Raw genomic sequence first — 57,671 nt, 5'->3', positions numbered from 1 at the left:
ATTGTCACCCGCCCGGGTTTGCCGGCTGTCATACAGAATATCACCCCGGGCAGTATAGGCGATACTGTAACCGCGTGCCAGTACCGCTTTCGGGTCGAGGTGGATCAGGTGCTGCTGTTGCTGGCGCAGCTTGAATTGCAGATTTTCCAGCCGGTGTGCCATTGCGCGCTGCAGTCGTGCGGCCAGTTCCTGCTGATGCCTGATGCCGGCCTGGATATCGGGCTTTGCAGAGTGTATGCGTCGTCCGGTTTCTTCGATTCGCCATGTGCGGATTTCAACCTGCCGGTTCCAGGCATTTTGCAGACGGCCACGTAATTGCAACAAATGCATCTGCTGATGACGGATTCGTTCACCGGGATGAATCAGCCGATGGGCAAGCAGATCAGTGGCTTGCATGCGGCGTTCGATATGGCGTTCCATCGTCTGTTGCAGGCGATGCAGCCAGTACTGCAGGCGATGCAGAATTGCCTGTCTGTCAGGTGAAGCCAGTTGAGCAGCACCAGTAGGAGTTGGTGCACGAGCATCGGCCACAAAATCGGCAATGGTGAAGTCGGTTTCATGGCCGATACCGGTTACGATTGGAATCGGGCAGGCAGCAATGGCCCGTGCCACGATTTCTTCATTAAATGCCCATAAATCTTCGATCGATCCGCCTCCCCGACACAGGATCAGGACATCGCATTCGCCCCGTACTGCAGCAGTGTGCAGTGCGGTGGCAATTGCAGCAGCTGATCCTTCACCTTGCACTGGTGCAGGATAGATCACGACGGGAATGGAAGGTAAACGCAGTTGCAAGGTCGTCAGTACATCCCGTAATGCTGCGGTGTTGGGAGAGGTGATGATTCCGATTTGTCGCGGGAAACGGGGTAACGGTTGCTTGTACTCGGGGCTGAATAGTCCTTCCTGCTGTAGTCTGGCTTTGAGTCGCTCGAATGCCTCGAACAGTGCCCCCAACCCGGCACGGCGCAACTGCTCGACAGTCAGTTGAAATTCTCCACGCGCTTCATACAGTGTAACCAGTGCCTGGGCTTCAACCTGCATACCCTCCTGCGGTATCCAGTCCAGATACAGATTTTTATGGCGGAACATGACGCAGCGCACCTGTGCACTGTCATCCTTGAGTGAAAAATACCAGTGCCCGGATGGATAGCATTTCAGGTTGGAAATTTCCCCGCTTACCCATAACAGTGGAAAAGTCTGTTCAAGTATTACACGAGCATTACGGTTTAATTCACTGACACGCCACAGGATTTTTTTCGGCTCGGGCAAGAGATTGTAATCGGTCATATCATTCCATAATCATCCACAATGACATCTGATTATTCTGGTATGCATAAAAAAGTCTGTATGATAACAATAGTTTAAAATAAGTCATTGTTCTCATTAATTTTATTTGGCCTAAAAATTAGGCAGTTCAAAAAACTTCATGTATGCAATGATACTTATCAGCCTTATTCAGGATTTATTCACATAGTTATCCACAGGAATTGTGTATAACCTTTTGTGATGCTTGTTGAGCAAAGCAGGCGGGTGTTGCAGAATATAATATCGTGACTTCATTACAACCAAGGGGATCAGTTCGTGTTTTCAATCATTCAGGCGGCAGGGTGGCCGATATGGCCGATCATACTGGCTTCTGTCCTGGCAGTGGGCATTATCGGTGAACGTTTGTGGAGTCTGCGTCGATCAAAAGTTTCTCCGCGGGACCTGTTGCCAAGGGTGCTGCAGGAATATCGCCGCTCTGGCGTACATACCGATACGCTGACGCGTTTACAGGAACACTCTCCACTCGGACAGGTTCTGGTGGCAGGGCTGAAAAATATCGACAGTCCGCGTGAGGCCATGAAAGAATCGATCGAGGAAGCCGGGCGAGTGGCAGCACATGAGCTGGAGCGCTACCTTACCACGTTAGGGACGATTGCCTCGCTCAGTCCGCTGATGGGGTTGTTCGGCACCCTGATCGGCATGATCGAAATTTTTGGATCGGGCACGCCGACCGGCGGTAACCCGATACAACTTGCTCATGGAATTTCAGTTGCTCTGTATAATGCCGCGTTTGGCATTCTGGTAGCTATTCCCAGCATTGTTTTTTACCGGTATTTCCGTGCCAAAGTCGATGAGCTGGTGCTGGAAATGGAGCTGCAGGCGCTTAAACTGGTTGAAGTGGTACACGGTGAACGGCGTATCTGATCGTATTTGAATGATTGTCCAGGTAATGACGAGTAGAGATCTTTTCAGGAGTTTTTTTGGCTGAATCCATGCCGGCCAGCCGGGGTTGCTCCCTGGTGACCGGTGGTGGAGGATTTATCGGTACCCATCTCGTGCGGTTGCTGCTGGAGCAGGGGGAACGGGTAAGGGTACTTGAATTGGATGATGTGCCTGTTCTGGACGGAGCCGAGGTCATTCGTGGTTCGGTTGCGGATGAAGCAGTGGTACACCGGGCAGTGAAAGGTGTCCGCAGGATTTATCATCTGGCCGCCCATACTGACTTATGGGCACCCGATAAACGGATATTCCGGCAGATCAATTACGAAAGTACTCGTACCGTGTTGCATGAGGCGATGTATGCGGATGTCGAGGTAGTAGTGCATACCTCGACAGAAGCCATACTGACCGGGCGGGGTGATCCGGACCAATCAGATCGCACGCTGTCATCTTCATCCCGCAAAAGGAAAACTTTGGGGCCGTATTGCCAGGCCAAGCTGATGGCGGAACAGGCTGCACTGGAAGCTTCCAGAAATGGTTTGTCAGTTGTCGTTGTCTCACCGACGTTGCCGGTGGGTCCGGGAGATCGGCATATTACTCCGCCTACGCGTATGATCGTGGATTTCCTGAACCGCAAAATTCCTGCTTATCTCGATTGTCGTTTGAATCTGGTCGACGTCCGGGACGTGGCAGAAGGGCATATCCTGGCTGCTCAGCGAGGACGTTCCGGAGAACGCTACCTGCTTGGTCATGAGAACATGATGTTGAGCCGGTTACTACTCATGCTTAAGGAAATCACCGGTGTGGTGATGCCTGAGCATAAGATTCCATACTGGCTGGCTCTGATGGTGGGGGTATTGCAGGAATTCGTGGCTGATCATGTGACACACAAAGCTCCCATGGCACCACTGACGGGGGTGCGTCTGGCCGGGCGAGGGAATGATTTTGACAGTGAGAAGGCCGTGCGTGAACTCGGCTTCAGGCAAACCCCGATTCGGCAGGCGCTGATCGATGAAATTATCTGGCTGGTCGAGACGGGGCATGTCAATCTGCCTGTTCATTCATTCAGGAAACATTTTGGATCTACAGAAAAGAAATAGCACCGATCTGGTCAGTGGCAGCGGTCAGCCTGCATCTGCAGGGTTCTGTTACTTGCGTAACCTTCTCCTGTGTCTGGTGTTGATCTGCACGAGCTGTGGCTCGATCCCCAGAGAAAGACATCAGGAGGGAGTGTATGATCCATATGAAACGTTTAACCGTAAATCTTACCGTTTTACCGATGCAATCGATCGCAGGTTGCTCGAACCGATTGCTGATGTGTACTTGAAGTATGTTCCGGAAGCGATACAGCGTCCTGTCAGTAATTTTTACCGCAATCTGTCTTATCCCAGTGTGGTGCTGAACAGTTTCCTGCAGGGAAAAATACATCAGGGATTTTCGGACACGATGCGTTTTGTGATCAATACCACGATCGGTGTCGGAGGGCTTGCCGATATGGCCGGGCACATGGGATTCCCGGAGCATAACGAGGATTTCGGACAGACGCTGGCAGTATGGGGAATGAACAGCGGCTCATATCTGTTCATTCCAATCTATGGTCCGAGTACTTCCCGCGATGTAGCGGATCTGCCAGTCAGTGTGTTTACGGATGGACTGTACTACCTGGCTTATGTACTGAGTGGGCCGGTGATCATTCCACTGGCCGTTCTGCGCATCGTCGACAAGAGAGCCGGTCTCTCGGGACCGATGAAAGTGCGTGATGAATCGGCATTGGATCCTTATCTGTTCGTGCGTGAAGGTTATATGCAACAGCGCGAATACCTGATTCACGATGGCAATCTGCCTGCCAGCCATTACGATGATTTGCTGATCGATGATTCCGGCTTGATGGCAGATCCTGAAAAAACAGATTTGGCACCTTGAGTGTTGTAATTTTGTCATATAGTTTTCTCAAAAAATACAATTCCTTAGATTATTGGGCTATCGTCTGTGGTTGATAGCTGCACAATCATTTCAGCTGATTTATCGAATAAGGATTTTACGATTTATGTCCATTTCACCGACGTTTCCCGGATCTTCCCTGCAAAAGTCTTCATTATCAGATCACTCGACTGTATCAGAACCTTTTACGGTCGTTGACAGGGTGAACGGGATTTCTGCCGTTGCACTGGATGATGCCATTACGCGCGCTCGCTCAGCTTTGCTGGCGCAACAGCGGGAAGATGGTCACTGGTGTTTTTCGCTGGAAGCAGACTGCACGATTCCGGCTGAATATATCCTGATGATGCATTTCATGGATGAAATAGATACCGCGCTGGAACGCAGAATTGCCAATTTCTTGCGTAATCGGCAGGTAACTGACGGGCATGGCGGCTGGCCGCTGTACTATGGCGGTGACTTCGACATGAGCTGCAGTGTCAAGGTTTACTATGCGCTGAAGCTGGCCGGGGATTCACCGGAAGCAGCGCACATGGTCCGTGCCCGTAATGCCATACTGGAGCGGGGAGGGGCTGCGCGCTCGAATGTATTTACCCGCTTGCTGCTGGCCATGTACCGCCAGATTCCATGGCGCGGTGTGCCGTTTGTTCCAGCTGAAATCATGCTGCTGCCGCGCTGGTTTCCTTTTCATCTGAGTAAAGTGGCGTACTGGTCACGGACGGTGATGGTGCCACTTTCCATTCTGTGTACACTGAAAGCCAAAGCAGCCAATCCGCGTAATATCCATGTACGTGAACTGTTTACGGTCGACCCGGAAATGGAAAAAAGCTATTTTCCGGTACGCACCCCTCTTAATCACTTGCTGTTGTATCTGGAGCGACTGGGCTCAAAACTGGAACCTCTGATTCCATCGTTCATCCGGCGCAGAGCCTTAAAAAAGGCCGAGCAGTGGACCATCGAACGGCTCAATGGAAGAGATGGCCTGGGGGCGATTTTTCCGGCGATGGTCAATGCCTATGAGGCACTGACATTGCTGGGCTACGATCATGATCATCCATTACTTCAGCAATGTCGTCTGGCTTTGCGTGAACTGCTGGTAAATGAAGGGGAAGACACCACCTGGTGCCAACCCTGTGTGTCTCCCGTGTGGGATACCGTACTGGCTTCGCTGGCGTTGCAGGAGGATGAACGGGCTGATAGCGGGCCGGTTCGCCATGCTCTCGACTGGCTCGTGCCCCTGCAGGCACTCGATCAGCCAGGCGACTGGCGCAATAGCCGCCCTGATCTGCCGGGAGGGGGCTGGGCATTCCAGTATGCCAATCCGCATTATCCGGATCTGGATGATACTGCTGCTGCAGCGTGGGCGTTATGTCAGGCGGATACAGAGGATTATCGTACCAGTATTACCCGGGCAGCAGACTGGCTGGCGGGTATGCAATCGAGTAATGGCGGTTTTGCCGCATTTGACATAGACAATGTGCACTATTACCTGAATGAGATTCCATTCGCAGATCATGGTGCGTTACTGGATCCACCTTCGAGCGACGTGACGGCGCGCTGTATCGGTCTGCTTGCTCTGAATGGTGAGGCAAGACACCAGGAAGCCGTGAGGCGCGGACTGGCATTTTTATTCAGCGAGCAAGAACCATCCGGCGCCTGGTTCGGGCGCTGGGGTACCAACTACGTTTATGGCACCTGGTCCGTGCTGGAGGCATTGAAGTTAGCGCGGGTGGATCATGATCATCAGGCGATAAAACGTGCAGTGCAATGGTTGAAGTCGGTGCAACGTGCCGATGGGGGATGGGGAGAAACCAACGACTCGTATCTCGATTCCGAGCTGGCCGGACAATTGGAAACCAGTACTTCTTTTCAGACCGCATGGGCAGTACTTGGGCTGATGGCGGCAGGCGAGGTGGGGAGCACAGCAGTAAGAAACGGGATCGATTATCTGATCCGTACCCAGAGTGCTGTCGGATTATGGGAAGAACCCTGGTTTACCGCTCCGGGTTTTCCAAAAGTTTTCTACCTGAAATATCACGGCTACTCCAAATACTTTCCGCTATGGGCGCTGAACCGGTATCGTGCAATGAATAGCAGGTCTGTTGTATGAGTCGTACCGGGATTGTGATAGCAATGCGATCGGAAGCTGCTTGTATTACTTCACAACGTAACTTGCCATTCGACCAGGCAGTACCGATTGATGATCATCTGGTCATCAGGATGTGCGGCATGGGTCCGGTTGCTGCTCGCCGTGCGGCAATCGATTTATACGATCAGGAAAACGTAGCAGGATTGATCAGCTTTGGCATTGCTGGTGCACTGGATGATGCGCTGCAGCCGGGCGATCTGGTTTCGCCGGAATCCGTGCAGACAAAGCAAAGCTATTCAACAGACAGTGCGTGGCGGACACGGATAGAGCGCAGTCTGCCTGCTCATCTCAATGTTATTCGCCGTCCGGTGGCTGCCAGTGATGAGCTGGTGTCTACCGCAGATGAAAAATATGCACTTGCGGCTCGAAGTGGCGCTTGCGCGGTTGATATGGAAAGCGGTGCAATTGCTGCTGTTGCTTCTGAAAAAGGGGTTCCGTTTGTTGTGATTCGCGTGATTTCAGACCCGGTACAGTTTTCCCCGCCAGCGGCTCTCATGGATGTATTACACCCGGATGGGCGTGTCAAGCCGATTGCATTGCTGGCTTACCTGCTGAATGGCTCACTCAAATTAGGCGAGTTATTAAGGTTTGGGTCGGATGCACAGATCGCGTTTAAAACACTGAAACAGGTCGTTCAGGCAACTCGACATGAACTGGGCCGGCAAGTATCCGGCACCTGCCAGGGGATCTCTGATTAAGTCCCACATGGCCGTATACTGTGTTTTGCGGATGGAATGCAAGGCGAGTGAGACATGATCAGAGGTTTCCTAGAGCAGACGTCGCAAATCTCCTCTCGTAAAGCCGCAAGAAGCAGCATCAATATCGATATTCCTGCTCAAGACCATTACCTTGAACAATTCCCCCATTTCGGCAGGGCTGACCAGTCGTTGTACTTGGCTGACCAGCGGCAGATAACTGCCCGGCTGATCTGCCGGGGTGCGCGCCAGTAAATCAGTAATCCCGCAGTTGATCAGGAAATGTGCCTGCGTGGTATAGCCGGCCAATTGCAACCCGGAATCCAGAGCTGTCCGGGCAATAGTGCTGAAATCGACGTGGCTGGTGATATCCTGCAATCCCGGCAGAAAAAATGGATCATCATGGGCGTGATGCCGATAGTGGCACATCAGCGTTCCCTGATGGCGCTGTGGATGATAGTACTCATTCTGCCCAAAGCCGTAATCGACCAGCAGAATGGCGCCCCGCTGAAGCAGCATGGCCAGCGAGCGGATGAAATGCCGGTTGGTGAGGCTGATTTCGCTGATATAAAGAGGGTAGGAGAATTGATCAGCCGGGGGAAGTTGTCGGGCAACATCGAGCAGTTCGCCGGCTGCCAAAGGCTGATCCTGCCATACCGGCCCTTGATCTTTCCAGATCACTCCCCGTTCTGCAATGTTGCCATTCTGCCAGGCAACTAGATGAACGGGCATAGCATCAAGGACTTCATTGGCGAGTATCAAGCCCTCGAATTGCTCCGGCAGGGCTGATAACCAGCTTACCCGCGATGCCAGATGAGGAATATGTTGTTCGATCATTGCCCGTTGCCTCTGCTGCAAATCTGCACTGAGATCGAGAATATAATAATGTTGCGGCAGGTTGTTCAATTCTTCGAGTGCACACAGCAGATTCACTGCCAGCTTGCCGGAACCTGCACCAAATTCCAGGATCGAGCCCTGATCGACTGCACTCAGGATAGGTGCGATCTGCCGCGCCAGAGTCTGGCCAAATAACGGCGAGATTTCCGGGGCAGTGACAAAATCACCTGCCGTTCCGAATTTGGCTGCGCCACCGCTGTAATATCCGGTTTCAGGTGTATACAAGACGGTTTCCATATAATCTGCAAACGAAATCCAGCTGCCGGAATGCGCGATCCGTTCATGGAGCATCATCTTCAAAGTGTCGCTGTAAGCTTGCTCGGATGGATCAGGAAGGGGTAGAGCCACGGGTGTTTTCAGCAATAAAAAGGTTTATGGTAGATTGTGCAGCACTGAAGTGTAGCGTAAACAGAAAGGGTCTTTGTGAAAGATAAAGTAATTCTGGTGACTGGCGGTGCGCGGCGGGTGGGGGCAGCCATTTGCCGATGGCTGCACCGCAAAGGCGCCAGGCTCGTGGTTCATTATCGTGATTCATCTGCTGATGCACAACGGCTGAAACAGGAGCTTGAACAGGGACACCCGGATTCAGTCGCGCTGCTGCAGGCTGATTTACTGGATACTGGCGGGATCCCGGCGCTGGTCGATCAGGCAGCCCGGCAGTTTGGGCGGCTGGATGCACTGGTCAATAATGCCTCCAGCTTTTTTCCGACGCCTGTTGGTGACTGTACCGAACAAGCCTGGCATGATCTGGTGGGCAGCAATCTGAAGGCTCCTTTGTTTCTGTCGCAAGCAGTCGCACCCTATTTGAAAAAGAATCGAGGGTGCATTGTCAATATCATTGATATTCATACCGAGCAGCCTCTCAAACGCTACGTGATCTACAATGCAGCCAAAGGCGGGCTGGCCGCTCTGACACGTTCCCTGGCCATGGAGCTTGCTCCGGAAGTCCGTGTCAACGGTATCTCACCCGGGCCGATTCTCTGGCCGGAAACGGGTGAATGGCAGGATGAAACGGCACGCAGGCATATCATCGACAGAACACTGCTCAAACGCATGGGGGAACCGGATGATATTGCACGAACGGTCAGCTTCCTGATCGAAGATGCACCATTTATTACCGGGCAGATCATCGCCGTCGATGGCGGGCGCAGTATCAATCTTTAGGATCATTTTTTTTACATTTTCTGCTCATTCATGCTCATCAGCATGATAGATGGTTCGCGAAATGATCCGGTCACAATAGGCAATTGCAAGTGCAGAAAGCAGAAATGCCAGATGAATGACTGTTTGCGCAATCAGTGTTTTCTCGTCGTAAGCAGTAGCATTGATAAATGTTTTCAGTAGATGGATCGATGAAATGCCGATGATGGCAGTTGCCAGCTTGACCTTCAATACTGAGGCATTGACATGTGACAGCCATTCCGGCTGATCGGGATGGCCTTCGAGATTCATGCGTGAGACGAAGGTTTCATATCCGCCGATGATCACCATGATGAGCAAGTTCGAAATCATGACCACATCGATCAAACCCAGTACTACCAGCATGATGGTAGTCTCAGTCAGCTTTCCACTACTTTCTGCACCTTTGACCGTCACCATCTCAAGGGTATGTTGTAAAGCGCTCTGATTACCAAAAACTGAACCAATCAAATCAACCAGTTCGACCCAGAAATGGTACACATAGACACACTGTGCCAATACCAGCCCGAGATACAAAGGTAACTGCAGCCAGCGGGAAAGAAACAGAAAATAAGCAATTGCAGGTATTCGTGCCGAAGAAATTTTGTTGTGATCTTGTTGCATGGCAGTTTATTGTCTGAATTCTGAAAAGCGTGAAAGGTTATCACGACAATGAGTAGGCACAAAGAAATCTGCAGTCTTATACAACTCGTTATGGCAGGGAAAAGGCGTGAGGTTGTAAAAGAGTAATTTGTATCAGTACGCTTAGTAAGCAGACAGTTATATGCGTTTTATCTGGAAAACAAAGACTCTGGGTTGACTGGCTTGTCGAATGTCAGAGAAATAACTCCGGGCAGGGCACATTGACCTTTGTCGTCCCGGAATTACTTCGTTTGATGAGGTAATTCTGCTTATCGTATTCTTTTGTCTCGTTCGATCAATGCGTAGGCAGAGTGGTTGTGTATGGATTCGAAATTTTCTGATTCAACGATATAGGCGTCTATACGGTCATCGTGGTTGAGTACTTCGGCCACATCGCGGACGATATCTTCGACAAATTTCGGATTGTTGTAAGCTCTTTCCGTAACATATTTTTCATCCGGGCGTTTCAGCAGGCCGTACAGTTCGCATGAGGCCTGCTCTTCCGCGATTCTGATGATGTCTTCGATCCAGATGAAACTATTGGTACGCACCGAAATCGTGACATGTGAACGCTGGTTGTGTGCACCGTAGTCGGATATTTTTTTGGAGCAGGGGCACAGGCTGGTAACGGGGATGATTACCTTCATGGTAAAACTATATTGATTGCCGTGTTTGATCTCACCGATAAATGTCACTTCGTAGTCCAGCAGGCTTTTTACACCCGAGACAGGTGCAGATTTATTGATGAAGTAAGGGAAGGCCATTTCGATATGTCCGGAATCCGATTCCAGTCTGCTGACCATGGAACGCAGGATTTCCTCAAACGATTCGACCGAAATCTCGCGCTCGTGACTGTTCAGTATCTCGACGAAGCGAGACATGTGGGTTCCCTTGAAGTTGTGGGGCAGATTGACGTACATGTTGAATTGCGCCACGGTATGCTGGGAGCCACCACCTTTATCTGCCACCACGACAGGATGCCGGATCGCTTTGATTCCTACTCTGTCGATGGCAATATGTCTTGTGTCCAACGAGCCTTGTACATCAGCAATGGGTAGATCGATCTGTTTGTTCATAAAAACTCCTTCCTGTAAAACTGATCCAGGATCAACGCCGGCTGATTGCCGTTTGAATACCCGCTCTGTTCCGGGTAACGAGAGATCATTGAATCAGACAGTGAAAAACGACATTCGGTCAGTGTTGTCGTTTATCGCCTGAATTCAGCCGCGCCGCGAAGCGGTGTCGGCTTGAATGAATTGTTAGGCCGCGTACTAGAAGACCATCACATGGTCAACGAGATACTTGCCGCTTTGTTGCACCAAGATTAGCTCGGCTACGAACTCACCCGGTTGCTTAGTGAACTGCTGACGCCAGACGATAGCCACAGAGTCGGGGCGCCTGAAAGCTGCCACAAATTCGCGTTTGGCAAAGAACCCTTTGGTGCTTTGATAGTGCTCGCAGATTGACTGAAGCGACTCTTCGGACAGAACACTTCTGGCCCGTTCCGTGAAGTCACGAGTATGACGCTCGTAGTCGATAGCCGTGGAAGCATCCATCAGGTTGTCCATGATGGGAGTCGCTATAGCCAAGATTTCTGCATCTGATTTTTGTGCAAGATCCACGATGGCCTCCCTAGCGGCCTAACGCTGCGATGTATGACATTAGTGACATTATAAAGAGAACCTTTCTTTTATCGACTGGATAATGCCGGCCTTGTCCAGTCCGCAGTCGGATAGCATGTGTGCGGGATCACCCTGATCGATGAAGCTGTCTGGCAAGCCGAGTTGCAGCAGTCTGACGTTTTTATCCAGACTGGAAAGACTTTCCATGACTGCACTGCCAGCGCCTCCCATGATGGTGTTTTCTTCAATGGTAACCAGTAATTCATGCTCGGCAGCAAGGGTTGCAACCAGCTCTTGATCCAACGGTTTGACAAAACGCATATTTACTACCGTGGCATCCAGTTCATCTCCCGCTTCGAGACAGGGGGTCAGCATGCTGCCGAATGCCAGCAGTGCAATCTGCTTACCCTCTCGGCGGATTTCACCTTTACCCAGCGGGATGGTCTGCATTTCCTGCTGGATCTGTACACCGGGACCTGAGCCGCGTGGATAGCGAACGGCAGCAGGGGTATCGAGTTGGAAGGCAGTGTAGAGCATCTGACGGCACTCGTTTTCATCGGCGGGCGTCATGACCGTAATATTGGGAATGCAGCGCAGGTAACTCAGATCGAAACTGCCGGCATGTGTCGGTCCATCTGCACCCACCAGCCCGGCACGGTCGATGGCAAAAACAACCGGCAGATTCTGAATGGCAACATCGTGGATCAGCTGATCGTAAGCACGTTGCAGGAAGGTCGAGTAAATTGCCACGACCGGTTTCAATCCTTCGCAAGCTGCACCTGCGGCAAATGTCACGGCATGCTGCTCTGCGATCCCTACATCGAAATAGCGATCCGGGTACTCTTTCGAAAAACGAACGAGTCCGGAGCCTTCTCTCATGGCAGGAGTGATACCAATCAAACGTGAATCTTTTGCTGCCATGTCACATAACCAGTCACCAAATATCTGCGTGTAAGCCAGTTTGGCAGAAGGTTTCGATACAATACCCTGATCTGGTTGAAATTTTCCGACTCCATGGTAGAGAATCGGATCTTCTTCTGCCTGTTTATAACCCTTGCCTTTACGGGTGACGACATGTAGAAACTGCGGGCCATCGAGTTGCCTGATATTGTTCAGCGTGGTCAGCAAGATATCCAGATCGTGACCATCTATCGGACCGATGTAATTGAAGCCGAATTCTTCGAACAGTGTGCTAGGTGTTACCATACCTTTGACATGTTCTTCGGCTCGTTTCGCCAGCTCCAAAACAGGAGGAACCACACCCAGCATTTTCTCGCCTGCGCGTCTGGCAGTGGCATAAAAACGACCGGACATCAGTTTGGCCAGATAATTATTGAGCGCCCCTACAGGAGGGGAAATGGACATGTCGTTATCGTTCAGAATGACCAGCAGATTGGCATCCATTACGCCGGCATTGTTCAGTGCTTCAAAAGCCATACCTGCACTCATTGCGCCATCACCAATCACGGCAATTGCATGCTGCTTAACGCCTTTGAGCCGTGCGGCGACTGCCATGCCGAGTGCTGCACTTATGGAGGTGCTGGAATGTGCGGTGCCAAAAGCATCGTATTCGCTTTCATCCCGTCTGGGAAAGCCGGCAATTCCTCCCTGCATGCGCAGACGAGCCATTCCTGTACGCCGGCCGGTGAGGATTTTATGAGCATAAGTCTGATGTCCGACATCCCAGATCAGGCGATCAAAGGGTGTGTCAAATACATAGTGCAGCGCAATGGTCAGTTCGACCGTCCCGAGATTAGAAGATAAATGCCCGCCTGTGCCTGCCACGGATTCAACCAGAAAATTACGTAATTCATCCGCTAACTGCGGCAGTTGATTGCGTTTCAGTGTACGTAGCTGTGCGGGTATCTCAATGCGATCAAGTAATGGATACATGCAGATTTAAAAGATGTGTAGCTTAAAATGAACGACTTACAGGTTGGCAGCGTAAGATCAAAACTCACGCTGTACAATGAAATCAGTGACCTGCTGCAAACGCAGGGCCTCGGATCCAAACTGATTCAATACCCCGGTGGCCTCCTGCCGGAGCTCGTGGGCAAGTTCTCGTGCTTGTTTGATGCCCAGTATACTAACATAGGTGGGTTTATTGTTTTCTGCATCCTTTCCAGCTGTTTTACCCAGCGCGGCAGTGGTGGCTTCTGTATCGAGGATGTCATCTATCACCTGGAACGCAAGCCCCATGCATTTGGCAAAATGATCCAGCAGCTTGAATTGTGTCTCATCCAGTCTGTTGCCACAGCGGGCGCCTAGTATGACTGCAGCCCGAATCAGCGCGCCGGTCTTGTGAATATGCATAAATTCGAGTTCCGGCAGGCTCAGTGTTTTACCTACGCTGTCCAGATCTATTGCCTGTCCGCCCGCCATACCCCGAGATCCGGCTGCAAATGCAAGATGTCGAACCATTTCGAGTTGGACATGTGGGTCTTCAGTCAGATTGGTTTCCGTCAATAACTGAAAAGCCAGGCTTTGCAGGCTGTCACCCACCAGCAGGGCGGTAGGTTCATCATATCTGACATGGCAGGTTGGTTTGCCACGTCGCAGTGTATCGTTATCCATGCAGGGCAGATCATCATGTACCAGGGAGTAGACATGAATCAGTTCCACTGCCGCACCGGCAATGGTGGCGTGTGTTTTATCCGCGCCACTCAATTCTCCGGCCGCAAACGACAGCAGCGGTCGTACCCGTTTACCTCCGCCCAGTACGGAATATCGCATTGCATCATGCAAACGTGCCGGAGCACAATTGGTCTCCGGAAGATGTTTTTCCAGACAGGTTTCAACCAGAGCAAGCTGTTCGCTTGCCCATGACTGGAAATCAGGATGCATCGTGCTCAGCAGGTGAGAAGTGTTTCAGCATATCCGCCTCGAGTATTTTTATCTGTTGTTGCGAATCTTTCAGTATATTTTGGCAGTATTGTAACAATTCCACCCCGCGTTTGTACGCAGAAAGCGCATCTTCCAGAGACATTTGCCCGGTTTCCATGCCGGCTACGATCTGTTCCAGTTCGGCCGTGGCTGTTTCAAAATTTTCCGGTGGCGGATGTAATGCTGTTTCTTCTTTGTTCGATGATGATTTTTTTCTCATGCAGACAGGATTCTTTCCAGTGATAAAAAAGGCAGTTTTATCTGTGTTATTTAAAAAAACAATCTGATCTGGCTGACGATATCATTGATTCCGTAACTGGCTGCGAGAAAAGTTGACCGGCACAGCATAAAAGTCTAACATACCGCGCTTGTAGCAGTTACCACAACATATTCCCCGATAGCTCAGTCGGTAGAGCGACGGACTGTTAATCCGCAGGTCCCAGGTTCGAGCCCTGGTCGGGGAGCCAATAAATCAGATACTTACATCTGGTTCTGCCATTCCGGTGTTTCCGCAGTTCTCTATTTTGTCGGGATGATTTTCCTGATTTCTTTTATCTGAACGACTGCATTGTATTTCTAAAAGTATGTAGATTCGGTCAGCCCGACAATATGGACTTTTTCATACTCCGTTTCCATGGTGAATACACTGCCTCGGGCAAGGAAGAAGTTGAAGCACTGCGAATTTCTCCCGGCGGGGAAGAAATCAGCATTGTGGCAGCAAACCTGCTTGGAAATCTGATTGGTAGATTGTACTCATACTTGAAAAGATAGGGTTGCTGAATCTGAATACGCCAGACCTGTATGGTAGCCTTGCTGGAATGTTTGGCGGAGGCAGTAAGGCTAGTGATGATGATTCTTCACTGCAGCAACAAGCCAAAGTGGTAACTGGATCAGTCAGCAGAAATATGACTGGTGGGAAGATTCGAAATTTTGCCGGATAGAAACAGGATAACTGACTTCATCCCATAAATCTGAATTCTTACCGGGGAACTACATGGAACTTTGCAAAGATAAGTTGGTTGCGGGGGCAGGATTTGAACCTACGACCTTCGGGTTATGAGCCCGACGAGCTGCCAGACTGCTCCACCCCGCGACTGAGCCAAACATTATAAGGAAAATACTGTTTTAAGTCAAATGGTAAATTTCTGCATCGCTATCGGCAACACAAAAAATTCAAGCTTTTTCTGAAAAATGCTGTGGAAGGGACAGCATCCAATCACAAGAAAGGTTATCGGTAATTCATTCATTCGAATTACTACCTGCCTGAGGTTTATTGATGATGCCAAGGTGAAAGGCGGGTTGTCCATGATGTCGCTCTTCCATATAACGTTTCAAGGGATCATGTATTACACGGAAAGCAATGTCATTCCAGGGGATTTCCTGTTCTCCAAAAAGCCTGACTTCCAGACTTTCGATTCCCGGAAAGAAATCGAGATCCAGTAATTTTGCCCGGAACAACATGTAGACCTGACTGATATGTGGCAGGCTGTAAACCGCGTAGAGTTCACGAATTTCTACTCTGGCATTCGCTTCTTCCAGCGTTTCTCTTGCTGCACCTTGTACCAGCGTTTCATTGTTTTCCATGAACCCCGCAGGCAATGTCCATTTGCCCCGATAAGGTGCAATAGCACGTTTACACAATAGAACTTTGTTTTCCCATTCAGGGATGCAGCCGACGATCACTTTGGGATTCTGGTAATGGATAGTGTGGCATTTCGGACATATATACCGGGGTAGTGTGTCACCTTCCGGGATACGTAAAATAACTTCGCCGCCACATTGACTGCAAAATTTCATACCTTAAAAGGTCAGATTAACGAGTCACTCTGAATTTGAATTCAGCCAGCAGGTTTCCTGCCTGATCCGAGGCAGTGACATGCCACGGACCCAGCCTGTTTCGGTTGAGCACCTTGCTGGAATAGGTGCGCCAGTCATTATTACCAACCGGTAGAACGATTCTGGCAATGGACTGGTCTCGATAGTACCAGTTGATCAATATTTTCTCGCCTCTGAATTTGTTCAGATGCAGAAAAAGGAAAATCGGTCTGCTCGATTTGCTACCCAGCGAAATCTGATCGATGTTATCGACCGGTTGTCGTTGCCGGATATTCGAAGTCAGTTGTGCTTTGATCAGGCCGGAAGAATGATTGCTTCCTTGTGAGACGTTTTTCGTTTTTGCCTGAGGAATAGTGATGTCCGGTTTGATTCCAGGTTTGACCGGAGGGGCCGATGCAGATGGAGCAGCTCGTTGTGGCTGTGGATCAGGCGCTTGCACGGCCTGATCAGATCCAATATCTCCATCAGGTACATTCCCGATTGCCGGATTGTTTTCAGATGGTTGATCTGACGAGAATCCGACAGATGGCAGCAATGGTACCGGTTCAGTGGAGGGTGTTTCAGAACTGGCAGGGGACACAGCTGATAATGATATTTCCGTGGAACTCGTTTCGAGTTTCTCATCATCAGACAACCAATCTGCAGCGATCCAGATACTGGTTATCAGTACAAACAACAGTACCAGTCCTGCGATGATGATCCTTGGCCAGTTATATTCATATACCGGAGGGAGCGGGGGAAATACGGACTCCTCCGGCAATTCCGGTAAATTTTGTTCAATCTTCGGATGATCAGCTGATTGATCCAGGTGGATACGAATTTTTAACTGTGTCTGGTTCATAATGATCGCCGGTTTGGAATTGACTGTCATTCATCCTGCCGTTCGATATTTCCGGAGCAGGTTTCAAATGGAAATTCGTTTAAAAATCAATACAAGTTTATTTTAGCAAGCAGTGCATTCCGCTCTTCCAGCAGTTCCAGTACTAATGCAGCACCAGAAAGATTGACATCCAGATCTCGTTGCAGATGTCTCACGACCAGTACGCGCCGCAAAGCAACTCCACTGAAGAACCAGTCTTCCGGCCGGGTTCCAGCGGGTTCGAGAATACCTTCATTTACCAGCGCCATGATCCATTCAACCTGGACGTTGCAAATCTGGCAAAGTTCAGAAAGTGAGAGTGCCTCACTTTCTTCGATGACAATGCCATGCAAGATGTCGTAGTCCATTTTATCGGATACTCATTCCGGCACGAGGATTGAATGCGAGCTTCTGTTCCATTTCGCGATAAAACGCACGTGCCTGTTCACTATCGGCAGCAGGCAGCACGATCTGTAAAATGACGTATAAATCCCCGGAGGGTGTGCCTGGAATACCGCGTTCTTTCAGGCGCAGTTTTTGTCCTGACCGGGAGCCGGTAGGGATTTTGAGATCCACTGTTCCTGCCGGAGTAGGAATTGCAACTGTGGCACCCAATGCCGCTTCCCAAGGGGCTACGGGCAGATCCAGGAAAATATCCTTACCTTCCACTCTGAATAGAGAATGTGGCTTGAATACGATTTCAAGGTAAAGATCACCGGCTTTGCCTCCTCCGGTTCCGGAGCTTCCCTGGCCGGCCAGTCGGATATGCTGTCCTTGCTGAATGCCTTTGGGTATCCGGACTTTCAATGTGCGTTCTTTGATCAGAGGTCGTCCATCCTGACCGGATTCCGTATGTTGCAAGGTCAAACTGCGGATGCCTCCTTGAAAAGAATCCTCCAGGGCTATCGAAATTCGTGCGTGGGAATCTTCTCCACGCAAATTGAACTCCCGATCACGATAACGGTGGTTTTGCTGGTTTCGTCCGAATAATGATTCAAAAAAACTGCTGAATTGAGAAGCAGCCTCAGTAAATCCACCACCATGAAATTCAAATCCCTGATCCCATCCTGGTGGGGGCTGAAATTCCTGTCCACTTTTCCAGCGAGTTCCCAGTCGGTCGTAAGCCGTTCGCTTCTCTGGATCCTTGAGTACTTCATAGGCCTCGCCGATTTCCTTGAAACGAGCTTCAGCCTCCGGTTCCTTGCTGACATCAGGATGGTATTTGCGTGCCAGCTTGCGATAAGCACGTTTGATGTCATCCTGAGTCGCATCTCGCGGGACACCAATGATCTGATAGTAATCCTTATATTCCATTTTGTTGTATCCGGATAGAGTAAGTCACGCTGGAATCGGTGGCGACCTCATGGATCAGTGTGCGCTACATCAACGCAGTACACCCGGTTGCGTCCCCGTTTCTTGGCTTCATACAGTGCCACATCTGCGCGTGCAATCAGATCACCCGGGGTGGTATCGTCATGGTGGCTCTGAGTAATACCAATACTCAGGGTGATTTGGATCGGATGTTCTTCGAGTGCAGAGCAGGCAGCACTTACTTCGGAGCGGATCCGCTCTGCTGTTTTGATTGCAGCACTGGAGTTGGTTTCGGTCAGGATGGCCATGAATTCGTCACCACCGTAGCGTGCAGCGTAATCTATCGTTCTGATCGATTTCAGCAGGGCAGAAGCTACCGTGATCAGAATCTTATCGCCTGTGATATGGCCAAGTTTATCATTTATGGTTTTGAAATGATCCACGTCGATCATCAGCAGGCAGAAGGTACGGTCGTTGCGTTTGAATCTGGCAAGCTGTTCGATCAGGATGGTATTGAGTTTTGCCCGGTTGTACAGGCCCGTCAAACCATCCGTGATCGAAAGTTTCTGCAGAAGCTGATTTTGCTGCTGCATGGCCTGATTGACGGCCATGATCTCCGTATGTTTGTTACGCAGGGCATCAGTCATCTGATTAAAGATGGTCGTCAGTTGCCCGACTTCATCCTTACGTTTGACCGGCAGATAAATATCCAGATTTCCCTCTACAATTCCCCTGACTGCACTGATCAACTGTTTCAGAGGGGTGACGATAGAATGCCCCATATACAAAGCCACCAGAGTTACGATGACGATCAGAATTGCGACGAATTCAAGAAAACGGTTACGTAATTTCATCCATGAAGCTTGTATGGCACTTTGATCCTGTTCCACCAGAATCGTTACCGGAACGTTCTCCGATGCATACAGCAGGCCGATTGCTTTGGGGTAAGACAATCCATCATGTGTGATCGATTCTTCAAGTATCTGCATCGATTCCAGATAATGTGGATTCGGTACTGCCAGATGATCGATGCCAGAGGCACTGCTCAGTAATACTCTGCTATTCTGGTCCAGCAGGGTGATTTCGCCCGATGAAAATTTTCTGGTTTCCATCAGCTTATTTCTGAATATTCCCAAGTCCAGCGTAGCTGCGATAGCGCCGATGAGCTGACTGTCATAGGAGAGGACCGGATAAATGACACTGAACGCCGCGGTATCGTAACGATCATTCCAGTGAGGGGTAATGGCAATGGATCCTCTGGTAAGAGAGGCATGCGTCCAGTGCTCGGGAGATTCGAGCACCTCAGGGATACTGGCGCTGCTTGCCACGATTTTCCGGGTACTGTCGAAAACGGTCAGCTCCAGTACGTCATCCAGTTTATCTCGTACCGCAGTCAAGTAACCGGACATAACGGATTGTGTCTGTTTCGCCGTATTTTCATGCGTATTGTCCGTCTGCTTTTTCAGGATAGTCAGTCCTTCGATGACAGGGTTGGATGTCGATAATGCGCGGATGGTAAGTGTGTTCTCATCCATCCAGAGATTGAGCTGGCGGTTGACGTTATCCGCAAGTACGCGTAATTCGCGGGTAACACTATCGATGATCAGTGCTTCGTTCTGCTTGAATGACAACAAACCGAGACCAGCCGTGGGCAGCAGGGTGGCAATCACGGCAAAAATCACGATCTTGCTTTTTATACTGTACAGAACCGGTTTCAAAACAGGCCAGACCTCGAATGAAGCGATGAACGATCCATATCGTCCGAATGTTCGATCACAGAATGATGCACTGGAGCAAGGAGCAGTATCTGATTTTGCTCGGGAAAGGCAGGCTGGTTGCAGAAACGGATGATCATTCCAGTCGCACTCTCGGATCTGCCAAGGTGTAGGAAATATCGGTCAGCACCAGCCCGGCGATATACAGCAACGAACCCAGAAATACCATGGCACGTACCACCGAAAAATCCTGTGATTGAATGGCATCGATGGTATAACTGCCCAGCCCTGGAATGCCAAAGAACGATTCGGTGATCAGTCCGCCGAGAAACAGCAGCGGAATGACGACGACGGTGCCGGTCAGTATGGGAATCATCGCGTTCTTGAGTACATGTCTGAACAGTACTACGCTTTCCGCCAATCCTTTGGCTCGGGCCGTGCGCACATATTCCTTGTTGATCTCTTCCAGAAAAAGGGTGCGGTACCAGCGTGTGTTGGCGCCGGCACTGCTGACCACACCGATAATGACCGGAAGCAGCAGAAACCGGCCGATATCCAGTCCGTTGCCGTAGCCGGAGATGGGAACCAGATGCCACAACTTACTGATCAGGAACTGGCCGCCGATAATATAAAACAGGCTGGAAATGGACATGAGCATCACGCACAGGATGACACCCCAAAAATCGACGTAGGTGGCGCGGAAGAAAATCATCACCAGAGCAAACGTGATATAGGTCAGCAGACCCAGCAGAAATACGGGTAATGCAATCGCCAGGCTGGGCCACATACGTGACTGGATCTCGTAAGCAATATCACGGCCGTCATCGGCACGACCAAAATCGAATGCAAACATCGAGACTGATTTTTCAAAAAAAATAGTATCAGTAAATTTTTCGAACCCGTGAGCTGCCTCGTTATAGAGCAGAGGTTTATTGTAACCGTGCTCTTCTTTCCATTTCCAGATGGCTTCTTCCGTGACGTGTTTCGTGCCAAGATGCATGCGTGCCATATCATCAGGGGTATTGACCACAAAGAAGAGTGCAAATGTGATGAGATTGACACCGATGAGAATCGGAAGTGCGTAAAGTACCCGGCGGATGATGTAATTTAGCATAAATGCATAAAATTGGATCAGGTTGCCTGTTCAGTAATACTCTGCTGTTGCTGTTTGCGGCGATATGCAACCCATGCCGGCAAGAGAATGATGACCAGCAGGGCCGTACCCGCGCCGATCGGCCATAGTACGGGTTTATTCCATTCGTTTCGTTTCTGATCGCGTAACGCAGGATCGATCCGATAATACTTGAGCGTGTTATACGCCATTCTGTTGGGTTTCACATTCTGATACCAGGCATGGTACAAGGCAAATTCCTTCGGATGATAGCCCCACAGCCAGGGGGCATCTTCCCGCAGAATGGTGATCATTCTGTCGATGATCCGTACACGCTGCGGGCCGTGTTCCATGTCTTTCATCTGTTCGAACAGGTGGTTGTATTCGGCGTTGTCATAGTTCGCTGCGTTTTCGCCACTGTTGCCCACTTTGCGCTGTGGGCCATATAACAGAAACAGAAAATTCTCCGGGTCAGGATAATCCGCGTTCCAGCCCCATTCAAAAATCTGTGCATTTCCCTTGCGTATCTTGTCCTGGAAGCGGTTGTAGTCAGTGCTGCGCACGACCAGCTGGATATTGAGTTTGCGGAATTGCATTCGCATCCAGTCGAGGATGGATCTATCGTCTGCGCTGCGTGCAGTGACATCGTAATACAGCACCAGCGGTTTACCGGTCTTGCGACTGATACCATCAGGATAGCCTGCTTCAGCGAGTAATGCCTGCGCCTGTTTGATCGACTTGCGCCGGATTTCGCCGTTATGCCATTCATAAACGATCGGATTCATCCCTTCCTTGCCTTCATGATAGCCCTCGATTCCGGGAGGGATCGGGCCTTGTGCAGCAATACCGCGCTCGTTTGCAAATATGGACAGGTATTCCTCGTAATTTACGGCAATGGAAATAGCCTGGCGCAGCTTGCGTGCTGCAGCCTTTTCCACTTCGGTGCGGCCACCCACTACCGGATCGAGCATATTGAACCCCATGTAATATGTCGATGGAGCGACAGCCGTTCCAAGGCGAATACCTTGTGCTTCCATTTCGTCGGTGATCGTGGCCTCACCCTGACCGGTTATCTGTACCGCCTGATCGAAACTGTCCGAGCCAATGATGGATGCATCGTAGTATCCCTGCAGGAATTTATTCCAGTAAGGGATACTTTCCCTTTCACGGCTGTACACGATTTTATCGATGAATGGCAACGGTTTCCCGGCATCACGCAGCAGGCCTTTTTGTATATCTTCCGGCATGCCCTCATCCGGGTAATATTCCCCCTGAAAATTGGGGTTACGCTCCAGCACCATGATCCGGTTCGGGTTATTTTCGGCCAGCATGTACGGACCGGTTCCCACCGGATACCAGTCGAGTGAGAAATTTTTCTCGGCCATACCGGGTTGTGAGAAGAAATGATCTGCTTCCCATGGAATCGGTGCAAAAAATGCCATGGTCAGCCAGTAGATAAACTGAGGATATTTTCCTTTGATTCGGATGCGATAGGTGTAATCATCCACTCGCTCCACACCTGTCAGAGGAAAGTCGCGCAAATCCAGAAAGCTGTTTCCAGGTCGGGTCCTAGCTTGATCTCTCAGGGTATTCGCATATTCGCGCAGTCCTGTAATGTAATCCGCCATCAAACCGAATATCGGTGAGTGCAGCCCGGGGTGGGCAAGTCGTTTGATCTGGTAGATATAGTCGTCGGCTACCAGTTTACGGGTACCTGTATGTTCAAAGTCACTGATTTTGTGAATGGGCTGTATATCTTGTACGGTTAGTTCATGATAGCGCAGGTTGTCTTTTTCATCTCTGGCGAAGGCCGGATGAGGCTGGTAGAAAATACCGGGCCTGATCGAAATTTCATAAACAGAGTAGGCAATACGAGTATCTGCTGAATTGGCGGGTAGCCGGGTATCGTTGCTGTCGAAGTAGCTTACCGTGGGCATCCTGCTGGCAGTTTGCGGAATCAGGGTAAGAGGACGTTTCAGAAAGTGATATTGCAGCGGTGGCTGATAGATCTGAGAAGTGAGCTGAATTTCATTCGAACTGTATGATTGCACCGGATCGAGATGTTTTGGGCGTTCAGCAAAAACATTATAAAGAATATTTTTACCGGAATCCGCGGCCGGATAAGGATTATTCCAGATATCGGTACAACCGGACAATATCAGGCTCAGTAACAACAGGCCGGTCGATACAAGAGAGTAGCTTGCACAGATAACCTGTAACCGGATTTTTTTTATGAGTGATCGACTGGTTTCGAACAACATTCAGACCTTGTGCAAAGAGACTCGAAGGAGTATTGCAAATATGAGAAAATTGATGTTGCAAACAGCTGGATTATGACTTGAGTCATTCCGGTACACATACACTTTAACCCATACGAATATATTTAATACAGAGCCATGATACCCCGTCCCATACCTGAACCCAGTCCCGATCTGTACACCGAAGAAGAAGTTTCAAAACTGGTACATGAATTTTATGCCAAAGCGAGAAAAGATGCCGCATTAGGTCCTATTTTCGAAGAACATGTGATCGACTGGGATGCGCATTTCGTACAAATGACCAATTTCTGGTCAGCCCAATTGCGTGGTACCAGCCGTTTTCGTGGTGCCCCCATGCCTAAACACATTGCCCTGCCGGAACTGAATGAAACACTTTTCAAGCGCTGGTTGCAGCTTTTCCGGCAAACGACGCTCGAACTGGGCAACCCGCTACTGAAGCAACATGCAGATACCGTCGCAGAATTTATTGCCGGACGCCTCTGGATGGGCTATCAGATGAGCCATTTCCCGCATCGTGAACCGGCTGATCTCAATACTTCCGAAGTATAAAAAGCAATGGATCCACGCTACCTGCAGTCATGCGTGAGTCATCGGTCGTCATGAGGCAGGTCTGCGGCCGGATTATATTTCCGGCTGGCTGATGCCTGGTTCGATAGTATGCGTATAACCCGACGGTCGGTGATCCATAGGGGAGAGCCTGTTGCTCTGACCATAGGCAATTTCGACGGTGTGCATCTTGGCCATCAGGCAATGATCGCCCGCCTGAAACGGGTTGCCGGTCGTTTAGGAATTGCATCATGTGTCATGACGTTTGAACCGCATCCGCGAGAGCGTCTGATGCCCGAGCAGGCTCCGGCGCGGTTGACGGATTTGCGTGAGAAATTGGAACTGCTGGCGGGTTATGGCGTGAGTCGTACGCAGATCTGTCGTTTCGACCATGAATTTGCCGGAATCAGTGCGGAATCATTCATCACACGTATTCTGCTGCAGGAAATGAATGTCCGCTGGCTGCTGATAGGAGAGGATTTTCGTTTTGGTGCCCGGCGTTCGGGAGATCTTACCTTGCTGCGAAAGTTCTTTTCGGAGCCAGATGAGCTGGAGGTCATGTCCCCCGTTACTGTGGATGAATTGAGGGTATCAAGTACAGCAGTGCGCGATGCCCTGGCATCGGGCAACCTCGATCTGGCTGCAGACTTCCTGGGGCGCCCTTACAGCATCAGCGGGCGGGTGGTGGATGGCATCAAACTGGGCAAAAAACTGGGTTTTCCGACGGCCAACATATGGTTGAAGCATCATCATCTTCCGCTAAGCGGTATTTTCGTGGTGGAAGCAAACTGGTGTAATGATTCAGGCCATACACGGCGAATCCGGGGAGTAGCCAGTGTGGGTGTCCGGCCAACCATTTTCGAACACGCACAACCGCTGCTGGAAGTACATTTGTTTGATTTTGATGAACAGATCTATGGACAGCATTTGCGAGTCGATTTTTTACAAAAACTCAGAGATGAAGAAAAATTTCCTGATATGGAAACACTCGTAAAACAAATAGAACAGGACGTGGATCGCGCCAAAGCCTATTTCTCCCGAACGGATGCTGCCATGCATCAAACGATCTGCCTGGATTGCTGAAATGACGATCGATTACAAGAAAACACTCAATCTGCTGGATACATCTTTCCCCATGCGCGGAGATCTGGCTCGGCGCGAACCCGCCATGCTCAAAGCCTGGCAGGAAAGAAATCTTTACCGGAAAATCCGTGCAATCAGCCAGGGACGGCCGAAGTTCATTCTGCATGATGGCCCGCCCTATGCCAATGGTGACATTCATATCGGCCATGCCGTCAATAAAATCCTCAAGGACATCATCATCAAGAGTAAAACGCTGTCGGGCTTTGATGCACCGTATGTTCCGGGCTGGGATTGTCATGGTCTGCCGATCGAGCATCAGATTGAAAAAAAATATGGCAAGCACCTGCCGGCTGATCAGGTGCGCAAACTGTGCCGGGCCTTTGCGCAGGAACAGGTAGATCGACAGAAGGCTGATTTCATGCGGCTGGGAGTCCTGGGTGACTGGGAGCACCCCTATCTCACGATGAATTATGCGATCGAGGCAGGTATCATCCGTGCACTCGGGAAAATTTTTCGCAATGGCCACCTTTATCAGGGACAGAAACCGGTCAACTGGTGTATCGACTGTGGCTCGGCCTTGGCGGAAGCCGAGGTGGAATATGAAAACAAGCGCTCGCCCGCGATCGATGTCGGGTTTGAAATAATCGGGCGAAAGGATGTCTGTCATCCGCTTGCCGGCGTCATGGCAGCAGAAATTCCGGCGGGTACCCGTATTTTTGCCGTGATCTGGACGACGACGCCATGGACGCTCCCGGCCAATCAGGCGGTATGTGTGCATCCCGAGTTCGATTACAGTCTGGTCAGCACTTCCCGCGGCTGGTTGCTGTTGGCTTCCGAGCTGACGAATGCCTGTCTTACCCGTTACCAGCTCGAAGGACAGGTAGTAGCGACTTGCAAAGGCCTGGCACTGGAAGGGCTATCCTTGCAACATCCTTTTGCCGATCGTATCGTCAAAGTGATCTGCGGACGACATGTGACACTGGAGGCGGGTACTGGCCTCGTCCATACCGCACCGGCTCACGGGCTGGATGATTACTTCATTGGTCAGCAGTATGGCCTGCCCAGCGACAGCCCGGTCAAAGGCGACGGTAAATTCTCAGAACAGATTTCACTGGTCGGGGGAATGTTCGTGTGGAAGGCCAATGATGTTGTGATCAATACCTTGCGCAGTAGTGGACATCTGCTGCATGCCGAAGAGATCGAGCATAGCTACCCTCATTGCTGGCGACATAAAACCCCGATCATTTTTCGCGCAACACCCCAATGGTTCATTGGCATGCAGCGGCAGACTGCTGAATCACAATCTGTCGGGGAATCGCTGCGGGATCTCGCTCTTCGTGCGGTGGAGCTTACGCGCTTTTATCCGGCGTGGGGCAGGGCGCGGTTGGAAGCCATGATCGGAAACCGGCCTGACTGGTGTATTTCACGCCAGCGTAACTGGGGCGTTCCAATGACTTTTTTTATCCATAAGGAAGCCCATACACTGCATCCGCGTACACCTGAGCTGTTGGAGAAGGTGGCCGGCCTGGTCGAACAACAGGGGATCGAAGCATGGTTCAGCCTCGATGCGACCGAATTGTTGGGAGAGGAAGCACAGCATTACCAGAAACTGACGGATACGCTCGATGTCTGGTTTGATTCCGGTACCACTCATGAGACCGTATTGAAGCAGAACATACAGTTGCGGCATCCGGCCGATCTTTATCTGGAAGGTTCCGATCAGCATCGTGGCTGGTTCCAGTCATCACTGCTGACGGGGTGTGCGATCGATGGATGTGCGCCTTATACCGCTTTGCTCACACATGGTTTCGTGGTGGACGGGCAGGGCTACAAAATGAGCAAATCGAAGGGTAACGTCATCGCCCCGCAGAAAATTGCCGATACACTCGGTGCCGATATTTTGCGGCTCTGGGTAGCTTCTACGGATTATTCCGGTGAATTGTCCATCTCCGATGAAATTCTCAAGCGTACAGTCGAAACCTACCGGCGTATTCGCAATACCTTGCGCTTTCTGCTGGCTAATCTGGCAGATTTCAATCCTGCTGCGGATGCATTACCACCGGCAGAATGGGTGGAAATCGATCGCTACATGCTCGCTTATACAGCAGCATTGCAAAATGATCTGCTTGGGTTTTACGAGCGTTACGAGTTTCATCAGGCAGTTGCCCGGTTGCACCATTTCTGTTCCGAAGATCTGGGCGGGTTCTATCTGGATATTCTCAAGGATCGCCTTTATACCTCGATGGCAAATGGAATTCCGCGGCGTTCGGCTCAGAATGCGCTCTATCATATCGTGCACAGTCTGGTACGTCTGTTTGCACCCGTGCTGAGCTTTACCGCAGAAGAAGTCTGGCAGGAGCTGGGTGAATCAGCAGAAGACAGCGTATTTCTGCATACCTGGCATTGCTTTCCCGATCAATCAGAAATACTGTCCGATGCACAGATATTGATACCGCGCTGGCAGCGGCTGCGTGAACTGCGTGCCAGGGTGCTGAAACAGCTCGAAGATGCGCGTATCCAGGGTGAAATCGGCTCTTCACTGGCTGCTATCGTTGAAATCCATGCAGCGGGTGAAGATTTCGCATTGCTCGACTCACTGGGAGATGATCTCCGGTTCGTACTGATTACGTCCGAGGTTCATTTGCAGCGTGTGGATGATGCGGCTGGGGAAGTTATCCGGGTGACAGCCAGTCCGCATATGAAATGTGAACGTTGCTGGCATTATCGGCAGGATGTGGGGTCAGTTCCCGAACATTCTTCGCTGTGCAGCCGTTGTGTAAGCAATTTGGCAGGTTCCGGTGAATATCGTCGTTTTGCCTGATTACCCGGGAACACTCATCGAAAAAATATAGAAGGGCGTACGATGAAACTTTATTTCAGCCTGACTCTGGCGGTAATCATTCTGGTGATGGATCTGCTCACCAAGCGCTGGGTGGAGCTCAATCTGACATATGGTCAGCAGATTATGATTACGGAATTTTTCAATCTCGTACTTACCTATAATGCCGGTGCTGCCTTCAGTTTCCTGAGTGATGCTTCCGGATGGCAGCGATGGTTCTTGAGTACCATCGCTGTTCTCGTATCTGTCCTGATTGTTTATCTGCTGTATAAGAATACGGCCAACCGGCTGTTCTGCTTCGCGCTGAGCCTTATTCTGGGAGGGGCGCTGGGCAATCTCTGGGATCGTATCATGCTTGGGCATGTCGTTGATTTTCTGGATTTCCATTTGAACGGTTATCATTGGCCGGCATTCAATCTGGCTGATTCAGCCATATTTTGCGGTGCATTCCTGTTGATTCTGGATAGTATCCGCAATGGACGCAATGATTCCGTTCAGGAAGGATGAGATTATTTTCAATCTGTCAGATTCTGCAAGGCTGTTTCCCGCTTTTGGAATCCAATGGAAAATTTGAAATGAGAACGGAGCTGCATCATGTCGGATGATGATCAGATCAGAATCGATGGTGCGATAGCGCGTAAAACACCTTATGGCATGCTGCGTGAACCGACCTTCTCGGGCATGCTTTCTTTTATGCGCTGCAATTTCCGCAAAGACCTGACGGGTGCCGAACTGGTAATCAGTGGTATTCCACTGGATCTGGCGGTGTCTTATCGTTCCGGTACACGTTTTGGCCCGCTGGGGATTCGTCAGGCTTCTGCCGAAGTTGCTTCGTTAAAGCCTTATCCGTGGGGATTCGATCCATTCGAACATCTTGCCGTGATCGATTCTGGCGATTGTTTTCTCGACGTGCATAACCCGTTGACGATCCATGGTGCGATTGTTGACCATGCACGGCATATTCTGGCCTCTGGCGCACGTATGCTGACATTCGGCGGTGATCACTCGATTTCCTATCCGTTGCTGCAGGCGCATGTGGAAAAGACAGGTACTCCGCTGTCGTTGATTCACTTCGATGCGCATTGTGATACCTGGCCGGATGATTCACTCGCTTCACTGAACCATGGCTCCATGTTTTACAAAGCGGTGCGGGAGGGTCTGATCGACGTCAAACGCTCCGTTCAGATCGGTATTCGCACCTGGAATGATGATTTCATGGGGATCAATATTCTGGATGCCGATCGGATACACCGGCAGGGCACGGATGCGGTCGTTGCAGAAATCGAGCGCATCGTCGGAACTCAACCGGCATATCTTACTTTTGATATCGACTGCCTTGATCCAGCCTATGCGCCAGGTACCGGTACGCCGGTTTGTGGAGGATTGTCTACTGCCCAGGCACTGGCAATCATTCGTGGCCTTACGACAATCAACCTGATCGGCATGGATATCGTAGAAGTATCGCCTCCCTATGATCACAGCCAGATAACGGCGCTTGCGGCAGCCCATATCGCCTGTGATCTGATCTGTCTGCTGGCAAAGCGCAAGGCTGACGGGCTGTTATAGGATCTGCGTTGCCTGCCGGACCCTGATTTGCAGGAGAAGGCTGTCCGGCAGGTTGTGGGAACGTACGATTTAGAATTTATAGCCGCGATGGAGTGCAACGACTCCCGCAGTAAGATTGAAATACTCGACTCGTTCAAAACCAGCCTGCTGCATGAGCTGTTTCAGCTCTTCCTGAGAAGGGTGCATACGAATGGATTCGGCAAGGTAGCGGTAGCTGGTATCGTCACGGGCAACGATTTTTCCCATGAAGGGTAGTGCCTTGAACGAATAAGTGTCATATAGAGGCTGCAAGGGTTTCCATACCTTGGAAAATTCCAGTACGATGAGTGATCCTCCCGGAGACAGTACCCGCCACATTTCCCGAAGAGCCGCATCTTTATGCGTCATGTTTCTCAAACCGAAAGCGACACACACCCGATCAAAATAATTATCCGGAAAGGGCAGCTTTTCAGCATCGCATTGTGCAACTGGTACGCTTTTGCCGTCATTCAGCATACGATCACGACCGATCGACAGCATGGAGTTATTGATATCTGTCAACCAGACTTCGCCTGTGCTACCTGTTTTTTCAAGAAAAAGCCGGGTCAGATCAGCAGTTCCACCTGCGATATCGAGCACTTTATCCCCGGGTTTGGCACCGCTGACATCGATCGCAAACCGCTTCCACAAGCGGTGCAATCCCATGGACATGAGATCGTTCATCAGATTGTAGCGTGCTGCTACAGAGTGAAACACTTCCGCAACCTTGCGGGCTTTTTCCGTTTCCGAGACGGTTGTGAAACCAAAGTGTGTGGAATTCGTCATTCTGGAGATGTGTTGTACTGAGTGGTTGATCGATGTCTGGGTAACAGGATTATCCTGTTTCGCGACTGCCACTGGCAGCCTGCAGTCGCTGCAGGTAATCCTGCCACATGGTTTCCTGATTCAGTCCGTAATCATAGAGCAAATCCCAGGAATATAGCCCGGTGTTATGACCATCAGAAAAATCCAGCCTGACCGCATAGCGGCCAATCGGCTCGATATGGGTTATGGTTACATTTTTCTTGCCGGTCTGCAGAATTTCCTGGCTGGGCTCATGGCCGCGAACTTCAGCAGAAGGTGAGTAGACACGCAAAAATTCACATGGAAAGTTGAATGCCTTGCCATCGTTGAAGGTCACGCTTAGTACACCGGATTTACGGTGCAGTTTCAATTCTGTCGGAACAGGTGTTTGTGGATTGAGTCCTGCCACGGATATCATCCTATGAATACAAAAAAATCATGTAACCGGAAAGCCCACAAAAACAGCTTTATGGTAAGGCTTCTTCTTGCGGTTTACGTTCGGGTTTGACCAGATCTTCCCGTTTGGCACCCAGTAATAGCAGTATCGGGCTGGCAATCATGATCGATGAGTAAATGCCGAATAGAATACCGATGGTCAGTGCCAGTGCAAAGTTGTGCAGTGCTTCTCCTCCGAACAGGAACATGGAAATAACGACCATTTGTGTACTACCATGCGTGATGATCGTGCGTGACATGGTTTCAGTGATGGCATTATCGATGATTCTTGTTACGGTTGCCTTGCGCAGCTTGCGGAAATTTTCCCGGATCCGGTCGGAAATAACCACGGATTCATTGACGGAGTAACCCAGTATCGCGAGCACGGCAGCCAGAACGGTCAGATCGAATTCCCATTGAAAAAAGGAGAAACAGCCTAAGATAACCAACACATCATGCAGATTGGCAATGATACAGGCGACACCGAATTTCCATTCGAATCGGACAGCCAGATAGGCGACTATGCCCATAGAAACGAACAGCATTGCCAGCAGGCCATTTTCCAGTAGTTCGTCACCCACTTGCGGACCCACGAACTCTACCCGCTTCATCTCAACTGAGGGGTCATCCGCTTTGAGTGCAGCCATAACCGTTTCGGATAGATTACCCCCGGCGTGTTCCAGCTTGACAGGGAGCCTGATCATGACGTCACGAGATGTTCCGAAATTCTGTACGATGGCATCAGACATTCCGATGCCGGCAAGAATTTTACGCGTTTTATCGAGATCGGCTGGCTGCTGGTAGCTGATTTCCATTACCGTACCGCCGGTAAAATCTACTGCGAGATTCAATCCTTTTGTGGCAAGGGAATAAATCGCCAGGATGGAGATAATCAGGGAAAAAGTCATTGAAAACTTTCCCCAGCGGGCAAAAGGAATGTCGCGTTCGAATCTAAAAAAATCCATGGTTATCCGGTTTCAGTAAATATTTAACGTTTGCCGCTACTTTTTTTCAGCATTTTGATGGTTCCGATCGGGACATGTGCCAGTTTACGATTTCCGTAAAACAGATTGACCATTGCGCGTGAAACGGTGACAGCGCTGAAGAGCGTGGTCAGAATTCCCAGACACAATACGACGGCGAAGCCTTTTATCGGTCCACTGCCGAATATCATCAAACCGAGGCCGGCAAGTAATGTGCTGAGGTTCGTATCGATAATTGCATCCCATGCACGCTCATACCCGGCATGGATAGCGGCCTGGGGGGTAGCGCCATGCCGTAATTCATCGCGGATCCGTTCGTTGATCAGTACGTTGGCATCGATTGCCATCCCCACGGTCAGCGCCATTCCAGCCATTCCGGGGAGTGTCAGTGTAGCTTGTAAGATCGAAAGCAATCCGATCAGAAACAACAAGTTGGTAGCGAGTGCCACGACAGAGATGACACCGATAGCCGAGTAATAAATCATGATGAATACGGATACGATCATGAAGCCGTACAGAGTCGAATTGAATCCTCTTTCTATGTTCTCAGCGCCGAGACTTGGCCCGACGGTACGTTCCTCGATGATTTCCATGGGAGCGGCCAGAGCACCGGCACGCAACAGCAGGGCTACGTCACGCGCTTCGATACTGTTCATCTGCCCGCTGATCTGTACACGCCCGCCACCGATTTCTTCCCGGATGACCGGAGCGGTGACGACTTCAGTCACATTTTTCTCTACCAGCAGGATAGCCATACGCTTACCTACGTTATTACGTGTCAGCTGCTTGAAAATTCGTGAACCGTTGTTATCCAGGGTAACGTGGACGGCGGCCTGTCTGTCCTGATCGAAACCGGGTTGAGCATCCGTGATGCGATCACCGGTGAGCAATACCTGTTTTTTGACCAGCAGATGTCCTCCTCCACGCTCGGAAAGCAGTTCAGTCCCGGAAGGTACTGATCCGCGCAATGCGGCATCGATATCGCCATCCTCATCGACCATGCGTACTTCCAGTGTGGCGGTTCTGCCCAGAATATCCTTGGCCTTGGCGGTATCCTGCACACCCGGCAACTGCACGATCACCCGGTCGGCGCCTGCCTGCTGGATGATCGGCTCTGCCACGCCCAGCTCATTCACCCGGTTGCGCAGAGTGGTGATATTGCGCTGAACTGCCGTATTCTGCATGCGTATCAGTGCTTCAGGCTTGATCGAGGCAACCAGGCGCCGCTCTCCGTTGACGTCTTCCGACCGAAAAGCGAGATCTTCAAAGGTTTTTCCCAGTTCAGAAATTGCTTTTTCACGCGCCTGTTCATCACGGAATTTGATGATGATTCTCGAACGATCCCGGTCAATGCCGGCTGAAGGAATTCTCTGTTCGCGCAAAGTGCTGCGCAGATCGGCGTTGTAACGGTCGAGTGCCTTGGTCAATGCTCCTGCCATATCCACCTGCAGCATAAAGTGGACACCTCCCCGCAGGTCGAGGCCCAGATACATGGGCAGCGCACCAATATGACGCATCCACTGAGGGGAATTCGGCAGCAAGTTCAAGGCAACGATGTAATCACTACCCACTTCAGCATCCAGAATATCCCGCGCTTTGATCTGGGTATCGGTATCGGAAAACCGGATCTTGATTCCGGTGGATTCGAGTATCGTTCCGTTGTAGGGGAGACCATGCTGTTTGAGTACTTGTTCAGCACGCTGCAGAAGGGCCATATCGGTTTGAATGCCGGCCCGCAAGGGTGAAATCTGGACGGCGGGAGATTCACCAAAAAAGTTGGGCAGGGTATACAGCAATCCAAGCAATATTGAAACGGCGATGACGATATATTTCCAGAGGGGGTAGCGATTCATGATAACCAGTGTTTCAGAAGAAAAAAGGGCGGAAATGCTGTTGCAATCTCATAGAGATCGGATATGCCGCTAAACTAATTTTTTTCGCTATCCTGTTTGGAGGGTGCTGAGGAAGATTCAACTTCACTGGTTTCCGTTACGTTGTCTTCAGGTTCATCCTGACGGGATTCGCCGGCTTTCTGTCTGCTATTTTTCAGTGCCCGATTGCTTTTACCGGTTTCGACACTTTTCAGCGTTCCTTTGGGTAACAGTGTCTGAACGGAGGATTTGAGAACGATGATCTCGACACCGGTTGCAATTTCCATGGTGATGTAGCTATCGCCAGCACTGACGACTCGACCCAGTTCACCGCCACTGATGACGATTTCATCTCCCTTCTGTAACCCATTCTGCATTTCTTTCTGTTCCTTAGCTCGTTTTGTCTGCGGACGGATCAGCAGGAAATAGAAAATGACCAGAATACCAATCATGGGCAGAAAGCTCATCAGGGTGGGGTCGGAAGTCTGAGCTGCACCATTGGCAGTCTGGGCAAAAGCTTCTGTTATGAGCATATGATCTTCTCCTTCGATTGGGTATGGATGCGAATTAAACTGAAGCACATTTTAGCATGAAGTCCTGACCAGAAAATTTGCGTGCAAACTGTTCAAACTGACCGGTTTCGATTGCTTTACGAATATTTGCCATGAGTCGCTGGTAGTAATGCAGGTTGTGCAGCGAGTTGAGCCGGGCACCCAGCATTTCGCCGGTACGCTGCAGATGGTGCAGGTAAGCACGTGTGAAATGACGGCAGGTGTAACAATCACAGTGTTCATCCGGTGGCGAGATATCCAGCCGGTAGCGGCTGTTACGTAGCTTGAGAATACCCTGGCTGGTATAAAGCCAGCCATTACGTGCATTGCGGGTGGGCAGCACACAGTCGAACAGATCAATACCCTGCGCTACAGCATGGACAATATCCTCGGGTGTTCCCACACCCATCAGGTAGCGTGGTTTGTCTGCGGGCAGTTGCGGTGCAGTGTGTCTGAGGATGCGCTGCATGTCTGCTTTGGGTTCACCCACGGATAATCCACCGATGGCGTAGCCGTCGAAACCGATGGCACACAGCCCGGCCGCGGAACGATCGCGCAGTGATTCATACATGCCTCCCTGCACGATACCGAACAGTGCATTCGGGTTACCGGCATGGGCTGCTTTTGAACGTTCAGCCCAGCGCAGGCTCAGCTGCATGGAAGATTCAGCAATCTGCATATCGACCGGGTAGGGAGTACATTCGTCGAATATCATGACGATATCCGAATTCAGTACCTGCTGGATCCGCATGGATTCTTCCGGTGTCAGAAAACAGGTATCCCCGTTGACCGGTGAACGGAAACGCACACCTTCTTCACAGATTTTGCGCAGTGCTCCCAGGCTGAATACCTGGAATCCACCCGAGTCAGTCAGGATCGGCCTGTCCCAGTGCATAAACCGGTGCAATCCCCCATGTGCCCCGATCACTTCCAGACCGGGACGCAGCCATAAATGGAAGGTGTTACCCAGAATGATTCCGGCACCCAGGGTGTGCAGTTCATCCGGGGATAATCCTTTGACTGCACCATAGGTACCTACCGGCATGAAGGCTGGAGTTTCCACCGTGCCATGGGCAAGTGTCAGCGTTCCCCGGCGGGCTTCATGATCACGGCAGTGGAGTTGAAATTTCATGGCTGGCTGTCGATCAGCATGGCGTCACCGTAACTGAAAAAACGATAATGATTGTCGATGGCATGCCGGTAGGCATGGCGGATGGTTTCCATTCCGGCGAAAGCCGATACCAGCATCAGTAACGTGGAGCGAGGCAGATGAAAATTGGTCAGCAACCGATCTACGATGCGAAAACGGAAACCAGGGGTGATGAACAGATTGGTTTCACCAGCACCGGCAACCAGGGTTCCATCGTTAGTCAGCATGCAGGATTCCAGTGCGCGCAGGCTGGTAGTACCCACCGCAAGCACACTGCCACCGGCAGATTTGCACATTTGGATGGCTTCCACCGTTTCTGTCGGGATATGGTATGGCTCGGTATGCATGACATGCTGATCGATATTTTGCACGCGTACCGGCTGGAAGGTTCCCGCTCCGACATGCAGCGTGACGTAGACGATTTTCACTCCCAGAGTACGTAATGTTTGCAACATGGTTTCATCAAAATGCAAGCCGGCAGTAGGGGCTGCAACGGCTCCGCTTTCCTGTGCGAAAACGGTCTGATAGCGGTTTTCATCGGAAACAGTCGCATTTCGCCCGATGTAAGGCGGTAGCGGTGTATGTCCAAATTGATCGAGCAATTCGATCAGCGGCAGTGAATGCATGAAGCACAGGATATAAATATCCTGCTCGCGTGCTTCCACCTGTGCGGTTATGTTGTTTTCCAACAGCAGGGTGGAGCCGATCACCGGCGCATGACTGGCACGGATCAGTACCCGTGCCCGATGAGTGTCCAGAATGCGCTCGACCATGACTTCAACCTTACCACCGGTGGATTTGACGCCTGACAGGCGGGCTTTGACGACACGGGTATTGTTGAGCACGATGACATCGCCTCGTTTGAGATAATCAGGCAGATTTCTGAAAGCAGCATCACGCAAATCAGCGTGCTTGCCGTTCACATACAGCATCCGGCTGTCTGACCGGTTTGCAAGCGGAAATTGTGCAATCAGCTCATCGGGAAGGTGGAAATCGAAATCATCGGTTTTCATGCTGCGGATTATACCGATGGCAAGCAAAGTAGCCCTATCTTTTGCGGGAAGAACACACAGCAGCGAGAGATTCCTCACCAGAAGTTTTCTGTCAGACCTGAATGGCTTGCTCCTTCAACGCTACGATCTTCTTCGCGCTTCTTGCGATCATCACGATTTTGCCCGCAATGCGGCTCATGGAGAACTTAATCAGAGGTTCCTTAAAGGTATAATCGCAGTTTTATCATTCCGGCAGAAAATCATCTATCCATGCAAGAAAAATACCATCCCCAGGAAATAGAACGACAAGCCCGGCAAAGCTGGCAGGAAACAAACATTTTCAATGTGACTGAGATCCCAGACAGGCCAAAATACTACTGCCTTTCCATGTTTCCTTATCCTTCCGGCAAGCTGCATATGGGGCATGTGCGCAACTATACGATCGGGGATGTATTGTCACGTTATCGCCGCATGCAGGGGTATAACGTCATGCAGCCGATGGGTTGGGATGCATTCGGATTGCCGGCCGAGAACGCTGCGATCCAGAAAGGAGTACCACCCGCAAAATGGACTTATGACAATATCGCTTACATGCGCAGCCAGTTGCAAAGTCTGGGGTTTGCTATCGACTGGCAGCGTGAACTGGCCACTTGCGATCCACAGTATTACCGCTGGAATCAGTGGCTGTTTCTGCGCATGCTGGAAAAGGGTATTGCCTATCAGAAAACGCAGGTGGTCAACTGGGATCCGGTTGATCAGACTGTACTGGCCAACGAGCAAGTGATTGACGGATGCGGCTGGCGTACCGGTGCAGTGGTGGAAAAACGGGAAATTCCGGGCTATTACCTGGCGATAACCCGCTACGCAGATGAATTGCTGGCCGACCTGGAAAAACTGCCAGGCTGGCCGGAGCGCGTAAAAACCATGCAGGCCAACTGGATCGGCAAAAGCTTTGGTGTGGACATTACGTTCCCGCCGGATACTGCTTCCGGCATGCCACAAGCGCTTAAGGTATTCACTACCCGGGCAGATACGCTGATGGGGGTGACCTATGTGGCGGTTGCGGCAGAGCATCCGGTTGCTTTACATGCAGCACACAATCAGCCTGATCTGGTGGCTTTCATTGAATCCTGCCGGCAGGGTGCCACCATGGAAGCAGAGTTGGCTGTCCAGGAGAAAAAAGGGATGGCCACCGGGTTGTATGTCCTGCATCCGCTGACCGGTGAGCGTCTGCCGGTATGGGTCGCCAACTATGTACTGATGAGCTACGGTGAAGGCGCTGTCATGGCGGTCCCGGCGCATGACGAACGTGATTTTGATTTTGCCCGCCAGCATTCTCTGCCGATCAAACCGGTCATCAGGCCAGAAAATGGCGAGCTATCCGTACCACTCGTTCAGGCCTTTACCGAATATGGGGTAACGTTCAATTCCGACCGGTTTTCAGATCTGACATCACCGGAAGCGATCGATGCAATTGCAGTGGAACTGGGGCGGAAAGCGCTGGGTGAGAAACGGGTGCGGTATCGTTTACGCGACTGGGGAATTTCACGTCAGCGTTACTGGGGCTGTCCGATTCCACTGATCCATTGTGATAGTTGCGGTGTAGTACCAGTAGCAGATGATCAGTTACCTGTCGTACTCCCGGAAGATCTGGTACCGGATGGTTCGGGCAATCCGCTGGCAAAAACACCTTCATTCTATGAGTGTACCTGTCCACGTTGCGGGCGGCAGGCACGCCGCGAAACCGATACCATGGATACATTCGTCGATTCCTCATGGTATTTCATCCGTTATGCCTGTCCGGATCAGTCTGCTGCCATGACCGACCAGCGGGCAAATTACTGGCTGCCGGTCGATCAGTACATCGGCGGGATCGAGCATGCCATTCTGCACCTGTTGTATTCGCGTTTCTGGAGCAAGGTCATGCGCGATCTGGGGCTGGTGTCGTTCGATGAACCCTTTGCCAATCTGTTGACACAAGGCATGGTGCTGAACGAGATATTTTTCCGTAAAACCAGCAGCGGGCGTATCCAGTATTTCAATCCGGCAGAAGTGGATGTGCAGCACGATGGAGAAGGAAAAAGAGTCGGCGCCGTTTTGCAGGCGGATAACCAATCGGTTGAATCCGGCGGTATCGGCACCATGTCAAAATCGAAAAACAACGGGATCGATCCACAAGAAATCATTGAGCAATATGGGGCAGATACTGCGCGACTGTTCATGATGTTTGCCAGCCCGCCGACACAAACGCTGGAATGGTCGGATGCCGGTGTCGAAGGTGCTTTCCGTTTTCTCAAGCGGTTGTGGCGACAGGTTTATTTGCACAGACAGCTGGATGGCGAAGCTGCTGCGACTACTACTCTGGTACCGCATCAGGAATACCCGGCTGATCTGCGAAATTTGCGTTGCCAGTTGCATCAAACGATCGTCAAAGTGACGGATGATCTTGAACGGCGTCACACGTTCAATACTGCGATTGCAGCCATCATGGAGCTGATGAATGAGCTGTCCGATGTACAGGGCACCCATCCGGCCGCACGCCAACTGATGCAGGAAGCACTGGAGAATATCGTGCTGCTGCTTTCACCCATCGTTCCGCATATCTGTCATGTATTGTGGCGTGAACTGAGACCGGGTACCGAACTGCTCGATCAACCCTGGCCGCAAGCAGATGATCAGGCATTGATTCAGGATGAAGTTGAAATTGTCGTCCAGATCAATGGCAAGCTGCGCGGGCAGATACGCATTGCCAGGGAAGCAGATCGGGCTGCTGTTGAACGAACAGCACTACAAGATGAGCATATACAAAAGAGTATAGCCGACCGGCCTGTCAAGAGAGTCATCGTCGTGCCGGGAAAACTGATCAATATCGTTGTTTAGCGGAAGAGGTCTTACCCATGACGACATTGCGAACCCTGATGGCTGTTTCGCTTGTACTGAGTCTGGCTGCTTGCGGTTTCAAACTGCGGGGACAGGTTTCTGAACTTCCTTTTGAACGGGTTTACATCACAGCACCTGCAGGATTGACCATTGGTTCCGATCTGGAACGGGTGATCAGTACGCATACCCGGGCGAAGGTCGTCAATAAAGCCGAAAAATCCGAGGCAATCATTCAGATCGTTCATGCAATCAGGGAAAAAAGAATCCTGTCGCTGTCAGAGAGTGGAAGAGTGCGTGAGTTTGAGCTGGTCTATCGAGTCGCTGCCCGGCTGCTCGATGCGCACAATGCTGAACTGGCGTCTCTGCAGGAAATCAGACTGACCCGCATTCTTCCTTTTCTGGATGCACAAGAGCTGGCAAAAGCGGCAGAGGAGGAGATGCTGTACAAGGATATGCAGAAAGATGCCGTGCAACAGATTCTTCGTCAGGTTTCGGCAGTCACCTCAGCGGGATAAGATAGTAGCGTATGCGATTGGATCCTGAGCATCTTGCCAGACAGCTTGATGGAAGTATTGCACCACTATATGTGGTACTCGGGGATGAGTTGCTGTTGGTGATGGAAGCCGTTGACGGGATCCGTGCGTATGTCAGAGGGCAGGGCTACACCGAACGTACGATCCTGACTGCCGATCAGCGTTTTGACTGGGTGAATCTGTTTCAATGGGGGCGGCAATCCTCGCTATTCAGTGAAAGACGCATGCTCGATTTGCGAATTCCTTCCGGGAAGCCGGGCAGAGAAGGCGGTGTAGCGATCGAAACATTCTGCCGGGAGTTACCGCGTGATACTGTGACTGTCGTTACTCTGCCGGAAATCGATAAACAGGGACGTGCAAGCAAGTGGTTCAAGGCACTTGAACAGGCAGGCCAGGTGATTGAAGTAAAACCGGTCGGGCGTGACCGGCTGGCACACTGGATAAAGCAGCGTCTTGACCGGCAGAATCAGACGATTGATCGGGATACACTGCAATTCTTTGCTGGCAAGGTGGAAGGCAATCTGCTGGCAGCTCACCAGGAAATCCACAAACTTGGACTGCTCTATCCATCCGGCCGACTGACTTTCGAGCAGGTCAAAAATGCCATTCTCGACGTTACCCGCTTTGATGTGCTGCAGTTACCGGAGGCCATGCTAACGGCCGATATGGTGCGTTATCGCCACATTCTGGAAGGATTGCAGGGGGAAGGGGTGGCACCTCCATTGATACTGGCTATTTTGTCGGAACAGATTCGTCTGCTGATAAAAATTCATCTGCTAAAAAATTCCAGCCGGGGTATGACGATCGAACAGGCCATGACAGCATTGCGAATATGGCCTGCCAGACAAAAACTGATGATGGGGGCAATTCAGCGTATACGCTATCCATTGCTGGTACAAGCACTGTTGCAGGCAGCTGTCATTGATCGGATCATCAAGGGAGTGGAGCAAGGGGATATCTGGGAGGAATTATTGAATCTCGGGATTTGTTTTGCTGCTGATTGCAGTTTCAAGATTATCGGAAGAAAAGATCTTTCATTCATTATCAACTTATCTTTAAAGTAAATGAAAGCAAACATTGCGTGGCAGGAAGGAGTCAGTTTTCTCGGGCAGGTCGGAAGTGGACACTCCGTATTGATGGACGGTGCGCCGGAAGCGGGTGGAAAGAACCTTGGGCCGCGTCCGATGGAAATGATATTACTGGGCCTGGGCGGCTGTACCGCTTTCGATGTGGTGCATATTCTGCGCAAGGGGCGGCAGGCAATTACCGGTTGTCAGGTCGAGATGGATGCACAACGTGCGACAGAAGATCCGAAAGTGTTTACCCGTATTCATTTGCATTTCATCATTACCGGGAAGGGTCTCGATCCTCGGCAGGTAGAACGGGCGATCAATCTCTCTGCCGAGAAATACTGCTCTGCTTCCATGATGCTGAAAGCAACGGTAGATATCACACATGATTATGAAATCATTGCCGAATGAGCAGACTCCTGAAAGGGCGCAGTGCGACAAGCTGGAATTATAATTTTGCAGAGTTTTCTCGGGGTGATCCCATACTGTCGGGGAAACAGATATCAGGCTGGTTTCGAATCTGCTGGACAATGAAATTTGATTCTGATAAAAATAGCAGGCGCTGGTTTTTCAGAGATGGAAGCCAGGCAGCAAGTGACTTATAGAAAGACTATATATTCTTAATTTTATGGGAGACGAAAAATGAAGCTTTCGCTTGTATTGGCTGCTGCACTGGCTGCAACAACTTTTCTGACTGCCTGTATGGATCCTAAACCTGCACAGTATCCACCAAGCATGTCTATGGAACGCGATTCCATGCCCGATAACGTAGACAAGGCAGAAAAAGACAACAATAACTGAGAAAGATATGATTCAAATTTTCTAACCGCCCTTTCGGGCGGTTTTTTTATCCGGTATTTCTTTCTCAATTCGTTTGATCAGGAAAGAAATCTTCAGCCGGCGCCGGTGTGCCGATGTGATACCCCTGAGCAAAATCGATGTCCATCCTGTCCAGGATGTTCAGTATTTCTTTGCTTTCGACGAATTCTGCCGTGATCTTCTTGCCAAATCCCTTTGCTACGGTACACAGGGCGCTGACGAGTATCTGATCATCCGGGCTGCTGGCAAGATTACGGATGAATGTGCCATCGATCTTGACTGCATCAACCGGTAATTCGCGCAGATAGTAGAAGGAAGAGAAGCCCACTCCGAAATCATCCAGGACGAAACCACAACCGAGCTGCTTCAGATCGCGTAAAAGGCTACGTGTCCCGGGAAGATTGTCCAGCGCGGCAGTTTCCGTTATTTCAAATATCAGCAGGCTTGGGTCGATATGGTAGGTGGAGAGTGCCTGGTTGATGGCTGGTAATAACTCCGGATCGTTAAAGGCATGTGCCGACAAATTGATAGACAGACTGATTCGGCTGGTTCCTGTCTGGTTGATTCTGGCAGCAAGTGCAATTGCCTTGCGAAGTACCAGATGATCGATCCTGTGGATAAGCCCGGTATGCTCTGCTGCACGGATGAATGCAGCCGGAGAGTGAATCGTTCCATCTTCATCCCGCATGCGCAGCAAAACTTCGTAATAATGAATCGATCTGTCGCTCAGGGACTGGATAGGCTGCAGATAAAGCAGATACTGATCATGCATATGGGCATATTCAATTTTCTCTTTCCAGTAAACCAGCGTATGCACACGCTCTCGCGCCTGATCGATACTGGAATATACATGCCAGGTTCCACGCCCCGTCTCCTTGGCCTGATACATGGCAAGGTCAGCGGCTGCTAGTAGATCGTGAACATTGTTTCCATGTTCGGGAAAGATCACGATTCCGATACTGGCCGAAATGCTGTGTGTTCTGCCGTTGAATGACAGTTGCGTTTCTCCCAGGCGGGCAAGAATTTTTTTTGCAACTTCGATGGCTGCTTCAGGGGTGATTTCCGGCAGGATGACAGCGAATTCATCTCCACCCAGCCGCCCGGCGATATCGGCGGTGCGAATCGTGCGGGACAGCATGTCAGCGACCATTTTCAACATTGCATCACCTGCCTGATGGCCGCTGGTGTCATTCACGAATTTGAACCGATCCAGATCGAAGAACAGCAGTGCTCCAGGGTGCTGGTATCTTTCTGCCCAGCCGAGTATCTGTTCCAGCTCTTCACTGAATCGGCGACGATTATACAGATTAGTCAGCGGATCATGATCCGCAAGCCATGCCAGATGGCCTTCTACACGTTTGTATTCGGTGATGTCCAGTCCAACCGACAGAATTGCCGAAGGATCATCTTTGGATTGCCATGTCAGGCGTGAATGGAGCCAGGCAATGTGTCGTTTTGAATCATCTTTGCATATCACGACAGCTTCATGTCGTAATTGATCGCGCTGCCCCTGACGGATTTCCAGCAGATGCAGATCGAGATTGTATTGCTCGCTGTCGGAAGCAAGCAGTTCCAGAAAATGTCTGCCTTGCAGCTCACTTTCACTGTAGCGGGTCAGCATTTCCCCATAAGCATTGAGCATCACTATCTTTCCACTGGCATCCTGTGTCAGAACGATGACCTGTGCAGTATCCAGCAAATTTTCAATGAAATCCTTTTCTTTGCTGAGTTCATCACGCTGGCTGATCAGCATTTTGGTGCGGTAGGCAATTTTTTTTTCCAGGTTTTCAAGCTTGTGAGAAAGCGCCAGTGATGCATCATGCATAAGGTCGATTTCATCTTTGAAGAGACGCTTTTTCCAGCGGGAGGCAAGCGTACTGCGAAAACTGCCGAAACCGCCACCGGCCAGCAGTGGCATGATGGAAACAATATGCTTGAGCAGGGATAGCGATGTGGTCAGTATGCTGAACAGGATGATTCCAGAAAGTAACAAACTGCCCAGACCAATGACGATGATGCGCCAAATGGAATCCTGAATTGCCCGAATGGTATCGGTTACTTCGGTGATGATGACCAGCTGTGCCTGGTCAGCGATACGGATTCCCTGCAGAGGGAGCAGTTTTATCTGGTGATATCGACTGCTCCATTTATTCTGAATGCCATGGCTGATGATTTTCAAATCGGGATAGGTTATGGCTGCTTTTTTCAGGATGGCAAAATTCTTCTTGCTGTCTGTCATGGCCGCGATATAGACATCCCATTCGGGGATACTCATGCTGCCATTATTGAGTGATTTACCTTCGCGTGCAGGTATGAGTGTGTTTTTGACAAACAGTCCGATATCCGAACCCGATGCACGCTTGAAATTCAGAAATACATCGACCAGGGACGATCCGATGACGATGGTGCCGACACGTGTGCTTTCAACCAGTAAAGGCTCGATGATGTACTGAGTGCAACTTTCCACACATATCATCAGAGTGGCAGGCTGTTCATGCAGATTGACTTCACGTATGTGATCAAGAATGAGATTGTCGCGATAGCTATTGGCTTCGAAATTACCCCACTTTGCCAGGAGTGAATCGGATGAATCATAAAAGCGCACATCTTCTATATCGTTCTGAATCTGAAACAACGTCCAGTAACGATCGAATGTATCGAAAACTTTATCTGCCGTCCCTGATAAAAGACTGGGTTCCATACCCTTCAGGTAAGGGATGATTCTGACCAGTCCGTGCAGGTTCTCGGAATTACGGCCGATCAGGCTTTCTATTTCTCTGGAATAGCGCTGATACTTTGCTTCTCTTTCCTGATCGATACTGTCGATCAGGCTTTGGTAGTTGATGACGCTGAAAATCGTTACGACGAGCAGCAGAATCAGACTGCTCAGGAGTGAAATTTTCCAGTTTAATCCGATAAATATCCTTGAAGGTTTTTTACCGGTTTTTTTTTGAATATCTGAATCCACGAAGGCAACGGATTTGATTGAGTGATGATTCAGAAACGGTAAGAAGCCTGTATGGCAAACAGATTCCAGTTTTTCTCAGTGTCAGTCTTATCGGGATTATCCAGTGGAGACAGCCAGGCTGTGCCGTTGATCCGGTGATATTCTGTACTCAACATGATGGCTGGCGTAATGTTCCAGCGCAATCCGATAGTAATATCTTTCGCGTAATGATTATGGGCCGGAGCCTTATAGCCCGTTGCTGCTGCATATTTCTTTCCGCTACGATCTTTTCTGTTAGTAAAGAGTAAATCATAACGTAATATTGCTTCCCAGCTTGGAGAGAAACGATAAGTACCCTGCAGGTAGAAGCTTTCTCCTGTCAGATTTTGGTCAAGTCTTGGATCACCAAAGTTACTTAGCCGGAAATGCCTCAATGCATATTCGGATGTTATGCTCCAGCGCTCTGCATTGTATTGAGCGGACAGGATAAGGGGATAAAATTTTACAGAACCCGCATCACGCAGTACATCCTTCTCACCGCTATCATAGACAGCATTGACCTGGGAGCCGCTTATCGCTAGGCGCAACCGGCTATCTGGCAGTTCATAGAGAATGCGACCTAAGTATGAAAGTTCGGATTTGAGGTTTCCAGAGTGTGGTATCGGACCAAGGATGGATGCTTCAGTAGATCGATCATTTACCTGAGGAAACCCAGTTCCAAATTGAACGGTGATATTTCCCCAATTGGTGCGAGATTCTCCATACAGCTGTGCTCCGTCTGAGGCCAGCCCCAGATTTCGCGCTCTGTCAAAATAAATCGACTGAGGCAACAGTATGCTTGGGCGAGTAAATGGCACATCGCGCGTATCATTGTAAAACCCGAACGGATTCTTCATCCTGCCCAAGCGTATACCGATTTCGGCTGCAGGGGTATTGATGAAATTATAATCCAGGAAGCCAAAGTCGATGCGGATACCACCGTTGCTGCCTTCTCCAGCTCTGCGATGGAGCAACTGACCGGATAATTGCAGTTTGGGTGATGGGCGCAGGGAGGCCGTCAGGCCGATTTCCCGAAAATCAAGGCTGCCGGCGTCGTTACTGTGGCCGAAGAAATTGTTCTTGTTCGTCTTGATGTAGCCCTGGCTCAGAAAGCCATTCAGCTTGAACATATCCAGGTTTTGTAATTTAGGCAGCTCTTCAGCCAGACTGGGCCCGGACAGAAAAATCAGTAGCAGGGCTGAGCTGCCTAAAAAGAAAGCTGTAGTAGAAAATCTGCTGTTACTCATCGATATGAACGATCTGGACACTATTATCAATCATGCTTCCATTCAAATAACCGATTGCGCCTGGTGTTGATGCAATCCGTGCACGCATTTCTTCTTCAGTATGCACAACAAATGGTGCTTGTCCAGTTCCGGAATAGACCATGCGATCCCACGCTGATCGCAATTGGTAAGGAAAAATATTCAGTTTCTGTTTTGTAAAAGTGCTGTGTAATGGCGCATCATCCGGCAAAACGAACACTCTGACGGGCAACCCATCCTGCCAGGTTCTGAGACGCATGCCAAAAATGGAACGTAACAGATTTTTGGAAAGATAGTTCGAGTTGACGCCGGGATGGGTGATAACTTCGACCGAACCGTCAAAGGATAAGGCATTACCTGCGAAAGAAAATGTGACCAGCAGGGTAAGAAAAAGAATACCTCGGAGCCAGTAACTAAAGAATCCCATCACAATGACGAGTGTTATCGATACTGATGGTTATCCGATATATAAACATTATCGGTATACGCTGTTTTAAGCGTTTTCTGATGTATGCAGGCCAGGTTCATGGGCCATATTCTTCCGTGATCCGTAACAAGTTCCCAGATTGATCGGTGATCTCGATACATTCTATCGAGTACATCAAGCAAGTAAACGTAATAAGGGGTACGAAGTCCGTGATAATTAGTCGAGGGACCAACCGGATTCAGTTGCAAGCCATAAAACCCCAGTAACCTGTTCAGAGCAGGTTCCATGGATGAAATCAAATGGTAGATGTTATGGCGCGCGCATAGCTGGGCAATTCCAACGACCAGCGCCAGCATCGGATGAGGAAAACGGCGGCGTTCCCGGATTTTGCATTCTGCTCCAACAGAGTGAGATAGCATATTATGCTCGCCTTTTCGTTTGAAAAAATCGCTGAGTATGGCAAAACGTGATATTTCGGCAGTATGTTTCCGGGAGGACGGATCCAGAACAAAATCCGGGTAAAAACAGGTATTGAGTTCTGTCGGGAATCGAGTTTCGAGATTGTGCAGATCAGGCAATATCAGACGGGTAGTGCCAATGTATATTCCGCTCGGTTTATGACGCAGAAGAATATGAACAGAACGATAGTCATATTCATCTTGCTCCAGTCCATCAGGAAATTCTGATCCGCTAAAATTTGGAAAAGTATTATGGACACATAAAATCCGGTAGCGTAAATCGAACACCGTTTTAAGTAATTCCGGTGTGTCGGCATCGATGATTTCGAAATACTGATGAAAAGCTGCTTCGATATCGTTCATACTTTTCCTTGATCAGGCTGTATTTAAGAAGATCTGAGATTCAGATCAGATTTTATTACTGGAATCAGTTTCCAATTCAGGGAATATATGAACGATATGACTTTATATTTTTTCCCTGGGCACCGGCATCATCGTTATTTGTTATATTTTTCCGTATATTTACATGTTATTTAGCCTGAATTCAGACAAACATGTCGTTAAAATAAAACGTACTTTACTATACTTGTGTCGTCAAAATATGACAAGCCGATGTTTGTTGAATAATGGTTGACTGTTTTCGATATCGGGAGCTCATTTATCGAATGACCACGGCTTTTTTACCGGTATCAATTCTCCCTTTTATTTACTGCCGAAATTCAGAATCAGATAAAAATTAAACTTTTATCGGGTGATGCTGTTTGAACCAATATTCCAGCATCATCAGCAGCCATACCATCGTGCCGTGATAACTGGCATGTTCATGAAGATGCTGATCGAGCAGCTGGTCGATGAAATCGGTGCGTATGATGTTGCGTAATTTGAGGTCACTCAGACTGTCTGCAGCAATTTCCCGCAAAGGTCTGTGTGTCTGGAGCCAGACACCGAACGGCAAGCCAAACCCCTGTTTTTGTTTGGTAATGATCTCATCCGGTAAAAAACCACGTAACGCCTGTTTAAAGAAGTAGCGCAACTGCGTTCCTTTCAGTTTCTGTTCAGGAGCAAGCGCAAGAGAAAAAGCGAGTATTTCATCATTAACAAACGGGAAAGCCACTTCCATGCCGGCCAGATGACAGGCCTGGACAACCTTTGGGAAATCATTGTCTGCCAGTGTGAATTTCCAGTCGAAGGCAAGCATGCGGTTAATCAGGCTGCGTGCATGAGACACATCCTGATAGGTTCGTTCAATCAGCAAAGCGGGTTGCGCTGTATCGATCTTTGCCAGTAATTCCGGTGAAAATACAGTTTCAAACCCATAATGTGCCAGCAGATTATAAGTCTCCATGCGATGAGGCATGGGAACCGTTGCCTGTGCGACATAGCTTCGCGCCTTGCGCAGCAGTTTGGGCCCTTTGTTCTCTGGAAGAGACAAAATAAAGGGAGAAAGCAGGTAATTTCTCAGGGGTGCCGGAATTTTGTCGTAAAGTGAAAAAATATATTGTTTTGCGTAACGTACATTACCACCGAACAGCTCATCACCCCCATCGCCACCGAGTAGCAAGTCGAGTCCATCATTTCTGGCCATGCGCCCGCAGTAATAAGCCGGAAGCGCCGATGCATTACCAAAGGGTTGATCGAAGACCGAGGCAATCAACGGGATCGTTTCTACGACATCGTCTGGTGTGACATAGTATTCATGGTGATCAGTCGCGAAATGCCGGGCGGCAATACGTGCGTAATGCATTTCATCGTAGCCGGTGGCTTCAAAGCCGATTGAATAGGTTTTGGCGGGTTCACCCGTGACTTCTGTCAATATCCCTGCCAGAGTGGAACTGTCTGTCCCCCCGCTCAGAAATGTACCTGCTTTCTGACCCTGTACCGCTTCACTGACACTTTTTCTGAGCAGGGAGAGAAATTCCTGTTGAAGCTCGGGGAAGGGGCGTTTTATATCTTCATCAAACCGGATTTGCGTATAACGGCCGATTTCCGTGTGGCCATCGTGGAAATGCAGATATTCACCAGGAAGCAGGCGCTTCTGGGCCAGATATATGGTATCCGGCCCCGGTATCATGTGAAAGTAAAGGTAGTTGAGCAGCCCTTGCGGATTGATTTCAGTATTGGCCCGGGGATGGGTGAGCAGGGCATCGGCAGAAGTGCCAAACAAAATTCCGTCGTCACCTGGCGACTGGTAATAAAGTACGTGTGTACCCAGTGGATCAATGGCCAGAGCGACTTCACGTGCATGGCTGTCCACGATGCAGCAAACGAATTCGCCAGCAAGATCGGAGAAGGCATGCCTGCCTTTCTGCCGCCACTGATCTGCAAGTGCCGCTGCCATTCCTTTGGCATCGATGGCTGTCTGCAGATCTGTATTCCGGGATTTTATCCTTCCCCAGATCCCTACCAGTAAGCCTTCTTTTTCATACAGATGTGCATGGCTTGTTTTTGCAGTGACGGAGAGAGTGGCATTACCCCGTACTGCCGTCTGTACAGGGCTGTTGTCAAAGCGAATCAGCGAACCGGCCATGCGATCAATGATCTGCTGATTTTCGATTGCCAGGTGATCTGCTCCCAGCCAGCCACATATTCCGCTCATATCATCTCCTCATTCGATGTTGAATTCATGTTATTCCCGGATATGATTTCAACATGATTTGTTCTCTACATTGTTGTGAATCATTATTTGTCACACATGTGGTGTGTGATTGGTGTTTTCCGCGGCATGCCGGCAGAGTGCCATTTCCAGGTGATCAGCCGGACCATCTACTGCAGCAGGTGCGGGTTTGATAAATTTTCTCAGATCAGGATTTCCAGCGGAGCAGGGTGACTGAGAAAAGCAGTGGGGCTGGCAGTCAGCCCGTAGGCTCCCGACTGGAACACGACGACCAGATCCCCGGGTTCGGCCCTGGACAGTTCCATCCGGTCGGCAAGCAGATCCAGCGGCGTACAAAGAGGTCCTACTACTGACACGATTTCGGTTTCATCGATTTTCATTTTATTGCCAATGGCAACCGGATAATTTTTGCGAATGACCTGGCCAAAATTTCCGGATGCCGCCAGATGATGGTGCAGGCCGCCGTTGGTGACTAGAAAAGTCTGTCCTCTCGATATTTTTTTTTCCAGTACGCGGCAAACATAAATACCTGCTTCTGCCACGATGTATCGCCCCAGTTCGATCACGAACCGGGTAGCCGAAAATTGAGAGGGAATCTCTGCCAGCAACCGTTGCAGATTGGTTCCCACAGCATTCAAGTCCAGCGGGCTCTCACCGGGGAAATAAGGTACACCAAACCCACCTCCGATATTGATGGCACGAACAGGTACGGGTGAGGTAGAAGCAAGTTGTAAACCCAGTTGCAGTGTTTTTTCATGGGCTTCCCGCAAGGCTTCGACCCGGAGATTCTGTGATCCGCTGAAAATATGCAATCCCTCAAAATCGAACCTGAGCTGTGCGATACGTTGCAGTACTGCCGGAACACATTCAGCATCGATACCAAACTGTTTGGAACCTCCTCCCATTTTCATTCCGGAAGATTTCAGCTCGAAATCAGGGTTGACCCGTACTGCGACTTTGGGCTGGAAACCGGTCTCTTCTGCCAGTTGCGCAATCGTTTCCAGCTCGTACTCGGATTCCACATTGATGATGATACCCGCTGCAATGGCACATATCAGTTCCTGACGACTTTTTCCCGGCCCTGCAAAACTGATGTTTTCGGGCGTAATGCCAGCATCCAGTGCCACTTTCATTTCGCCAATTGAAGCCACATCCATGCCATCCACCAGCCCGGCCAGATGCTGTACTACGGCGGGCATAGGGTTGGCTTTCATGGCGTAATGCAGATGAATACCTGCCGGTAAATGCTGCCTGAGGAATTGAATACGTGCAGAGATCAGCTTGCGATCGTAAGCATAGAAAGGGGTGGTTCCAATACGTTGTGCCAGGCGCGTGAGTGGAAGATCGCCGATGACGAGACAGTGGTCGCGTATCGGAAACTGGGTCATCGGTGCATGTTTGGGATGCGTCATGATTCTCCTGCCTGGAAAGCCTGCTGAAATTCACCAGCCAGCATTTTCCGGTCTATTTTTCCATTCGGATTACGAGGCAGACTGGTTTGTCTCAATTCGATCAAAGCGGGTTGCATGAAAGCAGGCAAGTGCTGTTTGCAAGCCGATTGCAGCACATCCCGGTCGAGCGCGAATCCGGTTCTGGGAACGGCCACGACCACGATAGCCTGGCCGAGTGTAGGGTGGGGAACCCCGAAAGCGGCCGCTTCAGCAACTTTTTCGGTTGCGTAAATGACTTCTTCCACTTCAGTCGGGCTGACGCGGTAGCCGGAGGTTTTGATCATATCGTCGCGTCGGCCGATGAAATACAGATAACCTTCATCATCCATGCGCACCGTATCACCCGACCAGACCGCAAGTTCGGGAATGGTCAATCCGGATTGACGGGGAGTCAGCGGCCGGAAGCAAGCAGCCGTTTTATCCGCATCGTTCCAGTAACCCAGTGAAACGAGTGGCCCGCGGTGTACCAGTTCACCCGGTTCACCCGGTGCGCAATGGGAACCATCCTCGCGCAGTACCATGACTTCGGCATTAGGAATCGCTTTGCCCATGGAATCCGGTCGTTTGTCCACTTCCCCGGGAGGGAGGTAAGTTGAGCGAAAGGCTTCGGTCAGACCATACATCAGAAAAATCTGTGTATCGGGTAACGCACTGCGCAGATGTGCCAGAGTCGCGCGGGGCATTGCGCCGCCCGAATTAGTGATGTAGCGCAGAGTCTGCGCATCTTTCCAGTCCAATTGCGCCAGCTGCGCCCACAATGGCGGCACTGCGGCCAGTCCGGTCACCTGTTCCTGTTTAACCGTGGTAAGGATATCGCGCGGTAACAGGTAATTCATCAAAATGGCAGTGGCTCCGGTGTAAAACGCAGTATTCAGTTGATTCAATCCATAGTCGAAGCTGAGCGGCAACACTGCCAGTATCCGGTCATCAGGCCGGTTATTCAGATACCGGGAAACACTTATGGCGCCAGTCACCAGATTGCGATGGGAGAGCACCACCCCCTTGGGTTTGCCGGTACTTCCCGAGGTATACAAAATTGCAGCCATATCGCTGTCGATGCAGTCTGGTAACCGTGCAGCATCTGAAAGTGTCTGTGTCTGTCTCCATGAAACGACATTCAATCCGGGAAGTGATGCTTTGTGCAGATCACCGGTGATGATCACAGTATGCAGATCATGACATTGTGGTAATACCGGGCTGAGCAGATCGAGTCTCTCGGCAGAGGTTATCAATATCCGGACATTACAGTCTTTGAGGATATAGGCGACCTGTTCGGCTTTGAGCAGCGGATTGACGGGAACGAACGCGCCTCCTGCCGCGGATGCGCCAAACAGGGCAATGACCGTTTCGAGTCGTTTCTCGAGATAGACGGCCAAACGTTCTCCGCGACCCAGCCCGAGCGTATGCAAAGCGCTGGCAATCGATTGCACTGCTTCAGATAATGCCGCATAGGAGAGATGCCGTTTCTGATCGATCAATGCTGTGGAATCGGGATACCGGGCAGCTGACTGATAAATCAGCTCATGAAAAAGATTGGACATCGATCAGTATGTACAAGTCATGAAATGATTGGATTCTACAGCCTATTTGAGCCCGTGACGATTCATCAGGTCATAAAGAGTGGGGCGGGTAACCCCTAGAAGTTCCGCTGCCTTGGCAACATTGCCATTTACCCGTGCCAGCACTTTGATGAGCGTCTCGTGTTCAGCCTTGTCTCTGACTTCACGCAAGGTGACTGGCGCAAAACTATCGGCTGCCGGTTGTAATCCGAGATCGGCAGCAGTGATTTGTGAGCCTTCTGCCATGATGACTGCGCGTTTGATGCAGTTTTCGATTTCGCGGATATTTCCCGGCCAGGAATAGCTGCCGATTGCATCCAGTGCATCCTGGCTGAAATTGAGGGATTGGCGTTTTTCTTTTACCCGGAACTGGTTTTTGAAGTGATGCGCAAGTAAGACAGCGTCGCCGATACGATCGCGAAGCGCCGGAATATGGATACTGATTTCACACAGACGATAATACAAATCCTCGCGGAAGGTACCGGCCTCGATCATTTTTTTCAGGTTCTGGTGGGTTGCGCAGACGATTCGTACATCTACCGGGATCAGCTCCCTGCCGCCGATGCGTTCGATGACGCGCTCCTGCAGGAATCTCAGCAGTTTTGCCTGTAACGATAGCGGCAAATCACCGATCTCATCCAGGAAAAATGTACCTCCCTGTGCCAGTTCGATTTTGCCTGGTGTCTGTTTGACTGCTCCTGAGAAGGCACCTTTTTCATAGCCAAACAACTCTGCTTCCAGCAGGGATTCAGGAATGGCCGCACAATTGACTGCAACCATGCGTTTACTGTTCCGGTCGCTCAACTGGTGAAGTGCCTTGGCCAATACTTCCTTGCCGGTTCCACTTTCACCCAGCAGGGTGACCGTAACGTCGGAAGACGCGATACGCTCGATTTGCTGGCATATTTTGACCATACCAGGATCATTGGTGATGAGTCCGGGAATGGCAGTGCTTGAAGAAGATTTCAACAGTTCGCGATTTTCGCGCTGCAACCGGTGCAAATAGAACGCCCGGTTTACGATCAGGCTGAGCACGTTGGCATCGAGAGGTTTCTGGTGAAAATCATATGCACCCATGTTGATTGCTTTCAGTGCATTTTCGTGATTCTGGTTGCCCGTCAGCACGATTACCTTGGTATCAGGTGCCACGGCAAGAATCTGCTGCAAAGTTGCCAATCCTTCCGTTGCACCATCCGGATCAGGTGGCAATCCCAAATCCATGGTCACGACAGCAGGCTCATGCCGGCGGATTTGTGCAAGCGCACTTTCACGATCTGAGGCAACAGCCACATTGCAATCATCGAAACTCCAGCGTAACTGTTTCTGGAGCCCTGGATCATCTTCTATTACGAGCAGTTTTTTTTGTATCTGATTTGCATTCATGTCATTGCTGCTAAAGGTTCCGGGTGGATAACGAAGTTATTTTGTTGCATCAAGTACTCTCAGGGATATTGAAATCAAAACCGGTCGTTTGTTACGGGTTGAACAACCGGGGAAATCTTTTGTATTTCAAGGTTTTGTTCCTCTCGAAGCAAGTGAGCAATGAAATAGACAATGTAAGTTTTATCGACACCTTTTCGCAGATATTAAGCCAAACTGGATCAGACGGGAAGAAAGTAGCGATCCATCAATGATCCGCTCTGAATTCGGCCGGATGGAGATACAAAATCTGTTGTGCTGCGCCGGGCATGAATGATACTCGCCTTCTTGCCACCCAATCGGAATGACCGCTGCCGTAGTAAGGAGAAAGTGGATGGCCGCTCTGGCCTCCCGGCATTTCGAAATAACCCTGTTCTTCCTCGCCAGGTGCAACGACGAAGCGCAGCGAAGCACCAAAATCGGGTGCCTGAACACGTGGCATGTGGTGATCGCCGGGTAACTGGTCGGCAGGCATGTTCAGCCATGCGGCAATCCATGACGGCAGGGCGCGGCTGAACGGGTGCCGGATATCGGCGGTATTTTCTTCTCCCCAGTTGCGTGCCACTATGCCGCCAGGCTGGGCTTGCATCTGTTCTGCTATCCGGCGTGCGCATGCTGCCAGCATGCTGTCCCAGTCACTGTCATCGGCGGGTAATAAATGAAGCGGCCGTTGTTCGATCAGTTTCCATACCGCATGTTCGGCCTGGCTAAGGCGTGGTATTTCAAATTCAGGATAATCAGATTTTACTTTGGCAGTTAAACCGCTGAGCACCTGTTTCATGACTTCGAGACGAAAACTGCGTACGATCCGGTAAGCAACTGATTGCACAGAAGCATGTCCGTTCCAGTCAAGCAGCACTTGTTGCATTTCGTTGCGCCATACGGTGGATGGTGTTTTTTGCAATATTTCATCCAATAGTTGCTTCCAGCGAGCGAGAAGCAGTGCACGATCATCCAGTTGGATGGCGAGCAGATCTGAGGGTGAAAAGTGATCGTGCGCATATAATTCATCCCGGATCTGCCGGCTGCGGGCACCGAGCTCATATCCACCATCTCCCAGCTTGCTTAATAAGGCGCCATCGATCATTCTTGAATTGCCATTCCAAAGGCGCATATCCGGTGGATTGATAACCAGCGGGTAATCAGCAGGCGCAAGCCAGCCATTCCAGCCTGCAGACTGCTTGCTCCAGTCTGCAGGCAGTCCCGGATCATAGTTACCTGTGCGCTGGGGAATACGGCCGGCAATCGTCCAGGCGATATCCCCATTTTTGCTTCCGGCAATGAAATTTTGTGCCGGGATACCCATATTCCAAGCAATAGCTGCCGCTTTCTCCAGGTTGTCAGCCTGTTCCAGTTCGACGATATCGAAATTGACCGCACCAGGCTGGTGCGCAGTCCAGACCAGTGCCAGAGGAGTACCGTCAAAATCCTGTGCAAGGATTGGTCCCCATTCGGTTTCGCGGATTTCGAGGGTTTCGTCGGGCGCACCCCGCACATGCAGTGTTTCATGCCATGTTTTCACAGATTTCCATTCACCTTGGCTAATATAGCGAGCGGGATTTTCCGGATCGGGATTTACTCTGACCCAATCGGTAAAATCGCCGTAGGAATTGGTAAATCCCCAGGCGATATGGCGGTTGGAGCCGGCAACGATAGCCGGTGTACCCGGAAGACTGACGCCGATCACATCGATCTTTTGGTTTGCATGTCTGGCATCCGGGTAAATCAGCCGGGTACGAAACCATAAACCGGGTACTCGCAAGGTCAGATGCATATCGTTGGCCACCAGTGCACTGCCATTCGTCAGGTGTCCTCCCACGGCAAATCCATTGCTGCCAACCGAGGGGAATTCCTGGAAACCGTTATCCGCTAAAGCCTGTTTGCTGGTGGAACGTAAATCGAAGTCGGCAGCAGGAGGGTAAGGTGGCCACTCAAAATAACTGCCGTCCAGTGGTGCATCCCACTCGCCTCCACTGGCCGTCAGGAACCGATAGGCAGATTCCGGCAGGGAAGCATGCATCATCGACAATCCCAGTTCACGATCAAAGTTGTTTCCCTGCAGCGTCATGTACATGGCCAGTACGATCAGCAGGCTGTCTTCACTTTGCCAGGCACGGGGCATGGTTTGCGTAAGCAGGTAACCAAACTGTCTGATCCTGAGACTGTCCAGTCCCGTATTGACGCCATCCCGATAAGCCTCGAGCAAACGGAGCTGATCTTGTGGCAGTGTTTTCAGCATGGTCTGTGCCCGGGCACGCATGCGATGCACCCGCGCTTTGCGATCAGCCGGCAACGCAACCGTACCGAATAATTCTGCCAGTTCTCCGGCAGCCTTGCGGCGCATCAGGTCCATTTCCAGGAAACGTTCCTGTGCATGGATAAAACCCAGTCCACGCGCCAGATCGAGCCGATTCCCGCCATTCAGCGTCACCGTGCCGAGAGCATCGCGTTCGACTGTTACGATATCGGTTAGCCCGGGAACGGATTGTTCTCCTTCATAAACGGGCAGGCTGCCTTTTAAAAGCGACCAGGCCGTGAGTAGTATGACCATCACAAGTGCGGACAGAAAAAACAGGGATTTACGCAACATATTTATGATTCACTCTCCAAAGCGATTACTGCCGGGATTGTAACAATGGTGACCATCGTACTTGCAAGAAACTGGAGTCATCTCAAGTCAACGATCATCGTTTTAACTTGTCCACAATTCCTGTGGATAAGTTTGTGTACAATTTGGGAATGAGTCACTTAAGGTTGTCTTTTCAAACGGGATTCTCAAGTCTGCTGAAATTTTGCACACAAATTTTATTTTTTAAAAACAGTTACTTATATTGAACTCCAATACTGGTGCGGGTTTGCAGGGTTGTCAATATCCCTGATGGCAGGATGTGGATATTTTTATGTGTGTCAAGAAAAATTCTGATGACATTTGAAAAATCAGGGTTTTTATATTTTCCAAAGCAGCGATCAGATGTGATTCTCTGTGTTATTTCCCGCTCTGGAATGCATGATGAACGATTTTTCGGATGAGACAGGATGAGCGTGAATGATCTCGAATCGCTGATCAGTCAGGTACGCCGCTGTACCTTGTGCGCCGAACATTTACCGCTGGGTCCGAGACCGGTGTTTCAATTGCATGAAACTGCCCGTATTCTGATTGCCAGCCAGGCACCGGGCAGGCGGGTACACGAAACCGGTTTGCCGTTCAATGATCCCAGTGGTGACCGATTGCGCGAATGGCTGAACATGACTCGTACAACCTTTTATGATCCCCGCAGGATCGCGATTTTACCCATGGGGTTGTGTTTTCCGGGAACAGGAAAATCTGGTGATTTGCCGCCTCGGCCTGAATGTGCACCTGCGTGGCGGTCGGCATTGTTGTCGCATTTGAAAAATATCAGACTGACCCTGCTGGTAGGCCAGTATGCCCAAGCCTACTATTTTACCCGACAGGGTAGAAAACCAGTGGCAACGCTGACCGAGAATGTTCGATCCTGGCAGAAATTCTGGCCTGACATCATGCCACTTCCCCATCCAAGCCCGCGTAATAACCTTTGGCTGAGGCGCAATCCATGGTTTGAGGAAGAAATCATCCCGGCACTTCAGGAACGTGTAGCGATGATTCTGAATCAGACAACCGGTTCCTGAGTCCCTATACCGGATAACGTCCGGTGTCATTCATTCCCGGTCAGAAATGCCTAATCTACGGGCTGATTTGTATCGGGTTACAGTGAATAATAATTAATTCATTGAACTTTATATCTGAAATTTTACCTGATTCAAGAAGAGGTGGCAGTGCCTGGATATGCCATTTCGATTATTTGTTTGTATTGGGTTTCTGCTTTACGGGTGTGTAACTGTGGAGTAGAGTAAATAACAGGCGCCTATTCATTAACTCAGAAAGCGATTTGCATTTGCAAATCATTAACAACCATAACCTGAAAGGAGTGGTAAATCATGAGTAATAGAGAAGCTTATATCAAGAAGGCTGAAGCGCAGTTAAAAGAGTGGGGGGCACAAATCGATCTCCT

Annotated in this window: 49 protein-coding genes and 2 tRNA genes (2 of these 51 only partly in view); 19 read left to right on the top strand and 32 right to left on the bottom strand. The window is 50.2% G+C overall.

The genetic code is table 11. The features are described 5' to 3' along the window. Window positions 1-1,287: the 5' portion of an exodeoxyribonuclease VII large subunit gene (gene xseA / locus HRU73_RS05460; protein ID WP_287399784.1), read on the bottom strand. It extends 60 nt beyond the left edge of the window; the window shows 1,287 of its 1,347 coding nt (coding positions 1-1,287); it begins with the start codon at window positions 1,285-1,287; the stop codon falls past the left edge of the window. A 294-nt stretch (window positions 1,288-1,581) separates the two neighbouring features. Between xseA and HRU73_RS05455 the strand changes: the two genes are divergently transcribed. From HRU73_RS05455 to HRU73_RS05435, 5 genes are all read left to right on the top strand, one after another. Further along, a complete protein-coding gene (locus HRU73_RS05455) occupies window positions 1,582-2,190 on the top strand; it encodes a MotA/TolQ/ExbB proton channel family protein (RefSeq protein WP_011111762.1) in 609 nt (202 codons plus the stop codon). Between the two features lie 56 nt (window positions 2,191-2,246). Further along, on the top strand, window positions 2,247-3,305 hold the full coding sequence (gene hpnA / locus HRU73_RS05450) for a hopanoid-associated sugar epimerase (protein WP_287399782.1): 1,059 nt from the start codon (window positions 2,247-2,249) through the stop codon (window positions 3,303-3,305). A 130-nt stretch (window positions 3,306-3,435) separates the two neighbouring features. Next, complete coding sequence (locus HRU73_RS05445; RefSeq protein WP_287399781.1) at window positions 3,436-4,128, top strand: MlaA family lipoprotein; 693 nt, start codon at window positions 3,436-3,438, stop codon at window positions 4,126-4,128. A gap of 124 nt (window positions 4,129-4,252) precedes the next feature. Continuing rightward, complete coding sequence (shc, locus tag HRU73_RS05440) at window positions 4,253-6,253, top strand: squalene--hopene cyclase (protein ID WP_287399780.1); 2,001 nt, start codon at window positions 4,253-4,255, stop codon at window positions 6,251-6,253. Further along, window positions 6,250-6,990, top strand: coding sequence for a phosphorylase family protein (locus HRU73_RS05435; protein WP_276677576.1), 741 nt, complete (start codon window positions 6,250-6,252; stop codon window positions 6,988-6,990). Before shc ends, HRU73_RS05435 begins: the two co-directional genes overlap by 4 nt. Window positions 6,991-7,059: 69 nt before the next feature. On the opposite strand, the gene HRU73_RS05430 is transcribed toward HRU73_RS05435, so the two are convergent. After that, window positions 7,060-8,232 carry a class I SAM-dependent methyltransferase gene (locus HRU73_RS05430; RefSeq protein WP_287399778.1) on the bottom strand — a complete coding sequence of 391 codons (1,173 nt, stop codon included), beginning with the start codon at window positions 8,230-8,232 and terminating at the stop codon, window positions 7,060-7,062. A 75-nt stretch (window positions 8,233-8,307) separates the two neighbouring features. Here HRU73_RS05430 and HRU73_RS05425 point away from each other — a divergent pair, with 75 nt between their 5' ends. Continuing rightward, window positions 8,308-9,048 (top strand): pteridine reductase, encoded by a 741-nt coding sequence (locus HRU73_RS05425; protein ID WP_011111756.1) that lies wholly within the window; start codon window positions 8,308-8,310, stop codon window positions 9,046-9,048. Between the two features lie 24 nt (window positions 9,049-9,072). On the opposite strand, the gene HRU73_RS05420 is transcribed toward HRU73_RS05425, so the two are convergent. The 6 genes from HRU73_RS05420 to HRU73_RS05395 form a co-directional block, all read right to left on the bottom strand. Then, a complete protein-coding gene (locus HRU73_RS05420) occupies window positions 9,073-9,687 on the bottom strand; it encodes a TIGR00645 family protein (RefSeq protein ID WP_287399777.1) in 615 nt (204 codons plus the stop codon). Between the two features lie 287 nt (window positions 9,688-9,974). Beyond that, window positions 9,975-10,781: a GTP cyclohydrolase FolE2 gene (gene folE2, locus HRU73_RS05415; protein ID WP_287399775.1), complete on the bottom strand. Its 807-nt coding sequence runs from the start codon at window positions 10,779-10,781 to the stop codon at window positions 9,975-9,977. Window positions 10,782-10,976: 195 nt separating this feature from the next. Next, window positions 10,977-11,327, bottom strand: coding sequence for a hypothetical protein (locus HRU73_RS05410; protein WP_287399774.1), 351 nt, complete (start codon window positions 11,325-11,327; stop codon window positions 10,977-10,979). A gap of 48 nt (window positions 11,328-11,375) precedes the next feature. Further along, on the bottom strand, window positions 11,376-13,220 hold the full coding sequence (gene dxs / locus HRU73_RS05405; protein WP_287399772.1) for a 1-deoxy-D-xylulose-5-phosphate synthase: 1,845 nt from the start codon (window positions 13,218-13,220) through the stop codon (window positions 11,376-11,378). Between the two features lie 57 nt (window positions 13,221-13,277). Continuing rightward, on the bottom strand, window positions 13,278-14,171 hold the full coding sequence (locus HRU73_RS05400) for a polyprenyl synthetase family protein (protein ID WP_011111751.1): 894 nt from the start codon (window positions 14,169-14,171) through the stop codon (window positions 13,278-13,280). Further along, entirely contained in the window at window positions 14,161-14,430 is a 270-nt protein-coding gene (locus HRU73_RS05395) for an exodeoxyribonuclease VII small subunit (RefSeq protein ID WP_281870471.1), read from the bottom strand. The genes HRU73_RS05400 and HRU73_RS05395 overlap by 11 nt, the downstream gene beginning before the upstream one ends. A 171-nt stretch (window positions 14,431-14,601) precedes the next feature. On the opposite strand from HRU73_RS05395, the gene HRU73_RS05390 reads away from it, so the two are divergent. After that, window positions 14,602-14,677: transfer RNA gene (locus HRU73_RS05390), tRNA-Asn, on the top strand. A gap of 549 nt (window positions 14,678-15,226) precedes the next feature. On the opposite strand, the gene HRU73_RS05385 is transcribed toward HRU73_RS05390, so the two are convergent. From HRU73_RS05385 to HRU73_RS05350, 8 genes are all read right to left on the bottom strand, one after another. Continuing rightward, window positions 15,227-15,303: transfer RNA gene (locus HRU73_RS05385), tRNA-Met, on the bottom strand. 146 nt (window positions 15,304-15,449) lie between these two features. After that, a complete protein-coding gene (locus HRU73_RS05380; RefSeq protein WP_011111749.1) occupies window positions 15,450-16,007 on the bottom strand; it encodes an NUDIX hydrolase in 558 nt (185 codons plus the stop codon). Window positions 16,008-16,023: 16 nt separating this feature from the next. Further along, window positions 16,024-16,917: a DUF2914 domain-containing protein gene (locus HRU73_RS05375; protein WP_287399770.1), complete on the bottom strand. Its 894-nt coding sequence runs from the start codon at window positions 16,915-16,917 to the stop codon at window positions 16,024-16,026. Window positions 16,918-16,973: 56 nt separating this feature from the next. Beyond that, window positions 16,974-17,273, bottom strand: coding sequence for a chaperone modulator CbpM (locus HRU73_RS05370; RefSeq protein WP_287399769.1), 300 nt, complete (start codon window positions 17,271-17,273; stop codon window positions 16,974-16,976). Between the two features lies 1 nt (window position 17,274). Then, a complete protein-coding gene (locus HRU73_RS05365; protein ID WP_287399767.1) occupies window positions 17,275-18,219 on the bottom strand; it encodes a DnaJ C-terminal domain-containing protein in 945 nt (314 codons plus the stop codon). A 47-nt stretch (window positions 18,220-18,266) separates the two neighbouring features. Continuing rightward, window positions 18,267-19,934 (bottom strand): diguanylate cyclase, encoded by a 1,668-nt coding sequence (locus HRU73_RS05360; RefSeq protein ID WP_287399764.1) that lies wholly within the window; start codon window positions 19,932-19,934, stop codon window positions 18,267-18,269. A gap of 133 nt (window positions 19,935-20,067) precedes the next feature. After that, window positions 20,068-21,045 (bottom strand): ABC transporter permease, encoded by a 978-nt coding sequence (locus HRU73_RS05355; RefSeq protein WP_276677587.1) that lies wholly within the window; start codon window positions 21,043-21,045, stop codon window positions 20,068-20,070. A 17-nt stretch (window positions 21,046-21,062) separates the two neighbouring features. Further along, entirely contained in the window at window positions 21,063-23,303 is a 2,241-nt protein-coding gene (locus tag HRU73_RS05350) for an ABC transporter substrate-binding protein (protein ID WP_287399763.1), read from the bottom strand. A gap of 135 nt (window positions 23,304-23,438) precedes the next feature. Here HRU73_RS05350 and HRU73_RS05345 point away from each other — a divergent pair, with 135 nt between their 5' ends. The 5 genes from HRU73_RS05345 to speB all read left to right on the top strand — a co-directional run bounded on the left by HRU73_RS05345 (window position 23,439) and on the right by speB (window position 29,355). Next, the gene (locus HRU73_RS05345) at window positions 23,439-23,870 is read left to right on the top strand and encodes a group III truncated hemoglobin (protein WP_011111742.1); all 432 of its coding nucleotides are present in this window, start codon (window positions 23,439-23,441) and stop codon (window positions 23,868-23,870) included. 108 nt (window positions 23,871-23,978) lie between these two features. Beyond that, window positions 23,979-24,950: a bifunctional riboflavin kinase/FAD synthetase gene (locus HRU73_RS05340; protein WP_287399761.1), complete on the top strand. Its 972-nt coding sequence runs from the start codon at window positions 23,979-23,981 to the stop codon at window positions 24,948-24,950. Between the two features lies 1 nt (window position 24,951). Further along, the gene (ileS, locus tag HRU73_RS05335) at window positions 24,952-27,771 is read left to right on the top strand and encodes an isoleucine--tRNA ligase (protein WP_287399760.1); all 2,820 of its coding nucleotides are present in this window, start codon (window positions 24,952-24,954) and stop codon (window positions 27,769-27,771) included. A 42-nt stretch (window positions 27,772-27,813) separates the two neighbouring features. After that, entirely contained in the window at window positions 27,814-28,296 is a 483-nt protein-coding gene (gene lspA, locus HRU73_RS05330; protein ID WP_011111739.1) for a signal peptidase II, read from the top strand. 87 nt (window positions 28,297-28,383) lie between these two features. After that, window positions 28,384-29,355, top strand: a complete 972-nt coding sequence (speB, locus tag HRU73_RS05325; RefSeq protein ID WP_287399758.1) for an agmatinase — start codon at window positions 28,384-28,386, stop codon at window positions 29,353-29,355. Between the two features lie 69 nt (window positions 29,356-29,424). On the opposite strand, the gene ubiE is transcribed toward speB, so the two are convergent. The 7 genes from ubiE to queA form a co-directional block, all read right to left on the bottom strand. Further along, window positions 29,425-30,159 carry a bifunctional demethylmenaquinone methyltransferase/2-methoxy-6-polyprenyl-1,4-benzoquinol methylase UbiE gene (gene ubiE / locus HRU73_RS05320; RefSeq protein ID WP_011111737.1) on the bottom strand — a complete coding sequence of 245 codons (735 nt, stop codon included), beginning with the start codon at window positions 30,157-30,159 and terminating at the stop codon, window positions 29,425-29,427. A 49-nt stretch (window positions 30,160-30,208) separates the two neighbouring features. Further along, window positions 30,209-30,586 carry a gamma-butyrobetaine hydroxylase family protein gene (locus tag HRU73_RS05315; RefSeq protein WP_287399757.1) on the bottom strand — a complete coding sequence of 126 codons (378 nt, stop codon included), beginning with the start codon at window positions 30,584-30,586 and terminating at the stop codon, window positions 30,209-30,211. A 58-nt stretch (window positions 30,587-30,644) separates the two neighbouring features. Further along, window positions 30,645-31,577 carry a protein translocase subunit SecF gene (secF, locus tag HRU73_RS05310; protein ID WP_287399756.1) on the bottom strand — a complete coding sequence of 311 codons (933 nt, stop codon included), beginning with the start codon at window positions 31,575-31,577 and terminating at the stop codon, window positions 30,645-30,647. Window positions 31,578-31,600: 23 nt separating this feature from the next. Continuing rightward, a complete protein-coding gene (gene secD, locus HRU73_RS05305; RefSeq protein ID WP_287399755.1) occupies window positions 31,601-33,448 on the bottom strand; it encodes a protein translocase subunit SecD in 1,848 nt (615 codons plus the stop codon). A gap of 74 nt (window positions 33,449-33,522) precedes the next feature. Further along, window positions 33,523-33,999, bottom strand: a complete 477-nt coding sequence (gene yajC / locus HRU73_RS05300) for a preprotein translocase subunit YajC (protein ID WP_011111733.1) — start codon at window positions 33,997-33,999, stop codon at window positions 33,523-33,525. Window positions 34,000-34,033: 34 nt separating this feature from the next. After that, the gene (gene tgt, locus HRU73_RS05295) at window positions 34,034-35,149 is read right to left on the bottom strand and encodes a tRNA guanosine(34) transglycosylase Tgt (RefSeq protein ID WP_287399752.1); all 1,116 of its coding nucleotides are present in this window, start codon (window positions 35,147-35,149) and stop codon (window positions 34,034-34,036) included. Continuing rightward, window positions 35,146-36,180: a tRNA preQ1(34) S-adenosylmethionine ribosyltransferase-isomerase QueA gene (queA, locus tag HRU73_RS05290; protein WP_287399750.1), complete on the bottom strand. Its 1,035-nt coding sequence runs from the start codon at window positions 36,178-36,180 to the stop codon at window positions 35,146-35,148. The genes tgt and queA overlap by 4 nt, the downstream gene beginning before the upstream one ends. A 249-nt stretch (window positions 36,181-36,429) precedes the next feature. Between queA and leuS the strand changes: the two genes are divergently transcribed. The 5 genes from leuS (at window position 36,430) to HRU73_RS05265 (ending at window position 41,443) form a co-directional block, all read left to right on the top strand. After that, complete coding sequence (gene leuS / locus HRU73_RS05285) at window positions 36,430-39,039, top strand: leucine--tRNA ligase (protein WP_287399748.1); 2,610 nt, start codon at window positions 36,430-36,432, stop codon at window positions 39,037-39,039. A gap of 17 nt (window positions 39,040-39,056) precedes the next feature. Then, the gene (locus HRU73_RS05280) at window positions 39,057-39,554 is read left to right on the top strand and encodes an LPS-assembly lipoprotein LptE (protein ID WP_281870480.1); all 498 of its coding nucleotides are present in this window, start codon (window positions 39,057-39,059) and stop codon (window positions 39,552-39,554) included. A gap of 11 nt (window positions 39,555-39,565) precedes the next feature. After that, the gene (gene holA, locus HRU73_RS05275; protein ID WP_287399745.1) at window positions 39,566-40,636 is read left to right on the top strand and encodes a DNA polymerase III subunit delta; all 1,071 of its coding nucleotides are present in this window, start codon (window positions 39,566-39,568) and stop codon (window positions 40,634-40,636) included. Continuing rightward, window positions 40,637-41,053 (top strand): OsmC family protein, encoded by a 417-nt coding sequence (locus HRU73_RS05270; protein WP_281871121.1) that lies wholly within the window; start codon window positions 40,637-40,639, stop codon window positions 41,051-41,053. 231 nt (window positions 41,054-41,284) lie between these two features. Then, on the top strand, window positions 41,285-41,443 hold the full coding sequence (locus tag HRU73_RS05265; RefSeq protein ID WP_276678386.1) for a hypothetical protein: 159 nt from the start codon (window positions 41,285-41,287) through the stop codon (window positions 41,441-41,443). A gap of 64 nt (window positions 41,444-41,507) precedes the next feature. Here the strand turns inward: HRU73_RS05265 and HRU73_RS05260 are convergent, their stop codons facing one another. The 9 genes from HRU73_RS05260 to HRU73_RS05220 all read right to left on the bottom strand — a co-directional run bounded on the left by HRU73_RS05260 (window position 41,508) and on the right by HRU73_RS05220 (window position 56,230). Further along, on the bottom strand, window positions 41,508-44,429 hold the full coding sequence (locus tag HRU73_RS05260; RefSeq protein WP_287399743.1) for a bifunctional diguanylate cyclase/phosphodiesterase: 2,922 nt from the start codon (window positions 44,427-44,429) through the stop codon (window positions 41,508-41,510). A 29-nt stretch (window positions 44,430-44,458) separates the two neighbouring features. Beyond that, window positions 44,459-45,694: a hypothetical protein gene (locus tag HRU73_RS05255; protein WP_287399741.1), complete on the bottom strand. Its 1,236-nt coding sequence runs from the start codon at window positions 45,692-45,694 to the stop codon at window positions 44,459-44,461. After that, window positions 45,687-46,139, bottom strand: a complete 453-nt coding sequence (locus HRU73_RS05250) for a type 2 periplasmic-binding domain-containing protein (protein WP_281871138.1) — start codon at window positions 46,137-46,139, stop codon at window positions 45,687-45,689. Before HRU73_RS05250 ends, HRU73_RS05255 begins: the two co-directional genes overlap by 8 nt. Before the next feature lie 14 nt (window positions 46,140-46,153). Beyond that, the gene (locus tag HRU73_RS05245) at window positions 46,154-46,960 is read right to left on the bottom strand and encodes a PEP-CTERM/exosortase system-associated acyltransferase (protein WP_287399739.1); all 807 of its coding nucleotides are present in this window, start codon (window positions 46,958-46,960) and stop codon (window positions 46,154-46,156) included. 373 nt (window positions 46,961-47,333) lie between these two features. Further along, complete coding sequence (locus HRU73_RS05240; protein WP_287399737.1) at window positions 47,334-49,193, bottom strand: asparagine synthetase B family protein; 1,860 nt, start codon at window positions 49,191-49,193, stop codon at window positions 47,334-47,336. 200 nt (window positions 49,194-49,393) lie between these two features. Further along, complete coding sequence (locus tag HRU73_RS05235; protein ID WP_287399736.1) at window positions 49,394-50,623, bottom strand: pyridoxal-dependent decarboxylase, exosortase A system-associated; 1,230 nt, start codon at window positions 50,621-50,623, stop codon at window positions 49,394-49,396. Further along, window positions 50,620-52,203: an acyl-CoA ligase (AMP-forming), exosortase A system-associated gene (locus tag HRU73_RS05230; protein WP_287399734.1), complete on the bottom strand. Its 1,584-nt coding sequence runs from the start codon at window positions 52,201-52,203 to the stop codon at window positions 50,620-50,622. The genes HRU73_RS05235 and HRU73_RS05230 overlap by 4 nt, the downstream gene beginning before the upstream one ends. A gap of 42 nt (window positions 52,204-52,245) precedes the next feature. Further along, the gene (gene prsR, locus HRU73_RS05225) at window positions 52,246-53,604 is read right to left on the bottom strand and encodes a PEP-CTERM-box response regulator transcription factor (RefSeq protein WP_287399732.1); all 1,359 of its coding nucleotides are present in this window, start codon (window positions 53,602-53,604) and stop codon (window positions 52,246-52,248) included. A 244-nt stretch (window positions 53,605-53,848) separates the two neighbouring features. Further along, complete coding sequence (locus HRU73_RS05220) at window positions 53,849-56,230, bottom strand: penicillin acylase family protein (protein ID WP_287399730.1); 2,382 nt, start codon at window positions 56,228-56,230, stop codon at window positions 53,849-53,851. A gap of 446 nt (window positions 56,231-56,676) precedes the next feature. Between HRU73_RS05220 and HRU73_RS05215 the strand changes: the two genes are divergently transcribed. Both HRU73_RS05215 and HRU73_RS05210 read left to right on the top strand, forming a co-directional pair. Then, on the top strand, window positions 56,677-57,288 hold the full coding sequence (locus HRU73_RS05215) for a uracil-DNA glycosylase family protein (protein ID WP_287399728.1): 612 nt from the start codon (window positions 56,677-56,679) through the stop codon (window positions 57,286-57,288). A 309-nt stretch (window positions 57,289-57,597) separates the two neighbouring features. Continuing rightward, window positions 57,598-57,671: the beginning of a sll1863 family stress response protein gene (locus tag HRU73_RS05210; RefSeq protein WP_011111714.1), read on the top strand. Its footprint extends 214 nt past the window's final position; 74 of the gene's 288 nt are visible here — the first part of the coding sequence; its start codon is at window positions 57,598-57,600; its stop codon lies beyond the right edge, outside the window.

The sequence above is a fragment of the Nitrosomonas sp. H1_AOB3 genome (assembly GCF_015709435.1).
In the GTDB taxonomy this organism is placed as follows: Bacteria; Pseudomonadota; Gammaproteobacteria; order Burkholderiales; family Nitrosomonadaceae; genus Nitrosomonas; species Nitrosomonas europaea.
This window is presented reverse-complemented; position numbering and strand designations above follow the sequence as displayed.

What these genes read in the sequence shown, in the direction of transcription:
- folE2 (WP_287399775.1), bottom strand. Translation starts at nt 10,781, where the DNA reads ATGAACAAACAGATCGATCTACCCATTGCTGATGTACAAGGCTCGTTG.
- tgt (WP_287399752.1), bottom strand. Translation starts at nt 35,149, where the DNA reads ATGAAATTTCAACTCCACTGCCGTGATCATGAAGCCCGCCGGGGAACG.
- HRU73_RS05345 (WP_011111742.1), top strand. Translation starts at nt 23,439, where the DNA reads ATGATACCCCGTCCCATACCTGAACCCAGTCCCGATCTGTACACCGAA.
- secD (WP_287399755.1), bottom strand. Translation starts at nt 33,448, where the DNA reads ATGAATCGCTACCCCCTCTGGAAATATATCGTCATCGCCGTTTCAATA.
- HRU73_RS05265 (WP_276678386.1), top strand. Translation starts at nt 41,285, where the DNA reads ATGAAGCTTTCGCTTGTATTGGCTGCTGCACTGGCTGCAACAACTTTT.
- HRU73_RS05215 (WP_287399728.1), top strand. Translation starts at nt 56,677, where the DNA reads ATGAGCGTGAATGATCTCGAATCGCTGATCAGTCAGGTACGCCGCTGT.
- queA (WP_287399750.1), bottom strand. Translation starts at nt 36,180, where the DNA reads ATGAAAACCGATGATTTCGATTTCCACCTTCCCGATGAGCTGATTGCA.
- HRU73_RS05420 (WP_287399777.1), bottom strand. Translation starts at nt 9,687, where the DNA reads ATGCAACAAGATCACAACAAAATTTCTTCGGCACGAATACCTGCAATT.
- HRU73_RS05435 (WP_276677576.1), top strand. Translation starts at nt 6,250, where the DNA reads ATGAGTCGTACCGGGATTGTGATAGCAATGCGATCGGAAGCTGCTTGT.
- HRU73_RS05220 (WP_287399730.1), bottom strand. Translation starts at nt 56,230, where the DNA reads ATGTTGCGTAAATCCCTGTTTTTTCTGTCCGCACTTGTGATGGTCATA.
- HRU73_RS05240 (WP_287399737.1), bottom strand. Translation starts at nt 49,193, where the DNA reads ATGAGCGGAATATGTGGCTGGCTGGGAGCAGATCACCTGGCAATCGAA.
- HRU73_RS05355 (WP_276677587.1), bottom strand. Translation starts at nt 21,045, where the DNA reads ATGCTAAATTACATCATCCGCCGGGTACTTTACGCACTTCCGATTCTC.
- dxs (WP_287399772.1), bottom strand. Translation starts at nt 13,220, where the DNA reads ATGTATCCATTACTTGATCGCATTGAGATACCCGCACAGCTACGTACA.
- HRU73_RS05380 (WP_011111749.1), bottom strand. Translation starts at nt 16,007, where the DNA reads ATGAAATTTTGCAGTCAATGTGGCGGCGAAGTTATTTTACGTATCCCG.
- HRU73_RS05400 (WP_011111751.1), bottom strand. Translation starts at nt 14,171, where the DNA reads ATGCATCCTGATTTCCAGTCATGGGCAAGCGAACAGCTTGCTCTGGTT.
- ileS (WP_287399760.1), top strand. Translation starts at nt 24,952, where the DNA reads ATGACGATCGATTACAAGAAAACACTCAATCTGCTGGATACATCTTTC.
- HRU73_RS05365 (WP_287399767.1), bottom strand. Translation starts at nt 18,219, where the DNA reads ATGGAATATAAGGATTACTATCAGATCATTGGTGTCCCGCGAGATGCG.
- prsR (WP_287399732.1), bottom strand. Translation starts at nt 53,604, where the DNA reads ATGAATGCAAATCAGATACAAAAAAAACTGCTCGTAATAGAAGATGAT.
- HRU73_RS05255 (WP_287399741.1), bottom strand. Translation starts at nt 45,694, where the DNA reads ATGAGTAACAGCAGATTTTCTACTACAGCTTTCTTTTTAGGCAGCTCA.
- secF (WP_287399756.1), bottom strand. Translation starts at nt 31,577, where the DNA reads ATGGATTTTTTTAGATTCGAACGCGACATTCCTTTTGCCCGCTGGGGA.
- HRU73_RS05370 (WP_287399769.1), bottom strand. Translation starts at nt 17,273, where the DNA reads ATGGACTACGACATCTTGCATGGCATTGTCATCGAAGAAAGTGAGGCA.
- HRU73_RS05395 (WP_281870471.1), bottom strand. Translation starts at nt 14,430, where the DNA reads ATGAGAAAAAAATCATCATCGAACAAAGAAGAAACAGCATTACATCCG.
- holA (WP_287399745.1), top strand. Translation starts at nt 39,566, where the DNA reads ATGCGATTGGATCCTGAGCATCTTGCCAGACAGCTTGATGGAAGTATT.
- HRU73_RS05340 (WP_287399761.1), top strand. Translation starts at nt 23,979, where the DNA reads ATGCGTATAACCCGACGGTCGGTGATCCATAGGGGAGAGCCTGTTGCT.
- shc (WP_287399780.1), top strand. Translation starts at nt 4,253, where the DNA reads ATGTCCATTTCACCGACGTTTCCCGGATCTTCCCTGCAAAAGTCTTCA.
- HRU73_RS05250 (WP_281871138.1), bottom strand. Translation starts at nt 46,139, where the DNA reads ATGGGATTCTTTAGTTACTGGCTCCGAGGTATTCTTTTTCTTACCCTG.
- yajC (WP_011111733.1), bottom strand. Translation starts at nt 33,999, where the DNA reads ATGCTCATAACAGAAGCTTTTGCCCAGACTGCCAATGGTGCAGCTCAG.
- HRU73_RS05230 (WP_287399734.1), bottom strand. Translation starts at nt 52,203, where the DNA reads ATGTCCAATCTTTTTCATGAGCTGATTTATCAGTCAGCTGCCCGGTAT.
- ubiE (WP_011111737.1), bottom strand. Translation starts at nt 30,159, where the DNA reads ATGACGAATTCCACACACTTTGGTTTCACAACCGTCTCGGAAACGGAA.
- lspA (WP_011111739.1), top strand. Translation starts at nt 27,814, where the DNA reads ATGAAACTTTATTTCAGCCTGACTCTGGCGGTAATCATTCTGGTGATG.
- HRU73_RS05350 (WP_287399763.1), bottom strand. Translation starts at nt 23,303, where the DNA reads ATGTTGTTCGAAACCAGTCGATCACTCATAAAAAAAATCCGGTTACAG.
- HRU73_RS05235 (WP_287399736.1), bottom strand. Translation starts at nt 50,623, where the DNA reads ATGACGCATCCCAAACATGCACCGATGACCCAGTTTCCGATACGCGAC.
- HRU73_RS05270 (WP_281871121.1), top strand. Translation starts at nt 40,637, where the DNA reads ATGAAAGCAAACATTGCGTGGCAGGAAGGAGTCAGTTTTCTCGGGCAG.
- HRU73_RS05375 (WP_287399770.1), bottom strand. Translation starts at nt 16,917, where the DNA reads ATGACAGTCAATTCCAAACCGGCGATCATTATGAACCAGACACAGTTA.
- HRU73_RS05245 (WP_287399739.1), bottom strand. Translation starts at nt 46,960, where the DNA reads ATGAACGATATCGAAGCAGCTTTTCATCAGTATTTCGAAATCATCGAT.
- speB (WP_287399758.1), top strand. Translation starts at nt 28,384, where the DNA reads ATGTCGGATGATGATCAGATCAGAATCGATGGTGCGATAGCGCGTAAA.
- HRU73_RS05280 (WP_281870480.1), top strand. Translation starts at nt 39,057, where the DNA reads ATGACGACATTGCGAACCCTGATGGCTGTTTCGCTTGTACTGAGTCTG.
- leuS (WP_287399748.1), top strand. Translation starts at nt 36,430, where the DNA reads ATGCAAGAAAAATACCATCCCCAGGAAATAGAACGACAAGCCCGGCAA.